We start from the raw sequence: 56,435 nt of genomic DNA, 5'->3' as shown, positions 1-56,435 counted from the left end.
GAAGCCGCGCAGCCGGAGGCTGTTGCTCACCACGAAAACGGATGACAGCGCCATGGCCGCGCCGGCGATCAACGGGTTGAGCAAGCCCAGCATGGCCAGCGGGATCGCCGCCACGTTGTAGGCGAAGGCCCAGAACAAGTTGGCCTTGATGGTCGCCAAGGTGCGCCGGGAGAGTCGGATCGCATCAGCTGCCGCGATGAGGTCGCTTCTGATCAGGGTCAGATCGCTGGCCTCGATGGCGACATCCGTTCCCGATCCCATCGCAATGCCCAGGTCAGCGGTGGCCAGTGCCACAGCATCGTTCACGCCGTCGCCGACCATGGCAACCACATGTCCCGCGCTCTGTAGCTCGCGGATGATTTGCGCTTTCTCAGCCGGCAGCACACCGGCACGAACGTCGCTGATGCCGACCTCAGCCGCAACGAAGGCCGCGACGGTCTCGTTGTCGCCGGTGAGGAGCACCGGCTGCAGGCCCAGGCGACGAAATTCCCCGATCGCGCCGGCGCTGGTGTCTTTGACGACGTCAGAGACGGCGAGGATACCCCTGGCCTGGCCGTCCCAGGCGACGGCGACCGCGGTTCGTCCCTGCGCCTCGAAGGCGGCCAAGGCAGCCTGGAGCTCGGATGGAAGTGGGATAGTCCACTGTTCCGTCAGCCAGCGTGGACGCCCCACGAGAACGACCCGACCGGCTACCAGGGCTTGAACGCCGAGACCGTCCGTCGAAGCGAAGGACTCGGGTGGCGGTAGTTCGCCGGCGCGTTCCCGGGCACCAGACACAATTGCTTGGGCGATGGGATGTTCGGAACCCGTCTCCGCTGCCCCGGCGAGGTGAAGCAGGAGCTGCTCGTCTCCACCAGCGACAGGAACGGCCGCCACGAGCGTCATCCGGCCGGTCGTGACCGTGCCGGTCTTGTCGAGCACGATGGTGTCTACCCGGCGGGTTGATTCGAGAATCTGGGGTCCCTTGATCAGGATGCCCAGCTGCGCTCCACGCCCGGTGCCCACGAGCAGAGCGGTAGGGGTCGCCAAGCCGAGCGCGCACGGGCACGCGATGATGAGCGTTGCCACGGCCGCGGTGAATGCGACGACGGTGCCTGCCCCGAGCAGCAGCCAGACCACAAGGGTGGCCAGCGACAACCCGATCACGGTCGGGACGAAGATCGCTGAGACCCGGTCGGCGAGGCGCTGTACCTCGGCCTTGCCGGTCTGCGCCTGTTCGACCAAGCGGCCTAGCTGGGCGAGCTGCGTGTCCGCGCCAACGCGGGTGGCCCGCACGACCAGGCGACCACCTGAGTTCAGGGTGGCGCCGACCACGGCCGCGCCGGGCCTGACTTCGACCGGAACGGATTCGCCGGTGAGCATGCTGACGTCGATCGCCGAGTTTCCTTCTATCACGGTGCCGTCCGTGGCGATCTTCTCGCCGGGACGGACGACGAACTGGTCGCCGACGACCAGGGACGCGGTGGGGACGGTGGTCTCGACACCATCCCGCAGAAGGGTCGTCTCTTTCGCCCCGAGTTCGAGCAGCGCCTTCAGCGCGGCACCAGACTGTTTCTTCGCACGGGCCTCGAAGTAACGGCCAGCCAGAATGAACACCGTGACGGCGGATGCGACCTCCAGGTAGATTTCATCGGCACCGCTTCCCGGGGTGGCGGTGAAGGTGAAGGCCATGGTCATGCCCGGGACTCCAGCCATTCCCAGAAAGAGGGCGTAGAGCGACCAGCCGAGTGCGGCGAGCACTCCGATACTGATCAGGGTGTCCATAGTCGCAGCACCGTGGCGCACATTCACCCAGGCAGCGCGATGGAACGGCCATGCTCCCCAGACAGCGACCGGGGCGGCAAGGGTGAGAGCCAGCCATTGCCAGTTGGTGAATTGCAGCGGGGGGATCATCGAGAGTAGCAGCACGGGGGTGGCGAGCACGGCGGACAGGATCAGACGCTGGCGCAGGCTGGCCACTTCGCGGTCTTGGTCTGTGGGCACATCGAGTGTCGGCACCTCAGGCGGTTTCGGACGTGCCGCCGTGTATCCGGTCTCCTCAATCACCGCAATGGCATCCTCAACCGTCGTGCCGTCAGGGATGAGGACACTGGCCTTCTCGGTGGCGTAGTTCACCGATGCCTCGACCCCGGGCATTCGGTTGAGTTTTTTTTCAATGCGCGCCGCGCAGGAGGCGCAGGTCATGCCGCCGACGAGAAGGTCGACCTGCTCTCCACTCATCGTGTCGCCGTGACCAGTTCGTAGCCTGCCTCATCGATGGCGGCGGCCACAGCGGCGGGATCGAGGGGTCCGGAGCTGGAGACGGTGACCACGGAGACGCCGCCCGGAACAAGGTCAACCTCCACGGCTTCGGCTCCGGCGACCTGGCCCACTTCGGCCGTCACGCTCTTCACACAGTGTGAGCAGGTCATTCCCGACACCCGGAAAGTGGTGGTCATGCCGGTGCGTTCTGCGCTGCGCTCGGATGTGTGCTCGTGCGACCCGCACCTACACGAAGAGTCAGTAAGGCCAAGGTCGTTCTTATTCAACGTCGACATAGTATTCGCGATTCCTTTCGTTCCTCGGCGATCAAAGCAACCGTCGGGACGTACCCCCAGGGGATACACCCACGGTATACCCCAGGGGGGTACTCGGTCAACATGAGATCGGTGCGCACGGCCGCTCACCCCGTCGCTGTGAGGTGGACCACCCGTGGGTATGCCCAGGAGAGTTCACAGTGGCAGCACTCGCCGGCAGGCCACCAGGATCGCGCGGGGCAGACCAGATCGGAACACACATCAACGAGTGATGAGAATTACGAGAGCGCGGTGACAACCCACGCTGGCCCGCAGTCCGTGGCCTTGGGCTTACTCGAGGACCACATGAGCCACTGTGTTATTGCCGTTGTCGCTGCTGGCGCCGAAGAAGGCGACGCCGAGATCAAGGAAGCGTCAACCGCAATCGCACGACTGGTCCGCTCCTAACTCACCAGCCAGCGTCGAGCCGCCGGCAGCATCGACGATCGATGACGGATGTGGCGGCGCATCCAGTGCCGCCTTCGGCCCATGAGAGGCCTACCACTCTGTGTACGGCACACTCGAGAAAGTGACCAGAAACGAACCGAAAACCGCGTGGCGTGACCAGAGCCGGCCCGTGTATATCCGTGCCAGCGCGCACAGTAACCACATCAAAATGGTGTAAATTCGCGGCATTCTGCCCTACCGGGCGTGGGCGGCACCGCCGAGACGACTTCAGTCGTTCCCGGTTCGCGTCCGGGCACCTCAGCACTACCCCTGAGTTTTCATCAAACCCAGCGATTTGCGTTTTTCCCGTCACACTATTCGCACCGGGGACACTCGATCGCTGTCGTCGGCATAGTATCTGTGCACGACGTCAGGGCACACGGGAAGGCTCTTCCCATGACGAGTGGAGAGTGACATGGTGACTGCGCGCCGAGGAGTTCCGGAGGTTGACGCGATCGTGGTCGGCTCCGGGCCCAACGGCCTCGCCGCCGCGGTCACTCTCGCCCGGGCCGGATTCTCAGTGCGCGTCTACGAGAAGTCCGCCGGCGTCGGTGGCGGCGCCGCGACCGCGGAACTGACCCTGCCGGGCTTCCACCACGATGTCTGCTCCGCCGTGCACCCACTCGCGCTGGCTTCGGAGTTCTTCCAACGATTCGGGCTCGCGGATCGGATCGAACTGGCAATTCCCGATGTTTCCTACGGCCACCCGCTGCCGGGCGGCACCGCCGGCCTCGCCTACCGCAGCTTGACGCGCACCGTCGCCGAACTGGGCAGGGACGGCGCGGCCTGGAATCGGTTGTTCGCGCCCCTCGTGGCGCATGCCGAGCAGGTCGCGCAGTTCACCGGTGCGCAGCTCTTGCGACTGCCGAAGCATCCGATCACCGCACTGCGCTTCGGCTTACGCTCCCTCGAACAGGGCAGCCCGCTCTGGGACCTGCGCTTCTCAGGCGATGCCGCTCCTGCCCTGCTCTCCGGCGTTAGCGCCCATACGATCAGGTCGATGCCGAGCATCGTCACGGCCGGTGCGGGCCTCACCCTCGCCACGTATGCGCACGCGGGCGGCTGGCCGATACCGGTCGGCGGCAGCGGCGCGATCGTGACCGCGCTGGTCGACGATCTGCTCGCTCACGGCGGTGAGATCGTCACGTCGACCGAGGTGCGGCGGCTGAGCGAACTGCCGCCGGCCCGCGTGGTGATGCTTGACCTGACGCCGCGTGCGCTTCTACGACTCGCCGAGGGCGAGCTTCCCGGCGCCTACACCCGACGGTTGCGCGCCTTCCGGTACGGAAACGGCGTCGCTAAGGTCGACTTCGCACTTTCGGGTCCGGTGCCCTGGCAGGCAGCCGGGGTGCGGGCGGCTGGCACCGTGCACGTGGGCGGCACTCGGGCTCAGATCCGGCGAGCCGAGAACACCGTTGCGCGGGGCGGACACGCCGAAGAGCCGTATGTTCTCGTGTCCCAGCCCAGCGGCACCGACCCAAGTCGCGCGCCGGCCGGTCAGCACACTCTGTGGGCGTACACCCATGTTCCGCGCGGCTCAACCATCGACCAGACCGAAGCGATTGTGCGCCAGATCGAGCGCTATGCCCCGGGTTTCCGTGACACGATCCTGGCCAGCGCCGGTCGCACCGCGACGGAGATGGAACGGCTCAATCCCAACTACGTCGGCGGTGACATCTCGGCCGGCGAGGTGAGTCTGACGCAACTCGTGCGCCGCCCGGTACTCTCCACTGACCCCTGGCGCACCCCCCTGAGCGGCGTGTACCTGTGCTCGTCGTCCACACCGCCGGGCCCCGGCGTGCACGGCCTGGCCGGCTGGTACGCGGCCCTGAGCGCTCTTCGACACGACCTCGGGGTGCGCACAGCCCCCGATCTTTCCCCGACCAACCTGAAATAGGTGACACAGTGGCCGTGAACTACCGCACCATGAGCTGTCCGCCCGAGAACGTCTTCGCCGTCCTCGCTGACGGCTGGCTGTACCCGGGCTGGGTCGTCGGAGCCTCCCGCATGCGGGCTGTCGACACGGCCTGGCCGACGGCCGGAAGCTCCATCCATCACTCGGTGGGCGTCTGGCCGGCTCTGATCGACGACTCCACTTCTGCTCTGGAGTGGGAACCACCCAGGCACGCGCTGTTCACGGCCCGTGGCTGGCCGACCGGGGAGGCCCACGTGGCCCTCGATGTGAAGGCACGAGGTGGCGGATGCGTCGTGCGCATCACCGAGGACGCCACCGCCGGCCCCGGCCGGTTCGTGCCCTCCTTCCTGCGCGTCCCGGCCATCAGTGTGCGAAACGTGGAGACTTTGCGCCGGCTCGCTTTCCTATGCGATTGAGTCGACCGCGTTGCAATGGTGGTCCGTCTATTCGCTGCTTTCGGTTCGTCGCGGATGGCACAGCGACTGTCAGGCCGATGGGGAGAAGGCGTCGAGGGAGTGACGTGCGATCGGGTTGCAGTCGAGGGCGCAGCCGAGATCTTCCGGTGCCGCAGGCGCGTCGATGTCCCTCATCGTGTTTTACGCCCCGGTCGCAGTGGCGACGTCGACCAGTCCGACTGAACACGAGCACGACGGCGGTGGAGAGGGTGTTCATCATCCGCGGAACGCCGAGTTCGGGACGGAGTCCTCCATCCGTGAAACGGCACCGCCGACAGCGATCAGTGCGCACTCCTCTCACACCACCGCAAGCGCCCGTGAACATCAGTAGGGACGATTTCTGTCATCGGACGACTCTCAGGATCAGCCCGGTCGGGCGTCTAGGATCGAAAGTCCACGACGTCCTGGAGGAATCCTATGAAGTGCCCAAATGACTCAACCACCCTCGTGATGAGCGAACGCAGTGGCGTGGAAATCGACTACTGCCCCGAATGCCGCGGCGTGTGGCTGGACCGCGGCGAACTCGACAAGATCCTCGACCGCGCGGAAAAGGAAGCCGCCCAGGCGGCGCCGGTCCCGCCGGTCGCCGGGACACCGGTTCAGCCGTATCCGGACACCCGCAACCGCCCGCAGTACGGCGAGCGCGACCGGAGTTATGACGACCGAGACCGTGGCTACGACAACCGTGACGGATACCGTCCCAAGAAAAAGGAGAACTGGCTCGGCGAACTCTTCGGTTAGACGTTCGCGGGGGTCACCCGCTCACGGCTCGGCGTCTCTATTTGTGAGCAACCTCCCAGCGGGATTCCGAGCGACTGTCAGAGCCCCGGCGTAACATCAGGGTATGAACCATTTCGGAACAGGTCGTTGATCGTGTCACGCAATTCAACCCGGTGGCTTCCTGCCATCGTCGTTCCGGTTGTCATCGTCGCCGGTGTCATCGCCGTGCCTCTGCAAGCCGGTGCAACCGTCGATCTGCCCGATAAAACGCCCGAGCAAGTGCTCCTCATGGTCAGTGACAGCACCATCAGCGCCTTCTCCGGCACCGTCGACAAAACAGCCGAGCTGGGACTACCCGACATCGACCTGAACGCCGGCATGTCCGATTCCATGAGCGACTCGATGGCCGAGTCCGCACCGGAAGGTACGACCGAAGCGGGGGCGGCGGCCACCGGAGCGCTCGCCTCCGTGATGGAACTCTTCAGTGGCTCGCACACGGCCCGCATTTACGTGGACGGCAGCGACTCCGACGGCCCCGCGAAAGCCCGGGTGCAGATCCAGGACCGAATGGCCGAACGCAACGTGGTGAGCAACGGCACGGACGTCTGGACTTACGACTCCGAGACCAACACCGCCAGCCACCTGACCATCCCCGCCGACGCCCGGGCCATCGCCGAGGCGCAGTACGCCGCGATAGTTGACTCTGCCCCGGCCGGCCTGTCGACGCCCTCGCAGGTTGCCGAGCGTTTTTTGAGCGAGATTGACCCGAGCACCACAGTCTCGGTCGGCACCGACGGCACCGTGGCCGGTCGCACAGCCTACGAGCTGGTGCTTACCCCCAAGGCCACACGGACCCTGGTCGAATCGGTGTCGATCTCGGTCGACTCTGAGACGGGGGTGCCGCTGCAGGTCACCGTGCGCGCCGACGGCCAGGAAGACCCGGCTTTTCAGGTCGGCTTCACCGCCGTCGACTTCAGCACCCCGTCCGCCGATTTGTTCGACTTCACCCCGCCAGCCGGCGCCACCGTCGAAGAGATCGCCCTTCCGGTCATGCCCGAGATAACCGAGATGACCGCCGACCAGGCAAAGCCTGAGATTCCGGCCGAGAATCTTCCCCTCGTAACGGGGAGCGGCTGGGACGCCATCGTCGAGGTGCCCGCGGCATCCGTTCCGTCCGAACTCAACGCCAACCCGCTCATCTTGGAACTGGCGACCGCGGTCGACGGTGGGCGACTATTCTCGACAGCCCTGGTCAACGTGTTCCTGACCGATGACGGCCGTGTCTTCGCCGGATCCGTTCCGGTGGAGATGCTCCAGGCCGCCGCAGCCCAGTGATCACGACACAGTGACAGCCGCAACCCCGGCTCCCGATCTCGCGATCGAGAGCCGGGGTCTCACCAAGCGCTTCGGCGAGCAGATCGCCGTGAACGAGATCGATCTCGCCGTTCCGCGCGGAGCGGTCTTCGGATTCCTCGGGCCGAACGGCTCCGGTAAGACCACCAGCATCCGCATGCTACTCGGCCTGACGCAGGCCAGCAGCGGGCAGATCAGGGTGCTGGGGCAGAGCATGCCCGACAGCCTGCACGAGGTGCTACCGCGGGTGGGCGCCCTCGTGGAGGGGCCGGCGTTCTACCCATTCCTCTCCGGGGCCGCCAACCTGCACCGGCTCGACACCGCCGACCGCAACGCGCCGTCTGGCACGCGAGGCGTCCGGGTCGAGCAGGCACTGGTGCGCGTGGGCCTGACCCACGCCGCCGGCAAGAAGGTGGCTGCCTACTCGCTGGGCATGAAGCAGCGCCTCGGCATCGCCAACGCGCTGCTGCAGCCGCGCGAGCTGCTCGTGCTCGACGAACCTACAAACGGGCTCGACCCGCAGGGCACCCGCGAGGTGCGCAGCCTGGTGCGGTCGCTCGCGGCGGAGGGCACCACGGTCTTCGTCTCGAGCCACCTGCTCGCCGAGGTGGAGCAGATGTGCACTCACGCCGCGGTGATGAGCGGCGGCAACCTCGTGGCCCAGGGCACGTTGGCCGACCTGCGCCACGTGGGCCAGACGCGGGTTCGCGTGCGCACACCGGATGCCGCCGCGGCCGCAGCCGTGCTGACCGGCTTCGGTCTGGCACCCGTGCACAGCGACGTGCCCGAGCAGGATCCCTGGGTCACGGCTCCGCTGCCTCGAGAAATGTCGGTCGACCTGACCGGACAGCCGGAGTCCATCGTCACGGCTCTCGTCGCCGGTGGTGTGCGCGTGCGCGGTTTCCTGATCGAGGAATCCAGCCTGGAAGAACGTTTCGTGGCCCTGACCGGAGAAGGTTTCGATGTCCTCCAATAGCGTGGCGAGCTCGAAGGAGTCGGGCAACGGCGTTCCGAGCAGGCGCCGATCAGCCGGACTGGCCCTGCTCGGCTCCGAGCTAACGGTGCTGTTCCGCCGCCGCCGCACCTGGGCGATGCTGGTCTCCATCGCTCTCATCCCCATCCTGCTCGCCGTCGCCGTGCGGCTTTCATCGGAGACCCTGTCACCGGGAGAGGGCCCGCCCTTCCTGGACCGGGTCACCCAGAACGGCCTGTTCGTGGCGTTCACCGCCATGATCGTGGCCATCCCGTTGTTCCTTCCGCTCACCATCGGCGTCGTCGCCGGCGACACCATCGCGGGGGAGGCCGGGCAGGGGACCCTGCGCTACCTGCTCGTGGCCCCGGCCGGGCGTTTGCGTCTGCTACTCGTCAAGTACGCCGGCGTCGCCGTGTTCTGCCTGGCCGCGACGCTGACCCTTGCGGTGGCCGGGACCCTGATCGGGGCCGCACTGTTCCCGGTCGGGCCGGTGACACTGCTCTCGGGCGATGTGATCAGCGTGCCGGAATCGCTGCTGCGCTCCGGGCTGATCTCGCTCTACGTGACAGTCTCGCTGCTCGGCTTCGCGGCGATCGGGTTGTTCATCTCCACCCTCACCGATGTTCCCGTGGGGGCGATGGCCGCCACGGTCGTGGTGTCGGTCGTCGTGCAGATCCTCGACGTGCTCCCGCAACTGTCGTGGCTGGATCCGTGGCTCTTCAGCCACTACTGGCTGGGCTTCGCCGACCTGTTGCGGCAGCCCATGGACCTGGGCTCGTTCGGCGACAACGTGCTCCTGCAGCTGGGGTACATCGCCGTGTTCGGTGCCCTGGCCTACGGCCGGTTCTCCACCAAAGACATCCTGTCCTGACTCTGTGTCCGGTCGAGACCACCACGCCCGAACAGCCGACGACGTTTGACCCCCGGATGCTCGACACCTGTCGATCAGGTCTGGCCCGCGGCCGCCGGGTGCAGGCTGAGGTGCGCCCCGGCTGCCACCCGGGTTCGGGGGACGCCCGCCCGAGGACGTAGCGTTGCTACTTCAGAACCCGGGTCGGGCCGCTTCACAACCGTGAGGCCCCAACGGGTTGACATGGTCGTCCTCTGGGGGGCTGCGTTTGCGCCGTTTTGAGGAAGAAGCTCCATGCCTGAACGCACCACCGCGGTACCCGGACACTCACGTATCGGGGCCGGAGCCCGATACTCGCACGCGGATCCGAGCCTTGCTCGCTCGCTGAGCCGGCGGCACATCCAGATGCTCGCCATCGGCGGCACGATCGGAACCGGGCTGTTCATGGGCGCCGGCAAGACCATCTCCCTCGCCGGGCCGGCCGTGATCTTCGTCTACATGATCATCGGCTTCATGCTTTTCTTCGTGATGCGGGCCATGGGCGAGATCCTGCTGTCCAACCTGGACTACAAGTCGTTCAGCGACTTCGCCGGTGACCTGCTTGGCCCGTGGGCGAGCTTCTTCACCGGCTGGTCGTATTGGGCGTTCTGGGTGGTCACCGGCGTCGCCGACATCGTGGCCATCTCCGGCTACGTCGACGTGCTGGCACCGGGCACGCCGCTGTGGATCCCCGCGCTGCTCACTCCGGTTGTGTTGATCCTGCTCAACCTGCCGAGCGTCAAGGCGTTCGGTGAAGCCGAATTCTGGTTTGCGCTGATCAAGGTCGTCGCCATCGTTGCCCTGATCGGAACCGGCCTGGTGATGATCAGTACGCACTTCACCTCCCCGTCGGGTGCCGTGGCCGGCTTCGAGAACATTTGGAACGACGGCGGGATGTTCCCGCACGGCGTCGCCGGCTTCGTGCTCGGCTTCCAGATCGCCATCTTCGCCTTTGCCGGAATCGAGCTTGTCGGCACCGCGGCCGCGGAGACGAAGGACCCGGAGAAGAACCTGCCCCGGGCCATCAACACCATCCCGCTGCGGCTGCTGCTCTTCTACGTGGGTGCCCTGGTGATCATCATGTCGGTCAACCCGTGGCGCACCATCGACCAAGGCAGCAGCCCTTTCATCGGTATGTTCGCCCTCGCCGGGCTGGGGGTCGCGGCCATCGTGGTCAACCTGGTCGTGCTCACTTCCGCCACCTCGAGTGCCAACTCCGGCATCTACTCGACCTCCCGGATGGTCTACGGCCTCGCGCAGGACGGCAATGCCCCGAAGACCTTCGGCACGCTGAGCAGCCGCAAGGTGCCGAGAAACGCCCTGCTGTTCTCCTGCATATTCCTGCTGGCCGGGCTGGTGCTGCTGTACACGGGTGATTCCTTCATGGGCGCTTTCACGCTTGTCACCTCGGTGGCATCTGTGCTGACGATGTTCGTCTGGTCCATCATCATGGTCAGCTACCTCGCTTTCTTGCGCCGCCGTCCCCACCTGCACGTCGCCTCGAAATACAGGATGCCGGGCGCTCGGTTCATGCCCTGGGTCGTGCTGGCGTTCTTCGCCTTCATGCTCTGGGCCCTGGGCCAGGCTGACGACACGCGCCTCGCGCTGGTCGTGGCCCCGGTCTGGTTTCTGGCCCTCGGCGCCGCGTGGTGCGTCAACCGCAAGGCGCCACTGCAGCAGGCCCGGATCGTGGAGTGGAAGGCCGACGTTCAAGCAGAGAAGGCCACGCTCGTCCGGCGCTAGATCCGCGGCCGCCGCGACCAGCGGTCTGCCTTCATCGCGAGGTGCAGTTCCAGCCGCACCTGGCCGCCCAGCGGGTCAGCGCCGATCAGGGTGCGGATCTTCGCCAGCCGGTTGTAGATGCTGCTGCGGTGCAGGTGCAGGGCCGCCGCGACATCCTGAACCGACCCGTCGGTGTCGTAGAGCAGTTCCAGCATCGGAAGCAACTCGTGGTTGTCGTCGAAGTCCCGCAGCTCGGCGAAGTAGACCGATTCCACGGGGGAAAGGTTGCGGCTGCTGGCCGCGAGGAATTGGTAGACGCCGATCTGGCGGAAATCGGCGATGGTGCCCAACCGGGCGTCGACGGTGGCGGCCTGCACCGCTTTGCGGGACTGGATGTAGGCATCCGGGAACCGTCTGAGATCGGTGAACACCTCGCTGAAGCCCATCAGGTCGGGGCGCTCGGGGGTGCCGCCGCGCCGGGCGAGTTCGGACCGATAGCGGTGAAGCATCTCGGTGTGTGCCACCTTGCCCGGTGAATCGCGCAGCAGCACAACCGCGTGGGTCTCGGTGCCGGCGCTGAACCGGGCCGCGTCGATGCCGACCGTGGCGTGCAGCGCCGAGATCCGCTGCAGCAGAACGCCGGCGGCGAAATCGGGCGTGGCCTCGCCGCCGTCGGCCTGCTCGACGGGGCGGGGCATCAGGGTGGCGAGATGCCACGGGCCGGTCGCATGAATCTGCGGCCAGCCCGCGATCTCCTCGATGGCGGATGTCTCCGCGTGGCAGGCCGCGAGGAATAGGGCCTCACGTTGACGGCGGTGCTCGGATTCGGCGGTGTTGGTGTCGAGCAGGGTCTCGGCCAGCCGGTCCAGCTGGCCGCGCACGGCGGGCAGCTCACGGAGGATCGCCTCCGGGGATTCGTCGTGCGACCCCTGCATCGCCCACAGGTAGCCGACCCGGAACCCCCGCACCATCAGCGGCACACAGACGCGGCCGAGCATGCCCAGCGCGGCGTTGGCGGGAACGGCGACGGGACGGACCGCTGTGCTGATTCCGTGCTGCAACTGCCAGGCGCTGACGTCGGCGGGCACCTTCTTGCTCAACAGGAAATTGACCCGCACGCTGTCGGCGAGCGGCTGGTCCCTGCTGTACGCCAGCAGGCCTCCGTCGAGGTCCTCGAGCGAGAGGGCGCGGTCCAGGCCGGCCGCGAGGTGTTCGACCAGGTCTTCGATTTCCGCGGTTCTCATTGGCTCAATGCTAGGGGGCCGGAGCAGGCCGGAAACGGACATCAGGCGACGCTTGCCGGGTTGACGCGCGACAACTGTCGAGTGACAAAGCGGTTCCCCATCTCGGTGACCGGTGCGGTCCGGAGCGAAGCCGACCGTGATCACCAGAAAAACCCCTGAAGGCGGGGCTTATTTATAGTGCGGTGGAGCCGTTGTCGGCATCGGGCTCCGCCGCTGGAGCGCAGGCCCGACGACGGCGTGCGGCTCGGGCCGAATTGCTGGATTTAGTCTTGACCCCGCTGCGGTTCACCGTCGAAAGTGGCGCCGCGGCCCCCTGTCACAAGTCCAACTGAGCAGTACTGAGCAACGGAGTCGGCCATGATCATCGGTGTACCCAAGGAAATCAAGAACAACGAATTCCGCGTAGCCATCACAGCCTCGGGCGTGCACGAGTTCCTGGCCGCCGGCCACACCGTGTTGGTCGAAAAGGGTGCCGGCCTTGGATCGCACTTCAACGACGACGAATACCACGTGGCCGGCGCCGAGCTGGTCGACTCCGCCGACGAGATCTGGGCCCGCGCCGACATGGTGATGAAGGTCAAGGAACCGGTCGCTTCCGAGTACCACCGCTTCCGCGAGGGTCTGATCCTCTTCACCTACCTGCACCTGGCCGCCGAGCCTGACCTCACCCGCGCCCTGACCGAAGCCGGCGTCACCGCCATCGCCTACGAGACGGTGCAGACCGCCAACCGCGCGCTGCCGCTGCTGGCCCCGATGAGCGAGGTGGCCGGCCGACTGGCCGTGCAGGTCGGCGCGCAGTCCCTGATGGCCCCGGCCGGCGGCAAGGGCGTGCTGCTCGGCGGCGTGCCCGGGGTGCGCCCCGCGAAGGTCGTCGTGCTGGGCGCCGGCGTCGCCGGCACCAACGCGGCCGCCATGGCAATGGGCCTCGGCGCCGACGTCACGATCCTCGACATCAACATCGACCGGCTGCGCCAGCTCGACGCGCTGTACCAGGGCCGGCTGAAAACCGTCGCGTCCAACTCCTACGAGATCGAGAATGCCGTGACGGATGCCGACCTGGTCATCGGCTCCGTGCTGATCCCGGGCGCCAAGGCCCCGAAGCTGGTCACCAACGCCCTCGTGGCGCGCATGAAGTCCGGCTCCGTGCTGGTCGACATTGCCGTGGACCAGGGCGGCTGCTTCGAGGACACCCACGCCACCACGCACGAAAACCCCACCTACCGCGTTCACAACTCGATTTTTTACTGCGTCGCCAACATGCCCGGCGCCGTGCCGAACACGTCGACCTACGCGCTGACCAACGTCACCCTGCGGTACGCCCTCTCACTGGCCAACCTGGGCGTGAAGGCGGCGCTTGAGCGCGATGACGCCTTGGCCCTCGGACTGAACGTCGCCGCCGGAGCGGTCACGAACCGTTCCGTGTCCGAAGCCCACGGCCTGCCGCTGGCCGACTGGCGCGAGCTCGTCACCGCGTAGCACCGCGAGCGCTCCTGGCCTGCCGCCGGTCGAGCAACCGGTGGTCGGGCAGTGCTCGAGCTCCCCGAGACCCGGTGCGCCACCCCGCGCTGACTACAGAGATTTTCGCAACACGCCGCTCAGCCGGGCGCGAAAACCGGGTTGCCCGAAAATCTCCGAGATTCCGTCACGACGGATGCCCGTTGCGGACACTGCGACACTGCGGCGCACGTTAGCGGGGCGCCGGAACAGCCGTCCCCGTCAGGCGCTGCACCAGGGCGAGGGAGTGGTGCAGTAACTCTCCGGGGCTGCCGGTGAAGCCGCCGGAGAACCACTTCTGCATCGAGTAGCGCATGACACTGCCCGCGAGGGCGACGACCATTCTGGCCTCGTCGGCCAGATCGGGGGTGCCCGTCTCGGTGCGCCCCTGGGCGTGGAAGCGGTCGAGGACCAGCTGCACCAGATGCTCCTCCAGCTCCGCGATGCGGGACGTCTCCCCGGTGAGGAGTTCCGGGGTTCGCTCGATCAGCATCCTGCGGTTACGGAGGAGTTCCGTGTCGGGGGAGTGGTCGGCCACGGCGGCAGCGATCATTTCGACGAGGTCGCCCAGCACGTCCCGGCCGGTTCCGTGCACGAACGCCTGGTGTTCGGCATCCGTCGGCTGAGGCGGCGTACCGCCGAGGAACGCGCCGTCCTTCGTGCCGAAGTAGTTGAAGAAGGTGCGCGGCGAGACCACGGCCGCCTCGCAGATCATGTCGACCGTCACGTGGTCGTAGCCGTGCTCGAGGGCCAGCGAGATGGCGGCCCGCTCCAGCGCCGACTGGGTGGCCGCGCGCTTGCGGGCGCGCAGCCCCAGGTCGGCGGCGGGGCTGGCCGAACCGGGGCCGCTCGGGCCCGCACCGCTCGGGCCCGCGCTACTCATACCGCAGGGCGTCGATCGGGTTCTGCCGCGCCGCGGCCCGGGCGGGCAGGGTACCGGCCAAGAAGGCGATCAACATGACGACGCCGATGATGACGGCGATCGAACTCGGCGCGAACTGCACGACCTGAAGTCCGGGCAGGTTCTCGAACACTGTGGTAGCGAGGATGTTGCTGACCACCGAGCCGACGCCCACCGCCACGAGCGCGCCCAGGGCGCTGCCCAGGAAGCCGATGAAGACGGCCTCGGTGCTGAACAGGGCGTAGACACGGCCGCCGTTCATGCCCATAGCCTTCATCAGGCCGATCTCCCGGGTGCGTTCCTGCACGCTCATCAGCAGCGTGTTGATGATGCCGAAGCCGGCGGCGATCAGCGCGATCACGGCGAAGGCGTTGAGCACGCCGATGATGACATTGATCACGGTTTCGAACGAGCCGATCTGGTCCGCGACGGTCTGCGAGGCGTAGCCCTGGTCGGCGAGGTCGGCCTTGATCGCGACGATCTCCTCATCGGAGGCGTCCAGGTCGAACCGGGCGGTCGCGCTGGCATAGCTCTGTGGTGCCCCGGCGGGGGTGCCGGCGAGTTCCACGTCGTGCAGCCGGTCGGTCAGCGGCTGGTTGAGGCCGGCCCCAGCGCCAAGGATGGTCTCGTTCTGCACGCCGACGATGGTGGCCGGAACCTGCTGCGGGGTGCCCGCGAAATCAGTGATGCCGATGGAGACGGTCCGGCCGATGGCCGATTCCGGGGTACTGAAGCCCAGCGCGTCGAGGTAGGTGGTCGGCAGCAGAAGCTGGTCGGTGGCGCTCTCGTTGTCCAGTTGAGCTCCGGCCGCCAGGTCGGCCGTGGTGAGGGTGGCGGCCGCGTTCACGATCAGCTCGAATTTTCCGCTGCCGTCGTACTCGATGAAGTCGGGCGTGACCTGCACCGCCGGGTCGACGCCGAGGATGCCGCTGGTGGCTTTGATCGTGTCGAGGTCGGCGTCGGTGATCGCCTGGATGGTGCTGCCGGGGCGCGAGCCGTTGCCCAGGCTGATCGTGGTGGCCTTCTCCGGGTCATACGCGGCCGGTCCGTCGCTCTCCGTCGCCGCGGCGCCGTCGGTCTTGGAGACCGTGAGCACATCCGCCGCACCGATCGCCGAGACCTGGCTGTTGATGTAGCTCGTCACCCCGGTGCCGATGCCGCTGGTGATGGTGAGCGTGAACGCACCGATGAAGATGGCGATGACGGTCAGGCCGGTGCGGAGTTTGCTGCGTAAACTGTTTGCGATCGCGGTTGTGATGATGTCGACGAACTTCATGCGCGTGCTCGCTGGGGCTTCGAGATGGCGTCAGGAGATCTGGTGAGGTCCTCGATCCCGTCCCGAATGAGGATCTGGCGGTCGCAGCGGGCAGCGAGATCGATGTCGTGGGTGACGATGATGAGCGTGATGCCCTTGACCTTGTTGAGGGAGAAGAGGATGTCCTCGACGACGGCTCCGGTGGCCGTGTCGAGGTTGCCGGTCGGTTCGTCCGCGAAGATCACCTTCGGGTTGTTGACCAGGGCCCGGGCGATGACGGCGCGCTGCTTCTGCCCGCCGGAGAGGTTCCTGGCCTTGTTCTTCGCCTTGTCGGCCAGCTCCAACTGCTCCAAGGCTTTCATTCCGCGCGCCCTGCGCTCCTTCGGGCTGACCCCGGCTATCTTCAGGGGGAGCACGACATTCTCGAGCACGCTCGCATTGGCGGTGAGGAAGAACTGCTGGAAGACGAACCCGAAGTCCTGGTTACGAAGCCGGTTCACCTCCTCGCCCTTGAGCTTCTTCGCATCCGTTCCCTCGACCAGCAGCGCGCCGCTGTCCGGGTCGTCCAGCAGCGCCAGCAGGTGCATGAGCGTGGACTTGCCGGACCCGCTCTTGCCGACGATGGCGACGGATTCACCGGCGCGGATGTCGACGGAGACTCCCTTAAGCGCGTCGAAACGGTTCGCCCCGCTCCCATAGGACTTGCCGATGTTCTGGGCCGAGAGAACGGGAACAGTCATAGGGGCAGCCTCCTTCGGGGACTAGTCATCGGGTCGCACGTCTGCAGAGACATCACAATTACGGTAGCTGCACCGATGCCCCGCTAGCTGGGTGCGCCCTGTGCAGGGGCGGTGCATCTCCTTCTGTGGTCTTCGGCCGGACAGGGCAGGGCCCGGATCAGTGGATCCGGGCCCTGCTGCCGATCGGTTCTCGGTCAGCGCACTATTCTCAGGCGACGGATCAGCCAGACGGTTGTCCCTGCCAGGACCAATCCGATCAGGACCATGATCCCGGGAGCCGCGCGATTGAAGCTCAGCGTCTCGGCGCCATCGGCCAGCTTGCCTGAACCCGCGGCGACCTTGGCATAGCCGGCGCTCAGCTCGGCGGTGCCGGCGGCGAGCGTGTTCGCGCCGTCCAGGAGCGTCCCGGAGCCGTCCGATACCTTCTCGGTGCCCACGGCCAGGGCGGTAGACCCGGTTTCGAGCGCAGTGGTGCCGGTGACCAGCGTGGATGCCCCCGCCGCGAGGGTCTGCGTGCCGTCGGTCAATGACCCGGCGCCGATCGAGATGCGGGTTGCGCCGTCGGCGAGACTCACGGCGCCAGTCGCCAGGGTCGTCGCTCCCGTGAACAACGACGAGGCGCCGGCGGCTACTCGGCTGGTGCCGCCCTGGAGCGAGCTTGCACCGGTGGAAACCGCGCTGGTGCCGGCCGCAACCCGTTCGGAACCGGCGGTGAGGGCCTGCGTACCGACCTGGAGTTCCGAGGCCCCCGTCGCGACGGCACCTGTCCCCGCGGCCACCGCGGTAGCTCCGCCAGACACCTGGGCCGCGCCGGCGGCGAGGGTTGTGAGCCCGTCGCGCAGTTCTGCGGATCTCGTCTGGAGCACCGCAGTGCCCTCGCTCAGGGGCGTCAATGCGTCACGGAGGACGGCCGAACCGTCCCGAAGGGCAACAGCCCCGGACTCAACCCCCGTGGTGCCCGTGTGCAGGCTGGAGGCGGCGGAGCTCAGCCCCTGGAGAGTGGCCAGAAGGGCGTCCGGGGTGATCGTGTCCGCCTCGACCTGGTCGGCCAGGGTGGCGAGGGCGGCATCCAGCCTCATGGCGCCCGCAGCGACGCGGCTAGCTCCGTCGCTGAGTTCGGTGGCCCCCAGCGCGAGGGCCTCGGCGCCGCGCCGGGCCTGGTTCGTGCCCTGGGCGGCGGATGCCGTTCCCACGGCGAGCAGGACCGAGCCGTCGCGAGCAGTTCTGGCGCCGAGGGCTGCCTGGCCGGCGCCGGTGGCCAGGGTTGCCGCACCCGCGGCAACCTGCGTTGCGCCGGCGGAGACCTTCATGGCGCCGGTCCCTGTCGTGGCGACGCCGGCGGCGAGAGTCGCCGCACCGGTCGCAGTAGCTCCGGCACCGGTGGCGAGAGCGCTCGCTCCGCTGGCGGCGGTGGCGGCGCCGGCGGACAGCGTCTCCGCGCCCCGTGCGGCCGATTCGGCGCCGAGCACCAGCCTGGTGCTGCCGCTGACGCTCGTGAGTGCTCCGTCGAGGAGGGTGCCGGCGCCGGCCGAAGCGTTCGCCGCACCTGTCGCCAGGCTGACGGCGCCCGTGTTGGCCCGGGTCGCCCCGGCCTGGAGGTCGGCCGCACCGGCGGCCGCGGCGGCCGCGCCCTCCGACAGCGTTTCGGCGCCCACGGCGAGTTGCGCCGCGCCGCCGGTGACTTTCAGTGAGCCGGCTTCGACCGTGACGGCTCCGGTGGAGAGTTCTCCGGCGCCGCTGGCCAGCCGCCCGGTGGTCAGGAAGAAGAACGTCAGCAGCATGACCAGCATGAGGCTGAGCCCGGCCACAGTGGAGCGAATGCCAATGGTGCCTGGGCGGGATAGTGCACGGTCAGATCTCGTCATTGAGGCTCCTTGAAAGACGTGAGCGGGCATGCGGGCATGCCGGAACTCGCGTGGTGTGGTGTGCGGTGCGCGGTCAGACTCCGACGTCGCGGCCGGTGGTTCACGGCCGCGCGGCACGGCGGAACGCCGAAGTGACACGACCGTAGCAGTGGGGAGAGGCCACGAACCGAAGCCCGGAAAAGTTCGGGGCCAGGGCTAACGCATTCCGCGCTGACTATATATCGTTTGTGGGATTCCTACAGGGCTACCCCCCGAAAGGAGTGCCAAACATCACAGGTCGAGGGACTCGTTCGGCTCGAGCGGGAAGAACTCGCCACCGTTTTGCTCGGTGGCCCACTGAATCCGGGCATTGGAAAGTTCCTTGCCACCCCGGGAGAGTCCCATTTCGTGGGTGGGGAAGGTGCGGCGCGGCTCGAGGGCCAGCACGTAGTCCATCACCTCGCTGATCTTGAGCCAGGGCGCGCCGGCCGGAACGGCGAGGGTCTGCACTGTCACGCCTTCCGGAATCGCAAACGAGTCACCGCCGTAGTAGAGCTCCTCGTCGACGAGTACGCCGAGGTTGTCGATCACCGGGATCGTTGTGTGGATGATGGCGTGCGTGCCGCCGAAGAAGCGCAGCCGAAACGGCCCGGCCTCTACCATGTCGCCGGCGCTGACCACGGTCACGGGATAGCCGGCGGCGGCGGCGGCGACCCCGGCCGGGGCGAAGATCGCCACGTCGGGGTTCAGGGCGATGATGCGGTCCAGCTGTTCCGGGGTCCAGTGGTCGGGGTGCTCGTGGGTGAGCACGACGGCGGCGGCCCGGGCGGTGTCGGTGAGCGGGCTTGTGAACGAGCCGGGATCGATGAACAACTTCTGGCCGGCCTTGTCGAGAATCAAGGCCGCGTGCTCGAGTTTCGTCAGTTTCATGAATTGAGCTAATACCCAATCTCAGAGCGCTGCAAGCTGAGGCCATACTGGAGCGGTGCCTCCATGTCTCCACCTCGTCGTCGCCATCAACGCCGCCGCCGCTTTCGGCCGCCGCAGCGACGTCGGCCCTCGGGTTGCCCAGGCCTTGGTCGCGGGCGGCCACCAGACGACCAGTGTGAGCGCCCCCAGCTTCGACGCGCTTCGCCGCGACGTCCAGGGCGCCCTGGTGTCTCGGGTTGACGCTCTCGTGGTCGTCGGCGGCGACGGGATGGTCAGCCTCGGCACCAACCTCCTGGCCGGCACGAGTCGACCCCTGGCCATCGTGCCGTGCGGCACGGGCAACGACCTCGCGCGCGGGCTGGGGATCCCGGTCGACGACACGGATGCCGCCATCCGTCACCTGCTCGATGCCCTCACCCGCCCGCCGCGCGCCATAGACGCCGCCCGGGTGCGGTGCGGCGACACGACGATCTGGTCCGCTGGCGTGCTTTCGGCCGGGTTCGACGCCGTGGTCAACGAACGGGCCAACCGGATGCGCCGGCCCCGCGGGAAGAGCCGCTACACCCTGGCCATGCTGCTGGTTCTGACGACGTTTCGGCCCATCTCCTACCGGCTGACGGTCGACGGCCGGCCACGCCGGGTGCGCGCCATGTCGATCTCCGTCGCCAACAACGTGTCGATCGGCGGCGGCATGCGCATCGTTCCGGGTGCGGTGATCGACGACGGCCTGCTGGACCTCTTCATCGTGGCCCCGCTGTCGCGGGCGGGTTTCCTCCGCGTCTTCCCGAAGGTATTCTCGGGCACGCATACAACCTTGCCGCAGGTGGAAATCACCCGGTGTCGCAGCATCCGGATCGACGCCGACAGGGTCGCCGCCTACGCCGACGGGGAGCGGGTCGGGGCAATGCCGGTGCAGGTCGACGTGGTACCCGGAGCTCTGCTCGTGCACGCCTGAGCCGCTCAGTTTGGTTTTAGCTGTGGGCGTGTGGCATATTAGGTGAGTTGCAAAACGGCCCCATCGTTTAGCGGCCTAGGACATCGCCCTCTCACGGCGGTAACGCGGGTTCGAATCCCGCTGGGGTCACAACAGCCCGATTTCCTTATTTTCGAGGGGCACCGGGTGTCTTGTTTAAGCGAGACCCCCGGTAGACTCCACCGAGTGAAGGGGAGTATCCCTGTGCCCGTTTCGGGCACTTCGCCGTGGACGTCAGCACGGGCCGCGTCGCAGGGGCCCGGCACGGCGGTATCGACCCATCGATACGGGAGAGACTTTCAGGTTTCCTGCTGCCTCCAGCATTCCCTTCCGTGAAAGGCTCTACACGCATGGAAATTGCTCTCCCGCTCTGGTTTGAGATCGGGTCGCTCGTCGTCCTGACGCTCATCCTGGTTGCCGATCTCCTCATCGTCTTCAAGCGGCCGCACGTACCCTCGATGCGCGAGGCCAGCCTGTGGGTTGCCTTCTACGTGGGACTGGCCCTGATCTTCGCCCTGCTGATGCTGGTTCTGGGCGACGCCGAGCACGCGGGGCAGTTCCTCGCCGGCTGGCTCACGGAGTACAGCCTCAGCATCGACAACCTGTTCGTTTTCGTCATCATCATGGCGAGGTTCTCGGTGCCCCGGAAGTACCAGCAGGAGGTGCTGATCGTGGGCATCATCATCGCGCTGGTGCTGCGCGGCATCTTCATCCTGCTCGGAGCCCAGCTGATCGAGAACTTCAGCTGGATCTTCTACATCTTCGGCGCGTTCCTTCTCTACACGGCCGTGCACCAAGCGGTCGCGAAAGAGTCCGACGTGGACGAGGCCGACAATGGCCTGATCCGCTACCTGCGCCGGCACATGAACATCTCGTCGACCTTCGAGGGTTCTAAGTTGCGCACCCTGGTCGACGGCAAGAAGGTCTTCACCCCCATGCTGATCGTGCTCCTCGCGATCGGCACCACCGACCTGGTCTTCGCCCTCGACTCCATTCCGGCGATCTTCGGCATCACGCAGAGCCCCTTCATCGTGTTCACCGCGAACGTGTTCGCCCTGATGGGGCTGCGTCAGCTGTACTTCCTGCTGGGCGGGCTGCTCGAACGCCTCGAATACCTCAAGTACGGGATCGCATTCATCCTGTTCTTCATCGGCGTCAAGCTTGTCTTCCATGCCCTGCATAACAATGAGGTCTTCTTCATCAACGGCGGCGAGGGCGTGGGCTGGGCTCCGGAGATCGACACCTGGACTTCGCTCGGGGTGATCGTGGTCTCCATGGCCGTGGCCACCATCGCCAGCCTGATCAAGGCTCGGCGGGATGCTCGCCGGCGCGGTCACACCCTCGCCGAGGAGACCCCCCACTACGTCGAGGAGTGACATTCGCCGACGTGCCTCGCACGCCCTTGAACACAGGAGCTGACGTGGCCTCGCAGAGTGAGAGCGAACTGGTGCTCCCCGCAAACCGGGTGCGGTTCGTGTTCAGTGCCCGGAGCGACGTCGGCCGCGAGCGCAAGGTCAACGAGGACAGCTTCCTGGCCCAGGCCCCGGTCTTCCTGGTCGCCGACGGCATGGGTGGTCATGCCCAGGGCGACGTGGCCAGCCAGACGGTCGTGCGGGTCTTCGAGGAACACATCGCCTGCGACGCACCGTCGACCCCGGAACGCGTGCTCGACGCCATCCACTCGTCGAATGATGCGGTGCGCGACCTCAGCGCCGTCGACGACTACGGCACCGCGGTGTCCGGCACGACGCTGTCGGGCATCGCGTTCGTCGACGCCGGCGACGACGTCGGCTTCCACTGGATGGCCTTCAACGTCGGCGACTCGCGGGTCTACACCTGGGACGGGCACACGTTGGCGCAGCTGAGCGTCGACCATTCCGCGGTGCAGGAGATGGTCGACGCGGGTCTCATTTCCCGTGACGAGGCGGAGCAGCATCCGGAACGCAACGTGATCACCCGCGCGATCGGCGCCGACGAGTCCGTGGACGCCGACGTGTGGCTGCTACCGGCGTCCGGGCGGCACGCGTTCCTGATCTGCTCCGACGGACTGACCAAGGAACTCGGCGCGGCCGAGATTGCGAGGATCCTGGCATCCTATGCCGGTGATAGCTTGCCCAGCCGGTCCCGTGCAGACGTGCTCGTCGACGCGGCTTTGGCCCGCGGCGGACACGACAACGTGACGGTCGTCTATGTGGAGTCGGAACTGGGCAAACCCGGGCAGGACGACACCGCCGACACGAACGAAGCAGCGAGCCACAGATAGAGTGACGTCGTGGACACAGCGGAAAGCACCCTCGAACGAGGGGCGTTAGGCAGAGCTCGCACACGCACAGTGTTAGCCTGTCAGGGTGCTGCTGCGTCGACTCCCTCTGCTCTGCCGCGACGAGTCCCAGTTCTGAGGCCTCTCTCGTCGTGGAGTTGCTGGTTGGCTGCATACCCATCGTTGAGGAAGACGCACACACATGACTGATGCACCACTGCTGGACGAACGTCCGCGTACTCTGGCCGAAAAGGTTTGGGACAAACACCTCGTCGCCAAGGGCGAAGACGGCACGCCCGACCTGATCTACATCGACCTGCACCTCGTGCACGAGGTCACCAGCCCGCAGGCCTTCGACGGGCTGCGTCTGGCCGGACGCCCTCTGCGCCGCCCCGATCTCACCATCGCCACGGAAGACCACAACACGCCGACCCTGGCGATCGACCAGCCCATCGCCGACCTCACCAGCCGCACCCAGATCGAGACGTTGCGGCGCAACTGCGAGGAATTCGGCATTCGCCTGCACTCGCTCGGCGACATCGAGCAGGGCATCGTGCACGTCGTCGGTCCGCAGCTGGGCCTGACCCAGCCGGGCATCACCGTCGTCTGCGGCGACTCTCATACCTCCACCCACGGCGCCTTCGGGGCCATGGCGCTCGGCATCGGCACGAGCGAGGTAGAGCACGTGATGGCCACCCAGACTCTGCCTCTGACACCCTTCAAGACCATGGCGATCACCGTCGACGGCACTCTCCGCCCCGGCGTGACGGCCAAAGACATCATCCTCGCCGTGATCGCGAAGATCGGCACCGGCGGTGGCCAGGGCTACGTGCTCGAATACCGCGGCAGCGCCATCCGCGCCCTCTCCATGGAGGGTCGCATGACCATCTGCAACATGTCGATCGAGGCCGGCGCCCGCGCGGGCATGGTGGCCCCGGATGCGATCACCTACGACTACCTTCAGGGTCGCGCACATGCCCCGGCAGGCCAGGATTGGCTCGACGCGGTCAGCTACTGGGACACCCTCGCCACCGACGACGGCGCCGTGTTCGACGCCGAGGTGCTGCTCGACGCCGACACTCTCGAACCCTTCGTGACCTGGGGCACCAACCCCGGGCAGGGCGTATCCCTGAGCGATACCGTGCCGGACCCGTCCGGAATCATCGACGCGAACGAGCGCTCGGCCGCCGAACGCGCCCTCGAGTACATGGACCTGGCGGCTGGCACCCCGATGAAGGAGATCCGGGTAGACACCGTCTTCCTCGGCTCCTGCACCAACAGCCGGGTGGAGGACCTGCGCGCCGCCGCCAACATCATCCAGGGCCATAGCCTGGCCCCCGGCGTGCGGATGCTGGTGGTGCCCGGTTCTGCGCGGGTGCGCATCGAGGCCGAGGCGGAGGGCCTCGATAAGATCTTCACCGACTTCGGCGCCGAATGGCGCTTCGCCGGCTGTTCGATGTGCCTCGGCATGAACCCCGACCAGCTCGCTCCCGGCGAGCGGTGCGCTTCCACGAGCAACCGCAATTTCGAGGGTCGTCAGGGCAAGGGTGGGCGCACGCACCTCGTCTCCCCGCTGGTCGCGGCGGCGACCGCCATCCGCGGCACGCTGTCGAGCCCGTGGGACCTGGTCCAGAATGGAGACGAGTAAGTAATGGAAAAGTTCACAACCGTCACGGGCATCGCGCTTCCACTGCGCCGCTCCAACGTCGACACCGACCAGATCATCCCCGCCGTCTACCTCAAGCGCGTCACCAAGACCGGCTTCGAGGACGCCCTCTTCGCCCGCTGGCGCGCCGACCCCGACTTCGTACTCAACAATCCGGCCTACGAGGGCGCCCGCGTGCTCGTTGCCGGCGCCGACTTCGGCACCGGCTCCTCGCGGGAGCACGCCGTCTGGGCGCTCCGCGACTACGGCTTCGACGTGGTCCTCAGCCCCCGCTTCGGCGACATCTTCCGCGGCAACGCCGGCAAGCAGGGTCTGCTCGCCGGCCAGATCTCCGAGGCCGACGCCCAGCGCCTGGGGGACATCATCGAGGCCTGTCCCGGAGTCGAACTGACGGTCGACCTCGTGTCGAGAACCGCCCGCGTGGGCGCCCTCACCGTTCCGTTCGAGATCGATGACTATACCCGGTGGCGCCTCCTCGAGGGCCTCGACGACATCGGCCTCACCCTGCGCGATGAAGCGCGGATCGCAGAATTCGAATCCCACCGGGAGCCATGGCGGCCCCGCACTCTCCCCGCAAGGCAGGTACGTTTGTGAGCACCATCAGCGAAATCACCCAGGACCGTGAAGACGACCAGAACCGGTCGGACGCGCAGAACCGCGAGAACGCCCAGAACTGGGGCGCGGCCGTCGGGCTGCAGGGCGACCGGATCACCATCCGCGGCGGCATCCCCCTGGTCGGCCGGATCGAACTGAAAGGAGCGAAGAACCTGGTCACCAAGGCCATGGTCGCGGCCCTTCTCGGGGAGAGCCCCAGCACGCTCAAGAACGTGCCGAACATCAGCGACGTGCGCATTGTGCGCCAGCTGCTCGAAGTGCACGGCGTCAAGGTCACCGACGGCGCCGAGCCCGGCGAACTGCTGCTCGACCCGGTCGACGTCGAGAGCGCGCATTTCGCGGCGATCGACGCGCACGCCGGTTCCTCGCGCATCCCGATCCTGTTCTGCGGCCCTCTGCTGCACCGCCTCGGCGAGGCGTTCATCCCCGATCTCGGTGGCTGCCGCATCGGCGACCGCCCGATCGACTACCACCTGGACGTGCTGCGCAAGTTTGGCGCCGTCGTCGAGAAGCAGCCCAACGGCATCCGGATGTCCGCGCCCAACGGGCTCAAAGGCACCAAGGTGTCCCTGCCCTACCCGAGCGTCGGCGCGACCGAGCAGGTTCTCCTGACCGCCGTGCGCGCGGAGGGCATCACCGAGCTCAAGGGCGCGGCGATCGAGCCCGAGATCATGGATCTCATCAACATCCTGCAGAAGATGGGCGCCATCATCACGGTCGACACCGACCGGGTGATTCGGATCGAGGGCGTCGAGCGTCTCGAGGGCTACAACCACCGCGCCCTGTTCGACCGGAACGAGGCGGCCAGCTGGGCGGCAGCGGCCCTGGCCACCGACGGCGACATCTTCGTCGGCGGCGCGCGCCAGCCCGAGATGTTGACGTTCCTGAACGTGTTCCGCAAGGTCGGCGGGGCGTTTGACATCGAAGACGACGGCATCCGGTTCTACCACCCGGGCGGCGACCTCAAGCCCGTCATCATCGAGACGGATGTGCACCCCGGCTTCATGACGGACTGGCAGCAGCCGCTCGTGATCGCCTTGACCCACGCGCACGGCGTCTCGATCGTGCACGAGACCGTCTACGAGCAGCGCTTCGGCTTCGTGGACGCTCTCGTCGAGATGGGCGCCACCATCCAGATCCACCGGGAATGCCTCGGCGGGCACCCCTGCCGGTTCGGCCAGCGCAACTTCAACCATTCAGCCGTGATCACCGGGCCGACGAAACTGACCGGCGCCGACATCGAGGTTCCCGATTTGCGCGGTGGCTTCAGCCACCTGATCGCGGCGTTGACCGCGAAGGGAACCTCCACCGTCAGCAACGTCGGAATCATCAGCCGCGGCTACGAGAACTTCATCACCAAACTTCAACTGTTGGGGGCTGACTTCGATCTCGAAGGATAATTGGGCTGTGCCAGCATCCGATCCAGCGTCCGTGTCCGATCCAACGCCCCAGACCCACATCTCTCGTGGCGTCGTGAACCCCGGGCGGGAGCGTTCGGAGACCCGACGGCCATCCGTGTTCTGGGTGCTGGCGATGATGATCCTTCCGGTGATCAATCTCGCCGTGCGGTACAAGGTCACCGACGCCGCGAAGTTCCCCCGCTCGGGAGCGTTCGTGATGGCGCCCAACCACTTCAGCGAGATCGACCCGCTTCTGATGGGGGTGCTGAGCTGGAATCTGGGGCGCGCGCCCCGGTTCATGGCGAAGGCATCCGTCTTCAAAATCCCGGTGATCGGGTGGCTGCTGCACAGGTCGGGGCAGATCCCGGTGCAGCGCGGCGGCAGCGTGCGCGGCAGCGAGCCCGTGAAGGCGGCCGAGCGGCTGGTAGAACGTGGCCAGATGGTCGTCGTCTACCCGGAGGGGTCGCTGACCCGCGACCCCGCGCTGTGGCCGATGCGTGGCAAGACCGGCGCCGTGCGGATCGCTCTCGAGCAGGGTATCCCGATCGTGCCGGTGGCCCACTGGGGAGCACAGGCGATCATGCCGCGCTACTCGAAGCGGCTGAGCCTGTTCCCGCGCAAGACCGTGCTGGTCAAGATCGGTGACCCGCTCGACCTCGCGCAGTTCCGGGGCCGCAACCTCGACCCGGCGACGCTCAACGAGGCCACCGCGCTCGTCATGGCCGCCATCACCCGGTTGCTCGAAGATCTTCGGGGTGAGGCGGCGCCGTCCAAGCGCTGGAATCCGGCCGAACACGATCAGAGAGAGACCGGACGTTTTGAAGCCTAAGGTTCAGCCAGGCAAACGGGTGGCCGTTCTCGGTGCCGGCAGCTGGGGCACCACGTTTGCCAAGATCCTGGCCGACGGCGGGGCCGACGTCGTGCTGTGGGCCCGCCGTCCCGAGCTCGCCCGCGAGATCACCGAGGCCCGGCGCAACAGCGACTACCTGCCCGGCATCAACCTGCCGGAGGGCCTGCGGGCCACCGCGAGGCTCGACCTGGCCCTCGCCGGCGCCGAGCAGGTGTTCGTATCGGTGCCGAGCCAGTCGCTGCGCGAGAACCTGATCCTGGCCGAGCCGTTCCTGGCTCCGGGCGCCATCGTGGTGTCGCTGATGAAGGGCGTCGAGCGCGGGTCCGGCCTGCGCATGAGCCAGATCATCGCCGAGATCCTGCCGATCAACCCCGACCTGATCGCGGCGATCTCCGGACCCAACCTGGCCCTGGAAATCGCCAAGGAACAGCCGACGGCGGCCGTGGTCTCCTCGAACAGCCTCGAGACCGCGCAGGCCGTTGCCATGCTGGCCCGCAACCGCTACTTCCGCTCCTACGTCAACACGGATGTCATCGGCACCGAATTCGGCGGCGTGCTGAAGAACCTCATCGCCGTGGCCATCGGCATCGTCGACGGCGTCGGCTACGGGGAGAACACGAAGGCGTCGATCATCACCCGCGGTCTCGTGGAGATGACCGATTTCGCGGTGGCCTACGGCGCGCATCCGGAGACGCTGGCTGGCCTGGCCGGCCTGGGCGACCTGATCGCGACCTGCCAGTCGCCGCTGTCGCGCAACAACACCGCCGGCCGGCTCCTCGGCCAGGGCTACGGCATCAACGATGTCGTCAAGCAGATGCAGCAGACCACCGAGGGTCTTGCGTCCGTCGGCCCCATTCTCGATCTCGCCCGCGCCAAGGGGGTGGACATGCCCATCGTTGAGCAGGTCCGCCAGGTGCTGGCCGGTACTCTGAAACCGCGGGATCTCGCCCCGCACCTGACCACGGACTCAGCGGAGCCGCAGGGCGAAAGGACGATTGATGACGAACAAGCTCACGGTGGCGCTGCTCTTTGGGGGTCGGTCAAGCGAACATTCGATCAGTTGCGCCACAGCGGGCGGCGTCCTGGCGGCGATTGACCGCGACCGCTACCACGTCATTCCGGTCGGCATCACCCGCGACGGAGCCTTCGTGCTCGAAGCGGATGACCCGGCCCGGTTCACATTGGACGCGGCCGAACTGCCGGAGGTCTTCGACAACGGCACCCGCATCCGGTGGCCGGAGAGCAGCCTCAGCCGCCAGCTGACCGTCAGTGACGGCGCCGGCTACCGTTCGCTCGGCAACGTCGATCTGGTCTTCCCGATCCTGCACGGCCCGTTCGGCGAGGACGGCACCGTGCAGGGGCTGCTCGAACTCGTCGGGCTGCCCTACGTGGGCTCAGGTGTGCTCGCGTCGGCGCTCGGAATGGACAAGCACTTCACCAAGACCGTTTTCCAGCAGGCTGCCCTCCCGGTCGCCCCGTGGCGTACCCTCACCGCCGGCGATTGGGTCGAGGCCCCCGGGATGGCGTTCGCGGCGGCCGAGGAGCTCGGGCTGCCCGTGTTCGTGAAGCCGGCACGGGCAGGGTCGAGCGTGGGCGTGAGTCGGGTGTCGAGCCTGGACCAGCTCGCCGAGGCGATGCGGGTTGCTCTGCTCGAGGACAACAAGGTTCTGATCGAGGCCGGGTTGCGCGGACGCGAACTCGAGATCGCAGTGCTGCAGGGGCGTCCTGGCGAGCCGACGCGGGCATCCGTCGCCGGCGAGGTTCGGGTCACCGGGCGGGACTTCTACGACTTTGCCGCCAAGTACCTCGGTGCGTCCGGCATCGACCTGGTCTGCCCGGCCGACCTCACCTCCGAGGAACTCGCCCAGATGCAGGCCCTGGCCATCCGCGCGTTCGACGCGATCGATGGCGCCGGCCTGGCGCGGGTGGACTTCTTTCTCACCGATGACGGCTGGGTGATCAACGAGATCAACACTATGCCCGGGTTCACCCCCATCTCGATGTTCCCGAGCTGCTGGCTGGCCAGTGGCTTCACCTACCCGCAGTTGATTGATGAGTTGATCGAGGTGGCGATCGCCCGCCGCGCCGCGCCGGCCGCGCTGCACCTGGCGGTCTAGCCGCCCTGCCGCGCGCCCGGCGATCAGGCCTTCTGCACCGTGATGGTCCAGTGGGCTTCTCCAACGCGATCGAAGTGGGTGACCGGGTAGCCGCTCTCCGCCGCCCAGCGTGGCAGGGCATCCGTCGCCTGCGTGCAGTCGAAGTTGATGGTGAGCTCGTCGCCGAGGTCGAGCTTCTCGATTGCGGCTCCGGCCTCCACGAGCGGGAACGGGCAGACCTGACCGTCGGTCTCAAGTACGTACTGTGCCATGTCGGGCTTCTTTCTCCTGGTTGGCTAGGGGGTTGCTACTGGTTGGCGGGAACGCGAGCGGGGGAGACCCCGACCCGCGCGGACCCGGTGATGAAGAGGCGCGTCGCGGCGCCGGTGCCGATGATCATGAACACCAGCGCCACCCAGCCCTGGAGGCCGAAGGTGGCGGTGTCGACCATGCCGTTGCCGATGGTGCACCCGCCGGCCAGGCTGGCTCCGACGCCCATCAGCACCCCGCCGAGGATGCTGCGGACGGTGGTGGTGACATCGGGAAGACGCACCCGGAACTCGCCGCTGCCCTTGGCTGCAATGAACGAGCCGAGCAGGATGCCGATCACCAGGTACACTCCCCAGTCGATCAACTGGGGATCACCGCGCACGAGGTAGTTGACCATGTTCGAGGACGGCCCGGTGATACCGAGCCCGGACTCGCGCCCGGTTGCCCAGCTGAGCGGCCAGGCGAGGATGGCGAGCGGCGCGATGATCAGGGCGGTGGTGAACGCGCCCCATTTCTTCTCGAACAGGAGATGACGGATGCCGCTCGTGCGGGCCGGGAGCGACGCGACCGGCCGGGACGACCGCAGCCGCAGGTGGTGCCGGGCGAGCAGGCCGACGCCGGTGACGAGCACCGCGACCAGCACCCACGGTGAGATGCCGAGGACTCCGTGGATGGTGGAGGCCTCCACGGTGATACCGCGCAGCGCCGCGACCGGAGCGGACAACGCGCCCGTCTTCGAGATGGCGGAGAAGAGGGCGTAGAAGATCAGGGCGAACCAACTGCCCACCAGACCCTCGCCGGCGCGGTAGTAGGTGCCCGTGGCGCATCCGCCGGCCAGCACGATGGCGAACCCGAAGATGAACGCACCGATGATCGTGGCCAGCCAGGCGAAGGGCTGGGGGTCGAGGGTGATCACTCCGGCAGCGTCGAGGGCGAAGACGCCCACACTCTGCACGGCGATGACGATCAGAAAGGCCGTCAGCCAGCGGGTGCTGCCCGTGAGCCACAGGTCCCGGAACGCGCCGGTGACGCAGAACCTGCCCCGCTGCATGGTGAAGCCCAGGGCGACGCCCAGGCCGAGTCCGGTGAGAAGCATGTCGTGTCCCCGTCCATCAGAGGTCGCACGCCGTGTGACGGCGACTCCCCGGCGACGTTACGGGCCGGCCGGCGGCGCTGCTCCCAGACGTCGCGGCGTAACGAAATGAGACGTAACACTTGACAACTCCGCACCCGCACCCGCCCGTGCGGCCGAAACTCCTAAGGCTGTCGGCTCGGGGCAGCAGGACGGCAGGGCGGCGGACTACGGAGCGGGCGCCACCGTCTCGCCGTCGGTCGGCAGCAGCAGGTCCGCGGCGCCGAGGCACTGGCCCGTCGCGGGGATGTTACCCACGGCCTGCGCCAGGTCAACGAGCACCGTGGACCCGCTGACCTTGTCCGAGTCGATGACCAGTTCGGTTGCCGGGTCGCGGCCGTAGGTGGTGTAGCGGTAGAGCGGGGCATCCGAGTCGTCTTCGATCCAGTCGATGCCGTTGACCGTGAGGCAGGGGAGCGTCGTCGGTGCGGGCACGGCAACGCCGCAGTGCAACAGGACCGCGCTCGGGGTGCCCCACGCGCCCGTGGCCTGGGCGTTCGTCTCACGTTCCGGAAGCGAGGCCACCGAGGTCGGAAGGCGAACGATGAGGTCGGCGCAGGTGGGATTGACGGCATCCGCGGCCGGTTCCAGCGGCACGATCGCCGTGCAGCCGGTGAGGAGCACGGTACCAGCGACGAGCGTGAGCGCGAGGCCGGTGCGGAGGAAGCGGATGCGGGGAGTCATTGCATTCAGGCTACCGTTTGAAGCATGACGAATGCTGCGGGCGCGATGGTCCCCACGAGTGCGACGCTGGCCGACCTGAGCGAAGGGGAGGTTCTCGCCCGAATCTTCCCGCGACTGCCGGGCTCCGCGGCTCAGCTCCTCGGCCCCGGCGACGACGCCGCCGTGATGCGGGCGCCGGACGGGCGCTACGTTGTCACCACCGACATGATGATCCAGGGTCCGGATTTCCGGCTCGCCTGGTCGTCCCCGCACGACCTCGGCTGGAAGGCCGCCGCGACGAACCTGTCCGACGTCGCCGCCATGGGGGCCCGTCCCACCGCACTGGTGGTGGCGATCGCCGCCCCGCCATCGACGCCGATCTCGGTGATCGAGGGCATCGCCGACGGGTTGCGGGACTGCTGCGAGGCGCTGGCCCCGGGCTGCGGCGTCGTCGGCGGCGACCTGTCCGCGTCCGACGCCCTCACGCTCGCTGTGACAGCCTTCGGCGACCTCGAGGGACGCGAGCCCGTGCTGCGCTCCGGGGCGCGGCCAGGCGACGTCGTGGTCCTGGCCGGGCGCCTCGGTGAGGCCGCCCGAGGCCTGGACCTGCTCTTCCGTCTCGCCGTGGACGAAAACGGTGTTCCGGATGCCGCGCTGGCGGACGCGTTGCGGGCGCAGCATCCCGAGGCGGTCGCCGCGCAGCTCGCACCGGTGCCGCCCATCGACCGAGGTCCGGCCGCCGCCGGCGCCGGCGCGACCGCGATGCTGGACGTGTCCGACGGACTCGCCATCGACGCCGGGCGCCTCGCCCGGGCCAGCAGCGTGGGCATCGACTTCGCCCGGTCGGCCCTCGGCGAGAATGTCGAGCGTTCCCTCGGCGGCGGCGAGGACCATGGCCTGCTGGCCACTTTCCCGCCGGGCGCCGTGCTGCCCGCCGGCTTCCGCGTCGTCGGCGTGGTGACGGATGCCGCAGGCTCGGTCCTGGTGGACGGCCGCCCCCATAACCAGGCCGGCTGGGACCCCTATCGCGGCTGGGACGGCGCCGTCGCCTGAGAGCGACTCAGGCGGCGGGCAGAACGGGGGAGGCGTACCAGACGGTCGTGTCGCCGTAGTCCTTGCGCCGGTCGGATGCGAGGCCCGCTCCCCAGACCGGTTCGGGGGAGCGGGAACTGCGCTCCACGATGACGAGTGCGTCCACGTCGAGCAGCGGCGCTAGGGCGGCAAGGTTGTGGCCGAGCTCGGTCTCGGCCAGGTCGTAGGGCGGGTCGATGAAGACCAGGTCGAATCCATCGCCGGTGGCCGCGAGGAACGACTGCACGGACTGGCTGCTCACCTTGATCTTCGGGGCGCCCCGCCCCGGTGCCGCCCGCAGCACGGCCTCGGTGTTCTTGCGGCACATCTGCGCGGCGCCGAAGTTATTCTCGACCAGGGTCACGATGCGCGCTCCCCGGCTGGCCGCCTCCAGGCCGAGCCCGCCCGACCCGGCGTACAGATCGAGAACCCGAGCGCCCCGGATGATGTCGCGCGCGTCGAGGGCGGAGAAGATCGCCTCCCGCACGCGGTCGCTGGTGGGGCGGGTGCCGGTCTTGGGCACCGCCAGGGGCAGGGAACCGGCAAACCCGGCGACGATTCGCGTCATAACCCGTCGAGTTTATCGCCCGTCGGCGGCCGAGGTCGCGGCGCGCCCGCGCCGACCCGGTGCCGCATGTCGCACGTGCCGCCTACGATCGAGACATGACCGATTCGGAGGCTGGGGAGACTCTCGCCCCGGTGACCCTGGACAGCAAGCTGGCCACCGTGGTCGGCGGCAAAACGGCCGTCGCCCTGGGCAAGGCCTTCGGCTCGCACACCGTGGGCGATCTGCTCAGCCACTACCCGCGCCGCTACGCCCGCCGCGGCGAGCTCTCGTCGATCAGCCTGCTGCCACTCGACGAGAACGTGACCATTGTGGCGGAGATCCGCTCGGTCGAGGAACGCCCGATGAAAGCCCGCAAGGGGTCGATCGTCGAGGTGAAGATCTCCGACGGCCGCGGCATCCTCACTCTCACCTGGTTCAACCAGTCCTGGCGGGCCAGGCAGCTCCAACCCGGCACGCGCGGAATGTTCGCGGGCAAGGTCACCGACTACCGGGGCCACCTGCAGCTCACGCACCCGACCTACAAGCTCTTCGGCCCCGGCGCCGACGACGAACCCGAGATGCCCACGGATGCCGCGGCCGCCAAACTCTGGATCGAGCAGCCCGTCGCGATCTACCCGTCCACCAACACCGTGGCCAGCTGGCAGGTCGCGCAGTCCATCGCGATCCTGCTGGACAGCGTGGGCCCGGTGCCCGACCCGATCCCGCCGGAGCTGCGCGCCGAGCGCGGGCTGTTGCCGCAGGGCCGGGCCTTCGAGCTGATCCACCGCCCGGAAACCGATGCGGACTGGCGCCGCGCCAGGGACACCCTGCGGTTCACCGAGGCCTTCGTTCTGCAGAGCGCCCTGGTGCAGCAGCGGCTCACCGCCCGGCAGCAGCGCTCCACCCCGCGCGTGGCGTCGTCCGGCGGCCTGCTCGAGCGCTTCGATGCCGGCCTGCCCTTCAGCCTCACCGCGGACCAGCGGGGCGTGGCCATGGAGATCTCCGCCGACCTTATCGAGACCCACCCGATGAACCGGCTGCTGCAGGGCGAGGTCGGCTCCGGCAAGACCGTCGTGGCCCTGCGGGCCATGCTCACCGTCGCCGACACGGGCGGCCAATCGGCTTTCCTCGCTCCCACCGAGGTTCTGGCGGCCCAGCACCTGCGCACGATTGTGCGGTCGCTCGGCCCCGAGCTGGCGGGCACGTTGATGCCCACCCTGCTCACCGGGCAGCTGCCGGTGGCGGAGCGCCGCAAGGCGCTGCTCCGAGTGGTGTCCGGACAAGCCAAGATCGTGATCGGCACGCATGCGCTGCTCGGCGACAAGGTCACGTTTTTCGACCTCGGACTGGTCGTCGTCGACGAGCAGCACCGGTTCGGCGTGGACCAGCGCGAGGCGTTGCGGCTGAAGGGAGCCGTGCCGCCGCACGTGCTGGTGCTCACCGCCACCCCGATCCCGCGCACCGTGGCCATGACCGTGTTCGGCGACCTCGACGTGAGCACGATCGCGGAGCTGCCGGAGGGGCGACAGGGTATCGAGACCTTCGTCGTGCCTGTGTTCGAGAAGCCCGGCTGGGTCACCCGGGTGTGGACCCGGTTGGCGGAGGAGCTCGCCCAGGGCCGCCAGGGTTTCGTGGTGTGCCCGGCCATCGCCCCGAAACAGCTCGAGGAGAGCGCGGAGGTCGATCCCGAGGCGGCAGCGCCGGCATCCGTCGAGATGGTGCTCGCCGAACTGCGTGGTAACCCGGCCCTGGCCTCCGCCCGCATCGAACCGCTGCACGGGCGCATGACCAGCGACGAGAAAGACGTGGCCATGCGCGCGTTCGCGGCCGGTGAGATCGACGTGCTCGTGGCGACGACCGTCATCGAGGTCGGCGTCGACGTGCCGAACGCCTCCGCCATGGTGGTGCTGGACGCCGACCGGTTCGGCGTCTCGCAACTGCACCAGCTGCGCGGCCGGGTGGGCCGCGGCGGCGTGCCGGGGCTCTGTCTCCTGGTCACGAGCGCGGAGGCCGAAACCATCGCGCGCGAGCGAGTCGAGGCTGTCGCTGCCACCCTCGACGGGTTCGAGTTGGCCCAGGTCGACCTGGAGCTGCGCCGGGAGGGCGATGTGCTCGGCAGCAACCAGTCCGGGGGCCGCTCTTCACTACGCCTGCTGAGGGTGGCGACCGACGGCGACCTGATCGGGGAGGCCAGGGGCTATGCGCAGCGCCTGAGCGAGCACGACCCGCACCTCGAATCGGTCCCGGCGCTTCGGGAGGCGGTGCGGCGGCGCCTCGACGACGCGGAGCGGGCCTCGCTCACCAAGTCCTGACAGCAGGATCGGAGCGCGCTCAGGCACCGTTCACGCACTGGGGCTAGGGTGATCGCTATGCGCAGGATCGCCGTCGTCCCCGGTTCATTCGACCCCGTCACGCGGGGTCATCTCGACGTGATTGAACGGGCGTCCGGTCTCTTCGACGAACTGCACGTGCTCGTCGTGCACAACCCCGGCAAGACGGCTCTGCTGCCGATCAGCCAGCGGGTTTCCCTGCTGCAGCGGTCCATCCTGGACGCCGGGCTGCCGGGCAACATCGTGGTGGCCTCCTGGGGCATGGGGCTGCTCGTCGATTACTGCATGGAGGTCGGCGCAGGCGTGCTGATCAAGGGCATCCGCTCACAGGTGGACGTGGCCTACGAGACCCCGATGGCGATCGTGAACCGCAACCTCGCCGCCGTGGAAACGATCTTCCTGCTGCCCGACCCGGCCAACGCCCACGTGTCCAGTTCCCTGGTGCGCCAGGTCGCCGCCCTCGGCGGCGATATCACCCCCTATGTGCCGCCGGCCGTGGCGGCATTCCTGCAGAAGACACGCGTGTGAATACGCCGCCCGTGCGCTCGGTTTCCGTTCCGGCGCTCGCCGGGAACGCGGGCGGACCTGTCACCGACACGGACGACGAGACCCTGATGGACCTTGCGGCCGTCCAGGCTTCGGCGCGTGCGATCATCCGCAATGTGGAAACCGTCATCGACGGCAAGCACACGGCCGTCACGACGGCTCTCACGGTGCTGCTGGCCCAGGGGCACCTTCTGATCGAGGACGTTCCCGGCGTCGGCAAGACCATGCTGGCCAAGGCGCTGGCCAAGTCCGTGCACTGCACGGTCAGCCGCGTCCAGTTCACCCCCGACCTGCTGCCCTCCGACGTGACGGGCGTGTCGGTGTTCAACCAGGTGGACCGCCGATTCGAGTTCAAGCCTGGCGCCATCTTCGCGAACATCGTGATCGGGGACGAGATCAACCGGGCGAGCCCGAAGACCCAGTCCGCGCTGCTGGAATGCATGGAGGAACGCCAGGTCACCGTCGACGGCTCCACCTACCTGCTGCCGCTGCCCTTCACGGTCGTGGCCACGCAGAACCCGATCGAGATGGAGGGCACCTATGCGCTTCCCGAGGCCCAGCGGGATCGGTTCATGGCACGCATCTCGATGGGGTACCCCGACACCGAGTCCGAGCTGATGATGCTGGATGCCCGCGACACGTCGAGCCCGCTGGCCGGCATCGAGGCGGTCGTCTCCGGCGCCCAGCTGCGCGGAATGATGACGGCCGTGCAGCGGGTGTTCGCCTCTCCCGCGGTGAAGGAGTACACGGTCAGCCTGGTGCGGGCCACCCGCGACGACCGCGACCTGCGCCTGGGCGCCAGCCCCCGTGCCACACTGCAGCTGATCCGGGCGGCCAAGGCCCAGGCGGCGCTGCACGGCCGGGACTATGTGCTGCCCGACGACATCGACTCCCTCGCCGTCGCCGTGCTCGGGCACCGCCTCGTGGCGAGCAGCCGGGTGCTCGGCCACCATCAGGACAGCGGCCCGGTGGTCGACGACATCGTTCGCCGGATCGTGGCGGCCACCCCCGTTCCCGTCGGTGCCACCGGGCATCCCTGACGCCATGCCGGCGAAGCAGCGGCGCGTCCGGATTCCTCGGCTCACCCTTCGAGGCGGGATGTTCCTCGCCGTGGGAGCCGGCCTTCTGCTGCTCGCCCTGCTGACGAACCAGCGCGACCTTCTGTTCATCGCCGGTGTCCTCCTGGCCATCCCCGTCGCCGCCCTCGGGTACGTCTCGATCCATCCGGTGCGCCTGCGCGTCACCCGGATGCTGCGCCCACCGGTCGTGCCGGCCGGCGGCGAGGTCGTCGTGGGGCTCGGGGTGCGGAACCTTTCCTCCCGGCCCCTGGCGGGCCTGCATCTGCGGGACACCGTGCGGGGGCGGGACGCCGGCGACGTCGGACTGACCGTGCCGGCCGGAACGCCGCTACCGGCCCTCGACCGCTATGAGGGCGGCCTGGACACCGGTGCAGACAGTGTGAGGTTCGAGTACCGGTTCAGCTTGCCCCGGCGGGGTCTCTACGCAACGGGCCCGGTGCTGATCGGGCGTTCGGATCCTTTCGGCCTTGCCTCGGGCGAGTGGGCCGTGGGGGAGCCGCACGACCTGGCGGTGACGCCCCGGGTGACCGCCCTGGCCGGTCGGGGCCTCACCGGCACCCTGAACGACGGCGACGTGCCGGAGCGGCTCCGGCACCTGAACCACAACGCAGACCCCTTGATCGCGCGCGAGTACCGGCCGGGCGACCCGCTGCGCCGCGTGAACTGGCCGGCCACGGCCCGCCTGGGCGCGATCATGGTGCGGCAGGAGGAGGAGCAGAGCAACCCCGGAGCCCGACTCGTGCTTGACACCGCGCTGCGCGGCCGCCGCGGCCGCCCGACCGTCGTCGGTGCCGACACGGGTGCCGGTGCCGACAGCGGCACCGATCTCGGCGGGCCGCGCCTCGAGCAGGCGTTCGAGGTGGCCGTCGAGCTCGCGGCATCCGTGGGGGTGCACCTGCTGGCGGCCGGCTACCGGCTCGACCTGGTTGCGCTGGGACCGAGCCTGTCCGGACCGAGCCTGTCCGACCCGAGCCTGTCCGACCCCAGCTCGGGCTCGTCCGGCAGGCTGGCGAGCCCGGGTCAGGCGAACGCTACCCCGGGGCGACCCGGCGGCCGCGGCGGCCTGCGCGGCGACCCTCCCACCGTCTTCCTGCCGCCGGGCGGAATCGCGCTGCTGCTCGAAGGGCTGGCCGGGGTCGAGCCGGCGGACCCGCCCGACCCGGCGGAGCCCGCCGAGGACGCAGCAGAACAGACGTACACGTTCGGCGGCCCCGCAGCGAAGCCCGGACCCCTGGCCGTCCAACCTGGTACGCCCGAGTCCGGGACCGCCGCGAAACTCAGCACGCTCGTGGTGCCCGGCGGGCTGCTGCCGACCTTCGCGGTGCTCGTCGCCGTCGACGACCGGGATCTGACCGAGCTCGCCGACCTCGTGTCCCAGAGCCGCCCCGCGGTGGCGTTCGTGCTGCCCACGGTTCGAACGGATGCCGTGTGCCGGCTGCGCGAGGCCGGCTGGCGCTGCATCCCCGTGCACCAGGCCCGGGACATCCCCCGTGCCTGGGAGGACTTGATCGGCGCGAGGAGGCCCCTGAATGACGCCGTCTGACCGGGTCGCTCCCGACCAGGCTGCTCCCGACCAGGGCACTCGCACCACCCGGCACGATCCCTCCGCCCGGGCGGACCGACTCAAGCGGGCGCAGTGGCCCCTCGCGTTCGCACTCCTATTGCTGTTGGTCGTGGCCGACGCCGGCCTCGGGCCGCTGCTCCAGGACACGGGCTGGTGGTGGCTGATGACGTTCACGGCCGCCGGCGTCCTGCTCGGTTCTGCCGCACTCCGCCGCGCCGGGCTGCCCGTCTTCCTCGGGCCGCTCGCCGGATTCGGGGTTCTTGTGGCCGTCCTGACGCTGCTCTTCGGCGCCGGAAGCGGCTGGCTCTGGCTGATCCCGACCGGGGAGACGATCGACCGGTTCCGCGATTTGGCGCTTTCCGGGGCGGTCTCCATCGAGCAGCAATCGACGCCGGCCGAGGCGACCGCCGGCATCCTGTTCCTGCTCAGCGCCGGCGCCGGCGTGATCGCGATCCTGATCGACACGCTCGCGGTCCTCCTGCGGGTGCCCGCGCTCGCCGGACTGCCCGTTCTGGTGCCGCTGCTCGTGCCGGGGCTTGCCCTCGGCTACGAGGCCAACCTCGAGGCCCTCGTACTCACGGCCGCCGCCTACCTCCTGCTCCTCCACGTCGAGATCCGGATGCGCCGGGCCGGCAGCCTGCCCGGCCCGTCGGCCGTAGCGGGTCCCGGCACGGTCGCGCCCAGGCGGCGCCACGTGCCCGACTCCTTCGGGGGAGCGGTCGTCGTGGGCAGCCTCGCGATCGTGGCGGCAATCGTGGTCAGCGTCGCGACGCCCGTTCTGCCTGGGGGCAGCCTCAGCGGTGTGCGCCCGGGCAGCAGCCTGCTGTTCTCCAACGGTGTCAGCCCCATGATCAACCTCGGTCAGGACCTGCGTCGGCCGGACGCCGAACCGGTGCTGCACTTCCGCACCACGGCGACTCGGCCGCCCTACCTTCGGTTGCTGACACTCGATGAACTCTCGGGCCGCAACTGGACCGCCGGGGAGGCGCCCGGGAGTCGCGCGAACGCCGTCGACGACATCGACCTGCCGCCGGGGTTCTCACCCGATATCAAGACGAGCGAGACGATCACGACCATCGGCATCGACAACCTGGCCGCCCGGTGGCTGCCGACCCCTGCGCCGCCCCGCTCGGTGACCGGCCTGCTCGGCGCCTGGTACTGGAACGAGGCGACCGGGTCCATCACGAGCCCCGGCGACACGACCCGCGGCCAGGAATACACCGTCACCGCGCTCACGCTGGAGCCGACGGCGGAGCAGTTGCGGGAAGCCGAGGGTGCCTATCCGGCGGAGATCCGGCGCAGCCTGAGGCTGCCGGCCGAGACTCCGGCCCTGATCGGCGACACCGCGCGTGAGGTCACCGCCGGCACCACGAGCGCGTACGAGGCCGCGCGGGCACTGCAGGACTACCTGCGCGGCAGCGACTTCGCTTACGACACCGAGGCTCCCGTCGAGGCCGGCTATGACGGTGGCGGCATTGACGTCGTCAGCACCTTCCTCGAGGTGAAGACGGGGTACTGCGTGCACTTCTCCTCGGCGATGGCGGCGATGGCCCGATCGATCGGCATCCCGTCCCGGATCGCGATCGGCTACCAACCCGGGTCGCTGTCCGCGTCGGGTTCTGTCGCCGGGGTCGGCCGGTACAGCGTCGACACCCACGACCTGCACGCGTGGACGGAGGTCTACTTCGAGGGCGTCGGCTGGGTGCCCTTCGAGCCCACGCCCGGCCGCGGCGCCGTGCCTGCCTACACGCAAGACGATCCCGTCACCGTGCCGCTGACTGATTCCGGCCAGGCCGGTCCGTCGGACGCGCCGCGCCCCGAGGACCTCGGCGGCCAGAACGCCGCTGACGCCCAGGCCGACGCTTCTTCGCCCGCGGACTCGCGCGGCGGCATCATCCGTCTCGGCCTGCTCGTCCTCGGGACGCTCGCGCTGCTCCTGCTGCCGGCCCTCCTCCGGGTGATTCGGCGGATGCTGCGGCGCCGGGGCCTTCTGTCGGGGCAGAGCGGGGCCGTGGAGGCGTGGCGTGAGGTCAGCGACACGGCGGTGGACCATGGCGTCTTCGTGCGGGAGACCGAGACGCCGCGCGAGCTCGCCGCCCGGCTACGGGTTTTCATCGGCTCGGTAGGCGGCGCCGAGAGCGTCACGGAGGGCGCCGGTCCGGGCGGGGGAGCCCCGGCCGAGGCCCTCGACCGGCTCCTCGTGGGAGCGGAGCGCAGCCACTACGGGCGACCGGGTGACGACGCGCAGTCCGCGCGGGCGGCGGAACGCGTGGCCGACCTCGACGTGGTGCTCCGCGGCATCCATTCGGTGTCGGGCCGGCGCCTGCGGGTGCGGGCGACGCTGCTGCCGGCATCGCTCTGGCGCCCCGCCGATCGACGAATCGGACGCCCAGCCGTGAACGCGTAGAATATTTTCTCGTGAGTAGATTCAAGAAGACCCCGTACAAGGTCGATGTGCGCGACCTGATCAACCGCCCGGGCACCATGCACGAACGGCACCTCGAAATCGTCGTGCCGGGAGACCTCGGCGAGAGCCTGGTCGCCGTGAAGGCCGGCTCCACCGTGATCGCGAACCTGCGCCTCGAAACCCTGCACGAGGGCATCCTCGTGTCGGCCCAGGTGTCCGGAATAGCCGCCGGAGAGTGCGGCAGATGCCTCATCGACGTCGAATTGCCGGTCCAGGTCGAGTTTCACGAGCTTTTCGCGTACTCTCTACACGAAGCTTATGAAAGTGAAGTTCAAGATGACCACGTGGATCTTGAACCTCTGATCAGGGATGCGGTGGTGTTGTCACTGCCGTTCCAGCCGGTTTGCCGGCCGGATTGCCCAGGTCTCGACCCCGAGACCGGTGAACGGCTTGCCGAGGCCCCTGAGTTCCTACCCGAAGAAAAGCGCGATCCCCGGTGGGCCGCGCTCATGGAATTCCAAGCTTCCGAAAGCAGCGGCACGGATGAAGACATCCAGGCTGAAACGGATAGAGAAGAGAAGTAGTCATGGCAGTCCCGAAGCGCAAGCAATCACGCTCCAACACCCGTTCACGTCGTTCCTGCTGGAAGGCCGAGGCTCCCACCCTGGTCAAGACCATGGAAAACGGCAAAGTTGTCTACAGCCTGCCGCACCGCGCCAAGGTCGTCACCGACGCCGCCGGCACGGCGCTGTTCATGGAATACAAGGGCCGCAAGGTCGCCGACGTTTAGTCTCGTTGTGCTCGAACGTCTGATGCCGCGCCGACGGATGCTGGGAGCCCCGATTCAGGGACCTGGTCCGTCGAGTCGCGGCATCAGTGTTTGTCGGCATCTGCCTCGCGGGCACTCCCTGAGTCAGCACTCGTGAGCGTCGAACCCGAGGTCTCGTCTTTGCTGACGACGCTCGGCGTGCAGATCGACCCGGCCTTGCTTGAGCTCTCTCTCACCCACCGCTCGTACGCGTACGAGCACGGCGGCATACCCAACAATGAGCGCCTCGAATTTCTCGGTGACTCGATCCTGGGGCAGGCCGTGACGGTCATGCTCTATCGGGAGTACCCGCAGCTCGACGAGGGTGACCTTGCCAAGCGCCGGGCCAGTCTGGTGTCGAGCGTTGCCCTGGCGGGCATCGCGCGCGGCATCGGCTTGGGTGAGTACGTTCGCCTCGGCCGCGGCGAGATCCTCACCAACGGGCGCGACAAGTCGTCGATCCTCGCCGACACCGTCGAGGCGCTCATCGGAGCGGTCTACCTCGACTCCGGCGGAGAGACGGCGACGGCGCTCGTCCTGCGCCTGATCGAGCCGCTCCTCCGTGACCCAGGGCACTTCGGAGTATCCATGGACCCCAAGACGAGCCTGCAGGAAGCCGCGGCTCGCCTGGGAACCGGGGTTCCCGTGTATTCCATCGCGGAAAGCGGACCCGATCACTCCAAGATCTTCATCGCCACCGTCACGGTGGGTGACGTCAGTGCGGTCGGCGAGGGCACGAGCAAGAAGCACGCCGAGATGGCCGCCGCGCTCGACGCCTGGACGCGCCTCAGCACTCCCTGAGCTGCTGTCAGGCCGTGTCGCTGAAAGGCTCGCATGCCCGAACTTCCTGAAGTGGAGGTCGTTCGCGCCGGCCTGGCGCCGGCCGTAACCGGCGCCGTGATCGCCGGCGTCGAGGTCTTCGAGCCACGATCCCTGCGTCGCCATGACTCCGCGAGCGGGCAGTTCGCCGACCTGTTGCAGAGCCGGGTTGCGCTCGCCGCCGTCCGCCGGGGTAAGTTCCTCTGGCTGCCGCTGGATTCCGGGCGCGCCCTGGTCGTGCACCTCGGAATGAGTGGTCAGGTGCTGCTGCGCAGCCCTGGATCGGACACGGACCGGCACCTGCGCATCCGTTTGCAGATCGAGCACCCGGAACACGGCGAGCTGTGGGTCAACTTCGTCGACCAGCGCATCTTCGGCGGTATGGCCGTGGACTCGATGCAGCCCACCCGCGACGGGCTGACGGCCGGGTACTCCGGGCTCGCAGGCGGCGCGACCGGGGCGGACGGGCTGGCCGGGTCAGGCCTGGACTGGTCGGGGCTGATCCCGTCGCAGGTGGCGCACATCGCGCGCGACCCGCTGGATCCGGGCTTCTCGGCGCCGCTCCTCCTGGCTGCCCTGGCCCGCAAGAAGACCGGGATCAAGCGCGCCCTGCTCGACCAGACTCTGATCAGCGGCATTGGGAACATCTACGCCGACGAGGCCCTCTTCGAGGCCCGGGTGCACTACGAGCAGCCGGCAGACTCCCTGTCGCCCGCGCACGGGCGGGCGCTGCTCGGCGCGGTCCGCAGCATCCTGAACCGGGCCCTGGCCGAGGGCGGCACCAGTTTCGATGCGCAATACGTGAACGTGAATGGTCAGTCCGGGTATTTTTCGCACAGCCTCAACGCCTACGGCCGGCAGGGTCTGCCGTGCCCCCGCTGCGGCACACTGCTCGTGCGGCAGCAGTTTATGAACCGCAGTTCACACCTCTGCCCGCGCTGCCAACGGCTGCGCTGAGGATCGCCGACCGCGGGAAAACTGTCTATTGAACACGAATACGAAACTTCGCCCGAGGAGCTGATGCCGCCGAGGTTGCGGAGTTCGTTGCGAGGGTGCCCTGGCAGGCGGCGATCGCCCGCGCGGTCACCGCCGACAAGCTCACCGAAGCCCTGACCCTGCTTCTCGTCGAGGCGTCGACGGTGAACACTAGCCAGGTCGTCAGACTCGCGCGGCGCATGCGCGACCGCCTCGACGAGGCCGGCAAAAGCCGCGTGGGCCACACGCATGCAGGACGACCCCCGCACCACGGACCAGATCGCCGCCGATGCCCGCGTGCACACTCGGGGCTCGGGGATTCAGGGCTCGGCAGGCTCGAGGGCCGGAGGGCCGCAGGGCCGGGTCAGAGGGCGTCGCGGCGCCAGGCTCCCTCGTAACCGAGCGGCACGAAACCGATGACCTCGTTGACCGTGAGCATGTGCCGGTTCTCCTCAGCGTTATAGGTCAACACCGACGGATGCCCGGGGCGCTCCGCCGCGAGCAGCTCGAGGTTTGCCACCTTCAGCAGCATCCCCAACCGGCGGCCGCGGTGCTCGCGCAGCACCAGCGTGTCCTCCTGACTGACCGCGCGGCGGGACTCCACCGGCACCTCCAGCTCGGTGAATCCCACGAGGTGGCCGCTCGGGCCATGCAGCACCGCCGAGGTCAGCGCCGTGCGCCTGCCGGCGGCAGCCTTCTGCTCCTTCTGCATGACACGCTCGGGCGTCCAGAGCTGCTCCGGTTCGGCCAGGCCGGCGCTCGGGGCATCCGTACTCATGCGCGTGTAGAGCACCGCCAGATCGGGCACCCAGTCCGGCGGGGTGCGATCGACCCACTGCAGCACTGAATAGTCCGGACCCGCATATCCGGCGGCGGCGTCGCGCAGGCGGCGGAGCTGCGTGGGATCCACCGGCAGGGTAAGCCGGCTGGCGCGCGCGACCTGCTCGAGGAGGTAGCCGCGGCCCTGAAGGAACCGAACCTCGGGGTTGCCGAGCGGAACCGAACCGAACCCGGTGGGGGAGTGGAGGCGCTCACCCGGCGCTGTCGGTGATGGAGCGTAGACGATCTGCACGCTGCGGCCCTCGGAGTGCGCGATCGCCTCGAGCCGGGCAGTGAGGGCTGAGCCGATGCCTCGCCGTCGGTACTCGGGAAGCACTTCCACGGCCAACCACGCGTGCTCGGCGGAATCCTCCGAAAGAGTCTCGTAGTGACCGCGCCCGACAATGCGTCCCTTGGACCGGGCCACGAAGAGGCGCTTGGGCTCCCACGCCTGCTTGAGCCAGCCCGGCAGGAGCTCCTTGGCGGTCAGCTCCAGGTCGGTGGTGCCGTACGCCTCGGCCTCGACCGTGTTGCGCACCCCGTTCGCCGCCTCGAAATCGGCCCAGCCGGGAGCGTGCGGCGCGGCGGGAATGGCGAGTTCGTCGATCTCGAAGCTGAAGGTCCCCATGATCGGCCAGCGTAGCGCTGCCCCGCCGCCCGGGCTCGGCCCCAGCCCCGAACCAATTCGACGGATGAAGCAGGAGAGCCGAGATTTTGCTCAAACCCGGCCCGAGACATCCGTCTCCGCTTCACATCGGCAAAATCCCCGTCGAATTCGTCGGGGACCGCACCTACCGCCGGGGACCGCGCCTACCGGGCGGTGGCGGCTGTATCCGGTACCGTTGCTGGGGGCGGCGCGCCGGGCGGCCGCGACCCGAGTCAGCGACGAAAGGGGGCGAAACCGTGTATCTGAAGAGCCTCACCCTCAAAGGCTTCAAATCCTTCGCCCACCCCACCACGTTCGCCTTCGAACCCGGCGTCACCTGTGTGGTCGGGCCCAACGGCTCGGGCAAGTCCAACGTCGTCGACGCACTCGCCTGGGTGATGGGCGAGCAGGGCGCGAAGACCCTTCGCGGCGGCAAGATGGAAGACGTCATTTTCGCCGGCACGTCCACCAAGGGCCCGCTCGGGCGGGCTGCCGTGACGCTGACCATCGACAACACGGATGGCGCGCTGCCGATCGACTACACCGAGGTCACCATCTCCCGCACCCTCTTTCGCAACGGCGCGAGTGAGTATGCGATCAACGGGCGCACCTGCCGCCTGCTCGACGTGCAGGAGCTGCTCAGCGACTCCGGCCTCGGCCGGGAGATGCACGTGATCGTGGGGCAGGGGCAGCTCGACGCCGTGCTGCGTGCCAGCCCCGAGGAGCGCCGCGGCTTCATCGAGGAGGCCGCCGGCATTCTCAAGCACCGTCGGCGCAAGGAGAAGACCCTCCGCAAGCTCGACGGCATGCAGGCCAACCTCACCCGGCTCAGCGACCTGGCCGGGGAGATCCGTCGGCAGCTCAAACCGCTCGGACGCCAGGCCGACATCGCCCGCGAGGCGCAGACCATCGCCGCCGTCGCCCGCGACGCCCGGGCCCGGCTCCTCGCCGACGACGTGGTCACGCTGCGTATCGCGCTCGACGCGCACGGCCGCACCGAGAGCGAGCGGCACGCCGAACGGCTCGTGCTGACCGAACAGCTCGAGACCCGGCAGCGGCGCCTGCGCCGACTCGAGCACGAGCAGATCGGCGACGCCGTCGACCAGGCCCGGCGCACGAACTTCGGCCTGGAATCCGTGCAGGAGCGCCTGCGCGGCCTCTACACCCTCGCCAACCAGCGGCTGGCCCTGCTCGGCTCGCAGGCCGAGTCCGTGGACGCCGGCCCCAGGGTGACCACGGCGATGCTGACGGATGCCGCCGCCGAGATCGACGCGCTGCGCAGCCGCATCGACGTGGCCGACTCCACCGGGGCTGCCGCCCGCGCGGCCACCGAGAAGGCCCGGGGCCGGCTCGACGCCCTCGACGAACAGATCGCCGCCCAGGCCGTGCTGGTCTCCCGGCACGACCTTCACCTCTCCCAGCTGACCGGGCAGGCCGAGACCGCCGCGGGCCGCCTGGCCTCCGTGCGCGGCGAGGTGCTGCGGCAGCAGAACGCCCTCAATGCCGCCCGTGGCCGGGTCGACACGGCGGAGGCACACCTCGCCGGACTCGCCGCTGACGCGGCGGCGCTCGACGCGGCCGCCGTCGACGCCGGCGAGAGCCACCCGGCCGAGGCCGCCGCCGCGGCCCGGTCCGCCGTCGCCCAGGCAGAGGTCGAGGTCGAACGCCTGCGCGACGAACTGCACCTCAGCGAACGCGAACGGGACGCCCTCGCCGCCCGCGCGGGGGCACTGAGCCTCGCCCTGGACCAGAAGGACGGCTCGGCGGCGCTGCTCGCTGCGGCGCCGGCGGGCATCCGTGGTCTGGTGGCCGAACACGTGCGCGTGCGGCCCGGCTACGAGGCCGCCATCGCCGCCGCCCTCGGCTCCCTCGCCGACGCCGTGCTCGCCGACACCCGGAGCGCGGCCGTCGACGCCATCGTGCGCGCCCGCGCCGACGATCTCGGCCGGGTCGATCTGATCGTGGCCGGCACGATCGACGCCGACGCGCCCGGTACCGGCACGACGGATGCCCTCGCACCCGGCACCCTGCCCGACCTCGCCGTGCAGCCCGGGCTGCTCTGGGCCGAATCGGTGATCGACGCTCCACCCGGGGTGCTCGGCCTGCTCCGGCGTACGGCGATCGCCGACGACCTCGATGCCGCCCGAGCCGCCGTGGACCGATTCGGATCCCGATCCGAGGAAGTGGAGACCGTTGGCGTGGAGACCGCCGCGTGCGCAGCCCTCCCGATCACCGTCATCACCCGGGCCGGAGACGTACTCAGCGACACCGTGCTGTGCGGTGGTTCCGGGGCCCGGCGCAGCCGCCTCGAGCTCATCGCCGACCGCGGTGCGGCCGCCGACTCGCTCGCAGCGGTGCGCACCCGGCTCGAGCAGGTCGTTGCCGACCTCGCCGAGGCCCGCGTCATGCTGTCCACCCGCAAGACCCAGGCCCAGGCGGCCGCCGCCCGGGTGCGGGCGTGCGAGTCCCGCACGACCGTGCAGGCCGAGAAGACCAACCGGGCCACTGTGCAGCTCGAGGCGGCCACCGCCGAACTGAGTCGGCTCTCCGCCGCCCTCCTGCTGCAGGCCGAAACCGTCGCCGCCCGCGAGGCCGAAAGCGAGACGGCCCACACCGCGCGGGACGAACAGCGCGCCCGGCCGCGCCCGGTGCCGGATACCGGGCCTCGCGACGCGCTCGTCGCCGCCCTCGAGGTCGCGCGCGAAGCCGAGGTCGAGGCCCGGCTCCAGGTTGAGACCGCCCGTGAACGCGTGCGCGCCGGGCAGGCGCGGGCCGACGCGCTCGCGAAACAGCAGACTGCCGCGCGGGCGGCGGCCGAGGAGGCAGCCCGGCGTGCGGTCATCCGTCGCCGTCAGGTGGATGCCGCCAGCCGGGTGGCCGAGGCGCTCCCGCTGGTGCTTGCCTCGGTCGACGCCTCCGTCAGCGAGGCCAGGCAGCGCCTGGCCACCGCCGAGGCGGAGCGCAGCAGCCAGAACGAGGAAATCGCGGCGCTGCGCCGGGAGGACAGCACCCTGCGCGCCCGGTTGCAGGCTGTCACCGAGACCGTGCACGGCCTGGAACTGGCCATCTACGAGAAGAAGCTGCACCTGTCCGGGCTGCTCGAGCGCGCCGTCAGCGACCTCGGTCTGACCGAAGACGTGCTCGTGGCCGAGTACGGGCCCGACCAGCCGATCCCGGGCGCCGTCCAGAACAGCGCAGACCCGACCGCCGAACCCGTCCGCTTCGACCGGGACGAGCAACAGCGCCGCCTCACCGTCGCCGAACGCCGCTACGCCCAGCTCGGCCGAGTGAACCCGCTGGCCCTCGAGGAGTTTGCCGCGCTCGAGCAGCGGCACCGCTTCCTCACTGAGCAGCTCACCGACCTCACCAACACGCGCCGCGACCTGCTCACCATCATCGAGGAGATCGACGAGAAGATGGGTGCCATCTTCGGCAGCGCCTTCGACGACACCCAGGCGGCGTTCGCCGAGGTGTTCCCGGTGCTGTTCCCGGGCGGGAGCGGCAGCATCCGTCTCACCGATCCCGACAGCCTGCTCACGACCGGCATCGAGGTTTCGGTCAAGCCCGCCGGCAAGAAGATCGAGCGGCTCTCACTGCTGTCAGGCGGGGAGCGCTCGCTCGCCGCCGTGGCCCTGCTGATCGCCATCTTCAAGGCCCGCCCGAGTCCGTTCTACATTATGGACGAGGTCGAGGCTGCCCTCGACGACGCCAACCTCGGCCGGCTGCTGACTATCTTCGAGGACCTGCGCACCACCAGCCAGCTCATCGTGATCACCCACCAGAAACGCACGATGGAGATCGCGGATGCCCTTTACGGCGTCTCGATGCGCCTCGATGGGGTCTCGGCCGTGGTCGGGCAGCGCATCGCGAAGGACGACGAGCAGGCATCCTGACACGTCGCCGCTGATCGCCGCTGATCGCCGCTGACGAGTGAAGAGTGCTAGCGCAGCGCGGCCAGGAGTCGCGCGCAGGCCTCGTCGACCCGGCGGCAGGCCATGCTGCAGGTGTGCCAGCCCGGATGCAGCCGGGCCATGTTCTCGCAGGCCGCGATCGATGCCCGGGCGGCCTCGCGGCAGGTTTCCAGCAGCGCGATGGTCGTCAGAGCGTCCTTCCGCGCATGCCAGGACAGCAGCCGGCTCGTCGACGAGCACACCTCGATGCAGTCCAGGTCGGCGAGGAAGCAGCGGGTGATGTCGCCGTTGCCCTCGATGCGGAGGCAGGCGTCCGCGCAGTCCTCGCTCACCGTCACGAGCGCGTCGCACGCCGCGATGCACCGGTTGATCCCGGTGCGCACACTGTCGGGCCCTGTGCTGACTGCCATGCCGACACCCTAGACCGGGTCCGGGCGGCTGTCGGGGGCTTGCGCATTCCTGCTCGGTTACGGGTGGTCGTTCCAGGACCGAAAGTCCCTCAGAACAGCACCCTCACACCGGGCTGATCGTCTCCGGCGTGTCCGGTCGCTGCACATCGACGAAGCCGAGGGCAACGGTCGGCTCCGGCCGCGCGGACGCCAGCGCACGCATCAGGGCGGCGACCGCCGCCGGGCCGTGCGGGAAGGAGGTGCCGTGGACGATGCCGACACCAGCGGGTGAGGTCTGGGCCGCCACCCAGCATTCTGCCGGGTCGAGTCGCTCGTGTGACGGCACGAGTCGCACGAACGAGCCTTATCGGGGCGGTGCCGCACCCGGTCCGCATTATCGGTTCGGGGGCCCTTCGCTCGGTACGCGCCGGCTGCGCCGCTTCGCGCGAAGCACACCTGGGGCGCAGCGGCGCAGGTACCGCGCGAGCCATAGGCTGTAGTCATGGCAGAACGCACCCCCTGGTCTCTCTCCGGCGCACTGCGCGGCATGTTCGCGAAGAAGCTCATCGACGCCGAGACGTGGGAAGACCTCGAAGACGCGCTCATCCAGGCCGACTTCGGTCCCAGCATCACCGAGGCGATCGTGGCCGACCTGCGGGCCAAGGTCGCCAGGTACAACACGACCGACCCGGCCGACCTGCAACGGATGCTGCGCGAAGGCCTCGAGGAACGGCTCTCCAAGCTCGACTCCACCCTCAACCTCAGCGCGCGGCCTGCCGTCGTGCTCGTCGTCGGCGTCAACGGCGTCGGCAAGACCACCACGATCGGCAAATTCGCGAAGTTCCTGCGCACCTACAACCGCAGCGTGCTGATCGGGGCGGCCGACACGTTCCGCGCGGCCGCTGTGGAACAGCTGGCCACCTGGGCCGAACGTGCCGGCGCCGACATCGTGCGGCCGCAGGCCCACGGCCAGGACCCGGCATCCGTCGCCTTCCAGACCGTCGAGCGGGCCATGCAAGACGGCACGGAGATCGTGATCATCGACACCGCCGGGCGGCTGCAGACCAAGGGCGGCCTGATGGACGAACTCACCAAGATCCGCAAGGTGATCGAGAAGCAGACCCCGATCGCCGAGGTGCTCCTCGTGCTCGACGCGACGACCGGCCAGAACGGCCTGGCCCAGGCCGAGGCCTTTATCCAGCATGCCGGCGTGACCGGGCTCGTTCTCACCAAACTGGACGGATCCGCCAAGGGCGGCTTCGTGCTCGCCGTGCAGGAGAAGACCGGCATCCCCATCAAGCTCGTGGGCCAGGGCGAGGGCATCAATGACCTCACCGGTTTCACGCCGCACGTTTTCGCACAAAAACTCGTCGGATAGGACAGTCATGACCATCGAACACGATTTCTTCGGAATTCTCGGCAGTGACGACGCTGCAGAGGTCTACTGGTCGGATTCGGCCGAGCTGGGCGACCAGGACGTGCAGATCGACCTCAGCTCCCCTGACGAGGAGTCCGTCTCGGCCGAAGCGCTCGACATTGCGGCGGCCATGGTCAACGACATCGAGGAACTCGATTCGCAGGCCCGCGAATCGCTCGTGGCCGACCTCAGCAAGGAGGGCTCGGTGACGGGCGCCTACATCACGACCGAACTCGACGAAATGGATCCCGAGGTTCTCGACGACGCCCTGATCTGGGATTCGGGCGACAAGCAGATCGATTTTCTGCGCTCCATCCAGCTGCAGCGGATCGGCTTCCACCCGCATCATTTCCGCAGCGAGGAGCACTTCGCGGTGCTCGAGTACTCGATCAGCCCCGATGACACCGACGCCCTGCTCGTGGTCACGATCGACGTGCACGGCGACCCCGTGCTGATCGCCGTCGAGCAGTAGCGCCGCTGTCCGGTCGGACGTCGGCGCTCCCTACTGGATGGTGCCCTTGGCCGGGTCGCCGAACGGCACGTTCTGCAGCACCGTGACGTCCGTGGCGGCGGCCAGTGCGTCATCCGTGAGCGCACCAAGCTCGGTGATTCCCGCGCCGGTCGCGTGCACCGCGAGGTCGGCGGCGCTGGCCCAGCGCTCGACCATGACCACCAGGTCACCGTCGGTGTGCGCGGCATACAGTTCGCAGCCGGGCTCGGCGTGCACCGTGGGGGAGACCACGGCGAACGCGTCCAAAATCTCCTGGCTGCGACCGGGCTTCGGGGTGAGTACGGCGACGACGACAACGGACATGCTGACTCCTGACTTCGGATGCGGTTTGCGCACCCGAACAACCGTAGGCTCCGCGACCGGTTAAACTAAACGCATCATGGCTACTTTTGGAAACCTCTCAGATCGCCTGGCCGAGACGTTCAAGAATCTCCGCACCAAGGGCAAGCTCAGCGCGGCGGATGTCGACGGCACCGTTCGCGAGATCCGGCGCGCGCTGCTCGACGCCGACGTTGCCCTCGAGGTGGTCAAGGACTTCACCGGCAAGGTGCGCGAGCGTGCCCTCGGCGACGAGGTCAGCACGGCGCTGAACCCGGCCCAGCAGGTCGTTAAGATCGTCAACGAGGAGCTCGTCGAGATCCTCGGCGGTCAGCAGCGCCGACTCGAATTCGCCAAGAAGCCGCCGACCATCATCATGCTCGCCGGCCTCCAGGGTGCCGGTAAGACCACTCTTGCCGGCAAGCTCGCCAAGTGGCTCGCCAAAGACGGCCACACCCCGATCCTGGTCGCAGCCGACCTGCAGCGCCCCAACGCGGTCACCCAGCTCGAGGTCGTCGGCGCCCAGGCGGGCGTGCCCGTCTACGCGCCCGAGCCCGGCAACGGCGTCGGCAACCCGGTCAAGGTCGCCCGCGACGGCGTCAAGTACGCCCAACAGAAGATGCACGACGTGGTCATCGTCGACACCGCCGGACGCCTCGGCGTCGACGCGGAGATGATGAAGCAGGCCGCGGACATCCGCACGGCCATCGACCCCGACGAAGTGCTCTTCGTGATCGACGCCATGATCGGCCAGGATGCCGTGGCCACCGCCAAGGCGTTCCAGGACAGCGTCGACTTCACCGGCGTGGTGCTCTCCAAACTCGACGGTGACGCGCGAGGCGGTGCGGCCCTGTCGGTGGCCTCGATCACCGGCCGCCCCATCATGTTCGCGTCGACCGGTGAGAGCCTCGACGACTTCGAGCCGTTCCACCCCGACCGCATGGCCAGCCGCATCCTCGACCTCGGTGACATCCTTACCCTGATCGAGCAGGCGCAGGGTGCCTTCGACGAAGACGAAGCGCGCAAGATGGCGGAGAAGTTCTCCACCGACAGTTTCACCCTCGACGACTTCCTCGGCCAGATGCAGCAGCTGCGCAACATGGGTTCGATCAAGAAGATGATGAGCATGCTCCCGGGCGCCGGCGCCATGAAGCAGCAGCTCGAGAACTTCGACGAGCGCGAGATCGTGCGCACGGAGGCCATCATCCAGTCGATGACCAAGGCCGAGCGCACCACCCCGAAGCTGTTGAACGGATCCCGCCGGCTGCGCATAGCCCGCGGCGCCGGCTCGACCGTGACCGAGGTCAACCAGCTCGTGTCCCGGTTCGAGCAGGCCGCCAAGATGATGAAGACGGTTGCCAAGGGCGGCATGCCCAACATCCCCGGAATGGGCCCGGTCCCCGGCGGCATGGGCGGCGGCGGCCGTGGCAAGCCACAGCCCAAGAAGAAGGGCTCGAAGTCGGGCAACCCGGCCAAGCGCGCGGCGGAGAACATGGCGATCGCGTCCGGTGAGAGGCCCGCTGGCGCGGGCCCCGGTGCGGGCGGCGGCACGGGCTTCGGCCTCGGCGGCGCCGGGAAGGCCGGCGGTCCCACCGAAGACGAGATGGCCGCCCTGCAGAAGATGCTCGGCCGGTGACACTTCGCCGCAAACGCTGAGCCGCTGACTGGGCTGCGGATGCGCCCGGCCGCCGGTTTAGGATGAGCGCATGACCTCCTCCACGCCGACTTCCACGCCGTCCTCCACGGCCGGCCGGGTACGTATCGGTGTGCAAATCGCCCCGCAGCACGCCCTCTATCCGAAGATCCGGGTGACCGTGGCGGAGGTCGAGGCCCTGGGCACGGACATCGCGTTCGACTGGGACCACTTCTTTCCGCTCTCCGGCGAGAAGAACGGCCTCCACTTCGAGTCCTGGACGCTCCTCGCGGCCTGGGCGGAGCAGACCTCCACCATCGAGCTGGGCGCGCTGGTCAACTGCAACGGCTACCGCAACCCCGACCTGCAGGCCGACATGGCGCGCACCATCGACCACATCAGCGGCGGCCGGTTCATCTTCGGCACCGGCTCCGGCTGGTTCGAGCGCGACTACGACGAGTACGGCTTCGAGTTCGGCACCGCGGGCACCCGCCTGGACGCCCTCGAGGCCGACCTCCCGCGGATCGAGGCGCGCTGGGCGAAGCTGAACCCGCCGCCCCTGCGCGACATCCCGGTGCTGATCGGCGGCGGGGGCGAGAAGAAGACCCTCCGAATCGTGGCGAGACATGCGGACATCTGGCATTCGTTTTCCACTCCGGCGGTGCTCGAGCACAAGCTCGGCGTGCTCTCGAAGTGGTGTGACACGGTGGGCCGGGACCTCTCCGAGATCGAGATCTCGACCGAACTGCGGTCCCGCACCGTGACCGAGGCCGACGAGCTCTATGACCTTGGCGCCCGCCTGTTCACCCTTGGGCTGTCCGGCCCGCACTACGACCTGGCCTCGCTCACTGACTGGCTCGCCTGGCGCGACCAAAAAAACGCGCTCGAGACGGGCTGCGCCCGAGATGCGTGAGTCCTTATCGAGTGGTGGTAACGCTCCCGGAACGCACTCACGGCCCGTGTCACGGTCCGCTGCCTGCCTGCCTGAGTCGACATCACGAACACCCGGCTCGGAACCCCCAAGCCGCGATCCCGCATCGTCCGCGGCCATGAGGGCTCACTCAGCTATGCGGGGAGGCCCGTGCGGAGTTCGCTGGTCAGCGCCTTCACGACGGCAGGCAGGCTGCCGCCGTGCGCCTCGGCGACCCGCAGCTGCCGCTGGTAGCTCGCACCCCCGGTGATGATCCGGTTCAGGCTCTGCAGCTCGCCCAGGCAGCCCAGTCGCTCGGCGACGGGGGAGAGGATGCCGATCAGCCGGCGCACATCGTCGGTCACCAGGCTTTCGGCGCCCGCGGCATCCGTGATGATCTCGGCGTCCAGGCCGTAGCGAGCGGCCCGCCATTTGTTCTCGCGAACGAACCACGGCTGCATCGACCCGACCGTCTCGCCGGCGTCGAGACGCCCCGACATCCAGTCGACCAGGCACTGGATGAACGCGGCGATGGCGCCGAGTTCCTCCGTCGTGGACACGCCGTCGCAGGCGCGCACCTCGATGGTTCCCCATCGCGGCGACGGACGGATGTCCCAGCGCACCTCGGTCTCATCCTCAATCACCCCGGTGGCGGTCATATCGGCCACGTAGCGCTCCCAGGCCTCCCAGTCGTGCAGGATCCACGGCAGGCCGGCGGTGGGCAACTGCTGGAACATGAGAGCGCGGTTGGAGGCGTAGCCGGTGTTCACGCCGGCCCAGAACGGGCTCGACGCCGACAGGGCCTGCAGGTGCGGCAGGTAGCCGAGCAGGCCGTTCAAAATCGGGATGACCTTGGCCTTGTCCTCGATCCCCACATGCACGTGGATGCCCCAGATCATCATGTTGCGGCCCCACCACTGGGTGCGGTCGATCAACCGGTGGTAGCGGGCCTTGTCCGTGACCTTCTGGTCGAACCACTGGCTGAACGGATGCGACCCGCTACAGATGAGTTCGACGCCCCGCGGATCCGTGATGGCGCGCACCTCGTCAACCTGGGCGGCGACATCCGTGACGGCGCCCGCAACTGTACGGTGCACCCCCGACACGAGTTCGACTGTGTTCAGAAGCAATTCCCCGGTGATGTGCGGATGCGGCGTGCCGTCGCGCGCGGCCAGAGCCGTCAGCACCTCATCTGCCAGGCAGACCAGGTCACCCGACTCGCGATCGACGAGGGCGAGTTCCCACTCGATGCCAATGGTGGACCGTAACGACCGGGCAAATTCGATCCCCATGCGCGGTCCTTCCGATCCTGGTTCAACCCTACGAGCGCGGGTGTGTGACAATCCTGACACCGATTGGCGAAGCGGCGCTCCAGCCGGCCGCGAGTCCGGTGATGACCGCGCCGCCCAGCCGGTCGATTATCAGAAAGTCGTCGATGTCTGACAGAATCATTAGTCGAGTTCTCTTGCGTCCGACCCTCTACTCAGGCGCAGGAAAAAACCTTATTGAGCTTGTGCCGAGTGTGCCCCCACGCTCACGGCCCTCAGTTCGCCAAAAATCAAATACACAGGAGAATTGTGGCTGTCAAAATTCGTTTGAAGCGCATGGGCAAGATCCGTGCACCGTACTACCGCATCGTCGTTGCCGACGCGCGCACCAAGCGCGATGGTCGTGTCATCGAAGAGATCGGCGTCTACCACCCCACGCAGGAGCCCTCCGTCATCGAGGTCAAGTCCGAGCGTGCCCTGTACTGGCTGGGCGTTGGAGCACAGCCGACAGAGCAGGTTGAGGCTCTCCTCAAGCTGACCGGCGACTGGGGCATCTTCAAGGGTGACAAGAACGCCGTCAGTACCGTGAAGTTCAAGGAGCCGAAGGCTCCGTTCGTCGCCGACGAGAAGAAGAAGCCGGTTCTGAAGCCGAAGGCCGACAAGCCTGTGGCCAAGGAAGAGGCACCCAAGGAGACCGAGGCTGCCGCGGAGGCAACCGAAGAGGACAAGGCGTAATTTTGCTCGCTCCCGCGCTTGAGCACCTCGTCAAGGGGATCGTTGATCACCCGGACGATGTGCATGTTGTGACCCAGACGTCCCCTCGGGGCGAGGTTCTTGAGGTTCGTGTGAGCCCCGAGGACCTCGGCCGCGTGATCGGGCGTTCCGGGCGCACCGCCAAGGCACTGCGCACCCTCGTGGCCGCGCTGGCCGACGGCCGCCGCGTGCGCGTTGACGTCGTCGACACCGATTACTGAACTGGTAAATGAGTAGTTGGATATGAGTTCGGTGAACGACAGTACGACTCCGCGCAGCCAGTTGAGGGTGGGGCGCCTGACCAAGGCGCACGGCCTCAAGGGAGCGATCAAGCTGGAATTGTTCACGGATG

At 68.3% G+C, this 56,435-nt stretch carries 52 protein-coding genes and 1 tRNA gene (2 of these 53 running past the window's edge); 36 read left to right on the top strand and 17 right to left on the bottom strand.

Going from position 1 to position 56,435, the window contains the following annotated elements; all coding sequences use genetic code 11:
- Positions 1-2,220, bottom strand: the 5' portion of a protein-coding gene (locus tag E3O22_RS07695) for a cation-translocating P-type ATPase (RefSeq protein WP_134394189.1). Its footprint begins 72 nt before the window's first position; only the first 2,220 of its 2,292 coding nucleotides appear in the window; it begins with the start codon at positions 2,218-2,220; its stop codon lies off the left edge, out of view.
- Positions 2,217-2,438 (bottom strand): heavy-metal-associated domain-containing protein, encoded by a 222-nt coding sequence (locus tag E3O22_RS07690; RefSeq protein ID WP_134394188.1) that lies wholly within the window; start codon positions 2,436-2,438, stop codon positions 2,217-2,219. Before E3O22_RS07690 ends, E3O22_RS07695 begins: the two co-directional genes overlap by 4 nt.
- 979 nt (positions 2,439-3,417) lie before the next feature.
- Between E3O22_RS07690 and E3O22_RS07680 the strand changes: the two genes are divergently transcribed.
- From E3O22_RS07680 to E3O22_RS07650, 7 genes are all read left to right on the top strand, one after another.
- Positions 3,418-4,899, top strand: a complete 1,482-nt coding sequence (locus tag E3O22_RS07680; protein WP_134394187.1) for an NAD(P)/FAD-dependent oxidoreductase — start codon at positions 3,418-3,420, stop codon at positions 4,897-4,899.
- Between the two features lie 29 nt (positions 4,900-4,928).
- Positions 4,929-5,333 (top strand): SRPBCC family protein, encoded by a 405-nt coding sequence (locus E3O22_RS07675; RefSeq protein WP_347232325.1) that lies wholly within the window; start codon positions 4,929-4,931, stop codon positions 5,331-5,333.
- A gap of 456 nt (positions 5,334-5,789) precedes the next feature.
- Positions 5,790-6,113, top strand: a complete 324-nt coding sequence (locus E3O22_RS07670) for a zf-TFIIB domain-containing protein (protein ID WP_134394185.1) — start codon at positions 5,790-5,792, stop codon at positions 6,111-6,113.
- A gap of 132 nt (positions 6,114-6,245) precedes the next feature.
- A complete protein-coding gene (locus E3O22_RS07665) occupies positions 6,246-7,427 on the top strand; it encodes a DUF2092 domain-containing protein (RefSeq protein ID WP_134394184.1) in 1,182 nt (393 codons plus the stop codon).
- A 10-nt stretch (positions 7,428-7,437) separates the two neighbouring features.
- Positions 7,438-8,421 (top strand): ABC transporter ATP-binding protein, encoded by a 984-nt coding sequence (locus tag E3O22_RS07660; RefSeq protein WP_241976557.1) that lies wholly within the window; start codon positions 7,438-7,440, stop codon positions 8,419-8,421.
- Positions 8,408-9,289, top strand: coding sequence for an ABC transporter permease (locus tag E3O22_RS07655; protein WP_134394182.1), 882 nt, complete (start codon positions 8,408-8,410; stop codon positions 9,287-9,289). Before E3O22_RS07660 ends, E3O22_RS07655 begins: the two co-directional genes overlap by 14 nt.
- 273 nt (positions 9,290-9,562) lie before the next feature.
- The gene (locus E3O22_RS07650) at positions 9,563-11,050 is read left to right on the top strand and encodes an amino acid permease (protein WP_134394181.1); all 1,488 of its coding nucleotides are present in this window, start codon (positions 9,563-9,565) and stop codon (positions 11,048-11,050) included.
- Here the strand turns inward: E3O22_RS07650 and E3O22_RS07645 are convergent.
- A complete protein-coding gene (locus E3O22_RS07645; RefSeq protein WP_134394180.1) occupies positions 11,047-12,273 on the bottom strand; it encodes a CdaR family transcriptional regulator in 1,227 nt (408 codons plus the stop codon). The two genes, E3O22_RS07650 and E3O22_RS07645, sit on opposite strands and share 4 nt — an antisense overlap.
- 357 nt (positions 12,274-12,630) lie before the next feature.
- On the opposite strand from E3O22_RS07645, the gene ald reads away from it, so the two are divergent.
- A complete protein-coding gene (gene ald / locus E3O22_RS07640; RefSeq protein WP_134394179.1) occupies positions 12,631-13,749 on the top strand; it encodes an alanine dehydrogenase in 1,119 nt (372 codons plus the stop codon).
- Positions 13,750-13,960: 211 nt separating this feature from the next.
- Here the strand turns inward: ald and E3O22_RS07635 are convergent, their stop codons facing one another.
- From E3O22_RS07635 to E3O22_RS07615, 5 genes are all read right to left on the bottom strand, one after another.
- Entirely contained in the window at positions 13,961-14,650 is a 690-nt protein-coding gene (locus E3O22_RS07635) for a TetR/AcrR family transcriptional regulator (RefSeq protein ID WP_134394178.1), read from the bottom strand.
- Positions 14,643-15,944 carry an ABC transporter permease gene (locus E3O22_RS07630; RefSeq protein WP_134394177.1) on the bottom strand — a complete coding sequence of 434 codons (1,302 nt, stop codon included), beginning with the start codon at positions 15,942-15,944 and terminating at the stop codon, positions 14,643-14,645. Before E3O22_RS07630 ends, E3O22_RS07635 begins: the two co-directional genes overlap by 8 nt.
- Complete coding sequence (locus E3O22_RS07625) at positions 15,941-16,663, bottom strand: ABC transporter ATP-binding protein (RefSeq protein WP_134394176.1); 723 nt, start codon at positions 16,661-16,663, stop codon at positions 15,941-15,943. The genes E3O22_RS07630 and E3O22_RS07625 overlap by 4 nt, the downstream gene beginning before the upstream one ends.
- A gap of 194 nt (positions 16,664-16,857) precedes the next feature.
- On the bottom strand, positions 16,858-18,528 hold the full coding sequence (locus E3O22_RS07620; protein WP_166784591.1) for a hypothetical protein: 1,671 nt from the start codon (positions 18,526-18,528) through the stop codon (positions 16,858-16,860).
- Between the two features lie 270 nt (positions 18,529-18,798).
- Positions 18,799-19,437 carry an MBL fold metallo-hydrolase gene (locus E3O22_RS07615; protein WP_134394174.1) on the bottom strand — a complete coding sequence of 213 codons (639 nt, stop codon included), beginning with the start codon at positions 19,435-19,437 and terminating at the stop codon, positions 18,799-18,801.
- 55 nt (positions 19,438-19,492) lie between these two features.
- On the opposite strand from E3O22_RS07615, the gene E3O22_RS07610 reads away from it, so the two are divergent.
- The 10 genes from E3O22_RS07610 (at position 19,493) to E3O22_RS07565 (ending at position 29,318) form a co-directional block, all read left to right on the top strand.
- On the top strand, positions 19,493-20,392 hold the full coding sequence (locus E3O22_RS07610) for a diacylglycerol kinase family protein (protein WP_134394173.1): 900 nt from the start codon (positions 19,493-19,495) through the stop codon (positions 20,390-20,392).
- 56 nt (positions 20,393-20,448) lie between these two features.
- A tRNA-Glu gene (locus E3O22_RS07605) sits at positions 20,449-20,521 on the top strand.
- A gap of 239 nt (positions 20,522-20,760) precedes the next feature.
- Positions 20,761-21,786 carry a TerC family protein gene (locus tag E3O22_RS07600; protein ID WP_134394172.1) on the top strand — a complete coding sequence of 342 codons (1,026 nt, stop codon included), beginning with the start codon at positions 20,761-20,763 and terminating at the stop codon, positions 21,784-21,786.
- Positions 21,787-21,830: 44 nt separating this feature from the next.
- Positions 21,831-22,673, top strand: coding sequence for a PP2C family serine/threonine-protein phosphatase (locus E3O22_RS07595; RefSeq protein WP_241976556.1), 843 nt, complete (start codon positions 21,831-21,833; stop codon positions 22,671-22,673).
- A gap of 199 nt (positions 22,674-22,872) precedes the next feature.
- A complete protein-coding gene (leuC, locus tag E3O22_RS07590) occupies positions 22,873-24,318 on the top strand; it encodes a 3-isopropylmalate dehydratase large subunit (protein ID WP_134394171.1) in 1,446 nt (481 codons plus the stop codon).
- A 3-nt stretch (positions 24,319-24,321) separates the two neighbouring features.
- Entirely contained in the window at positions 24,322-24,930 is a 609-nt protein-coding gene (gene leuD / locus E3O22_RS07585) for a 3-isopropylmalate dehydratase small subunit (protein ID WP_134394170.1), read from the top strand.
- A gap of 98 nt (positions 24,931-25,028) precedes the next feature.
- Positions 25,029-26,351: a UDP-N-acetylglucosamine 1-carboxyvinyltransferase gene (gene murA / locus E3O22_RS07580; protein ID WP_233194190.1), complete on the top strand. Its 1,323-nt coding sequence runs from the start codon at positions 25,029-25,031 to the stop codon at positions 26,349-26,351.
- Positions 26,352-26,484: 133 nt separating this feature from the next.
- Positions 26,485-27,180, top strand: coding sequence for a 1-acyl-sn-glycerol-3-phosphate acyltransferase (locus E3O22_RS07575; protein ID WP_241976563.1), 696 nt, complete (start codon positions 26,485-26,487; stop codon positions 27,178-27,180).
- 19 nt (positions 27,181-27,199) lie between these two features.
- Positions 27,200-28,297 (top strand): NAD(P)H-dependent glycerol-3-phosphate dehydrogenase, encoded by a 1,098-nt coding sequence (locus E3O22_RS07570; protein ID WP_104103030.1) that lies wholly within the window; start codon positions 27,200-27,202, stop codon positions 28,295-28,297.
- Positions 28,200-29,318, top strand: a complete 1,119-nt coding sequence (locus E3O22_RS07565) for a D-alanine--D-alanine ligase family protein (protein WP_134394169.1) — start codon at positions 28,200-28,202, stop codon at positions 29,316-29,318. Before E3O22_RS07570 ends, E3O22_RS07565 begins: the two co-directional genes overlap by 98 nt.
- A 23-nt stretch (positions 29,319-29,341) precedes the next feature.
- On the opposite strand, the gene E3O22_RS07560 is transcribed toward E3O22_RS07565, so the two are convergent.
- From E3O22_RS07560 to E3O22_RS07550, 3 genes are all read right to left on the bottom strand, one after another.
- Positions 29,342-29,569: a sulfurtransferase TusA family protein gene (locus E3O22_RS07560; protein ID WP_134394168.1), complete on the bottom strand. Its 228-nt coding sequence runs from the start codon at positions 29,567-29,569 to the stop codon at positions 29,342-29,344.
- 35 nt (positions 29,570-29,604) lie between these two features.
- Entirely contained in the window at positions 29,605-30,663 is a 1,059-nt protein-coding gene (locus E3O22_RS07555) for a YeeE/YedE family protein (protein WP_134394167.1), read from the bottom strand.
- Between the two features lie 204 nt (positions 30,664-30,867).
- Positions 30,868-31,383, bottom strand: a complete 516-nt coding sequence (locus E3O22_RS07550; protein ID WP_134394166.1) for a DUF3515 family protein — start codon at positions 31,381-31,383, stop codon at positions 30,868-30,870.
- A gap of 24 nt (positions 31,384-31,407) precedes the next feature.
- Here E3O22_RS07550 and thiL point away from each other — a divergent pair, with 24 nt between their 5' ends.
- A complete protein-coding gene (gene thiL / locus E3O22_RS07545; RefSeq protein WP_241976555.1) occupies positions 31,408-32,415 on the top strand; it encodes a thiamine-phosphate kinase in 1,008 nt (335 codons plus the stop codon).
- A gap of 7 nt (positions 32,416-32,422) precedes the next feature.
- Here thiL and E3O22_RS07540 read toward each other — a convergent pair whose 3' ends face one another.
- Positions 32,423-33,001, bottom strand: a complete 579-nt coding sequence (locus E3O22_RS07540; protein ID WP_134394165.1) for an RsmD family RNA methyltransferase — start codon at positions 32,999-33,001, stop codon at positions 32,423-32,425.
- A 95-nt stretch (positions 33,002-33,096) separates the two neighbouring features.
- Here E3O22_RS07540 and E3O22_RS07535 point away from each other — a divergent pair, with 95 nt between their 5' ends.
- From E3O22_RS07535 to E3O22_RS07495, 9 genes are all read left to right on the top strand, one after another.
- On the top strand, positions 33,097-35,292 hold the full coding sequence (locus E3O22_RS07535; protein ID WP_134394164.1) for an ATP-dependent DNA helicase RecG: 2,196 nt from the start codon (positions 33,097-33,099) through the stop codon (positions 35,290-35,292).
- Between the two features lie 57 nt (positions 35,293-35,349).
- Positions 35,350-35,838, top strand: coding sequence for a pantetheine-phosphate adenylyltransferase (coaD, locus tag E3O22_RS07530; protein ID WP_134394163.1), 489 nt, complete (start codon positions 35,350-35,352; stop codon positions 35,836-35,838).
- Positions 35,839-35,924: 86 nt separating this feature from the next.
- Positions 35,925-36,896, top strand: coding sequence for a MoxR family ATPase (locus tag E3O22_RS07525; RefSeq protein ID WP_134394243.1), 972 nt, complete (start codon positions 35,925-35,927; stop codon positions 36,894-36,896).
- A gap of 58 nt (positions 36,897-36,954) precedes the next feature.
- Positions 36,955-38,478, top strand: coding sequence for a DUF58 domain-containing protein (locus tag E3O22_RS07520; RefSeq protein WP_166784590.1), 1,524 nt, complete (start codon positions 36,955-36,957; stop codon positions 38,476-38,478).
- Positions 38,465-40,906 carry a DUF3488 and transglutaminase-like domain-containing protein gene (locus E3O22_RS07515; RefSeq protein WP_134394161.1) on the top strand — a complete coding sequence of 814 codons (2,442 nt, stop codon included), beginning with the start codon at positions 38,465-38,467 and terminating at the stop codon, positions 40,904-40,906. The genes E3O22_RS07520 and E3O22_RS07515 overlap by 14 nt, the downstream gene beginning before the upstream one ends.
- Positions 40,907-40,917: 11 nt before the next feature.
- Positions 40,918-41,490, top strand: coding sequence for a DUF177 domain-containing protein (locus E3O22_RS07510; RefSeq protein ID WP_134394160.1), 573 nt, complete (start codon positions 40,918-40,920; stop codon positions 41,488-41,490).
- A gap of 2 nt (positions 41,491-41,492) precedes the next feature.
- Positions 41,493-41,696: a 50S ribosomal protein L32 gene (gene rpmF / locus E3O22_RS07505; protein WP_066596228.1), complete on the top strand. Its 204-nt coding sequence runs from the start codon at positions 41,493-41,495 to the stop codon at positions 41,694-41,696.
- A 132-nt stretch (positions 41,697-41,828) separates the two neighbouring features.
- Complete coding sequence (rnc, locus tag E3O22_RS07500; protein WP_134394159.1) at positions 41,829-42,515, top strand: ribonuclease III; 687 nt, start codon at positions 41,829-41,831, stop codon at positions 42,513-42,515.
- A 33-nt stretch (positions 42,516-42,548) separates the two neighbouring features.
- Positions 42,549-43,490 (top strand): Fpg/Nei family DNA glycosylase, encoded by a 942-nt coding sequence (locus E3O22_RS07495; protein WP_134394158.1) that lies wholly within the window; start codon positions 42,549-42,551, stop codon positions 43,488-43,490.
- Positions 43,491-43,872: 382 nt separating this feature from the next.
- On the opposite strand, the gene E3O22_RS07490 is transcribed toward E3O22_RS07495, so the two are convergent.
- Complete coding sequence (locus E3O22_RS07490) at positions 43,873-44,955, bottom strand: GNAT family N-acetyltransferase (RefSeq protein WP_134394157.1); 1,083 nt, start codon at positions 44,953-44,955, stop codon at positions 43,873-43,875.
- Positions 44,956-45,230: 275 nt separating this feature from the next.
- On the opposite strand from E3O22_RS07490, the gene smc reads away from it, so the two are divergent.
- A complete protein-coding gene (smc, locus tag E3O22_RS07485) occupies positions 45,231-48,866 on the top strand; it encodes a chromosome segregation protein SMC (RefSeq protein WP_134397088.1) in 3,636 nt (1,211 codons plus the stop codon).
- Positions 48,867-48,913: 47 nt separating this feature from the next.
- Here the strand turns inward: smc and E3O22_RS07480 are convergent, their stop codons facing one another.
- On the bottom strand, positions 48,914-49,294 hold the full coding sequence (locus tag E3O22_RS07480; RefSeq protein ID WP_134396320.1) for a four-helix bundle copper-binding protein: 381 nt from the start codon (positions 49,292-49,294) through the stop codon (positions 48,914-48,916).
- A 103-nt stretch (positions 49,295-49,397) separates the two neighbouring features.
- The gene (locus E3O22_RS07475) at positions 49,398-49,628 is read right to left on the bottom strand and encodes a hypothetical protein (protein WP_134396319.1); all 231 of its coding nucleotides are present in this window, start codon (positions 49,626-49,628) and stop codon (positions 49,398-49,400) included.
- 147 nt (positions 49,629-49,775) lie between these two features.
- Here E3O22_RS07475 and ftsY point away from each other — a divergent pair, with 147 nt between their 5' ends.
- Both ftsY and E3O22_RS07465 read left to right on the top strand, forming a co-directional pair.
- Positions 49,776-50,651 carry a signal recognition particle-docking protein FtsY gene (gene ftsY, locus E3O22_RS07470; protein WP_134396317.1) on the top strand — a complete coding sequence of 292 codons (876 nt, stop codon included), beginning with the start codon at positions 49,776-49,778 and terminating at the stop codon, positions 50,649-50,651.
- A gap of 7 nt (positions 50,652-50,658) precedes the next feature.
- The gene (locus tag E3O22_RS07465; protein WP_166784589.1) at positions 50,659-51,162 is read left to right on the top strand and encodes a DUF2004 domain-containing protein; all 504 of its coding nucleotides are present in this window, start codon (positions 50,659-50,661) and stop codon (positions 51,160-51,162) included.
- Positions 51,163-51,192: 30 nt separating this feature from the next.
- On the opposite strand, the gene E3O22_RS07460 is transcribed toward E3O22_RS07465, so the two are convergent.
- Complete coding sequence (locus E3O22_RS07460; protein WP_134396314.1) at positions 51,193-51,504, bottom strand: putative quinol monooxygenase; 312 nt, start codon at positions 51,502-51,504, stop codon at positions 51,193-51,195.
- A gap of 76 nt (positions 51,505-51,580) precedes the next feature.
- On the opposite strand from E3O22_RS07460, the gene ffh reads away from it, so the two are divergent.
- Together ffh and E3O22_RS07450 are read left to right on the top strand one after the other, a co-directional pair.
- On the top strand, positions 51,581-53,155 hold the full coding sequence (gene ffh, locus E3O22_RS07455) for a signal recognition particle protein (protein ID WP_134396312.1): 1,575 nt from the start codon (positions 51,581-51,583) through the stop codon (positions 53,153-53,155).
- A 70-nt stretch (positions 53,156-53,225) separates the two neighbouring features.
- Positions 53,226-54,065, top strand: coding sequence for an LLM class F420-dependent oxidoreductase (locus E3O22_RS07450; RefSeq protein WP_134396310.1), 840 nt, complete (start codon positions 53,226-53,228; stop codon positions 54,063-54,065).
- A 152-nt stretch (positions 54,066-54,217) separates the two neighbouring features.
- On the opposite strand, the gene E3O22_RS07445 is transcribed toward E3O22_RS07450, so the two are convergent.
- Positions 54,218-55,354, bottom strand: coding sequence for a glutamate--cysteine ligase (locus tag E3O22_RS07445; protein WP_134396308.1), 1,137 nt, complete (start codon positions 55,352-55,354; stop codon positions 54,218-54,220).
- Between the two features lie 285 nt (positions 55,355-55,639).
- Here E3O22_RS07445 and rpsP point away from each other — a divergent pair, with 285 nt between their 5' ends.
- The 3 genes in view from rpsP to rimM are tightly spaced (at most 22 nt apart) and all read left to right on the top strand, a layout consistent with a single transcriptional unit that may run on beyond the window.
- Entirely contained in the window at positions 55,640-56,065 is a 426-nt protein-coding gene (rpsP, locus tag E3O22_RS07440; RefSeq protein WP_134396306.1) for a 30S ribosomal protein S16, read from the top strand.
- A 2-nt stretch (positions 56,066-56,067) separates the two neighbouring features.
- Entirely contained in the window at positions 56,068-56,304 is a 237-nt protein-coding gene (locus E3O22_RS07435) for an RNA-binding protein (protein WP_134396304.1), read from the top strand.
- Positions 56,305-56,326: 22 nt separating this feature from the next.
- Positions 56,327-56,435: the beginning of a ribosome maturation factor RimM gene (gene rimM / locus E3O22_RS07430; RefSeq protein ID WP_134396302.1), read on the top strand. It continues 581 nt past the right edge of the window; the window shows 109 of its 690 coding nt (coding positions 1-109); its start codon is at positions 56,327-56,329; its stop codon lies beyond the right edge, outside the window.

Source organism: Cryobacterium sp. TMT2-18-2, from assembly GCF_004402245.1.
Lineage (GTDB): Bacteria > Actinomycetota > Actinomycetes > Actinomycetales > Microbacteriaceae > Cryobacterium > Cryobacterium sandaracinum.
This window is presented reverse-complemented; position numbering and strand designations above follow the sequence as displayed.

What these genes read in the sequence shown, in the direction of transcription:
- E3O22_RS07690 (WP_134394188.1), bottom strand. Translation starts at nt 2,438, where the DNA reads ATGACCACCACTTTCCGGGTGTCGGGAATGACCTGCTCACACTGTGTG.
- E3O22_RS07680 (WP_134394187.1), top strand. Translation starts at nt 3,418, where the DNA reads ATGGTGACTGCGCGCCGAGGAGTTCCGGAGGTTGACGCGATCGTGGTC.
- E3O22_RS07675 (WP_347232325.1), top strand. Translation starts at nt 4,929, where the DNA reads ATGAGCTGTCCGCCCGAGAACGTCTTCGCCGTCCTCGCTGACGGCTGG.
- E3O22_RS07670 (WP_134394185.1), top strand. Translation starts at nt 5,790, where the DNA reads ATGAAGTGCCCAAATGACTCAACCACCCTCGTGATGAGCGAACGCAGT.
- E3O22_RS07655 (WP_134394182.1), top strand. Translation starts at nt 8,408, where the DNA reads ATGTCCTCCAATAGCGTGGCGAGCTCGAAGGAGTCGGGCAACGGCGTT.
- E3O22_RS07650 (WP_134394181.1), top strand. Translation starts at nt 9,563, where the DNA reads ATGCCTGAACGCACCACCGCGGTACCCGGACACTCACGTATCGGGGCC.
- E3O22_RS07645 (WP_134394180.1), bottom strand. Translation starts at nt 12,273, where the DNA reads ATGAGAACCGCGGAAATCGAAGACCTGGTCGAACACCTCGCGGCCGGC.
- ald (WP_134394179.1), top strand. Translation starts at nt 12,631, where the DNA reads ATGATCATCGGTGTACCCAAGGAAATCAAGAACAACGAATTCCGCGTA.
- E3O22_RS07635 (WP_134394178.1), bottom strand. Translation starts at nt 14,650, where the DNA reads ATGAGTAGCGCGGGCCCGAGCGGTGCGGGCCCGAGCGGCCCCGGTTCG.
- E3O22_RS07630 (WP_134394177.1), bottom strand. Translation starts at nt 15,944, where the DNA reads ATGAAGTTCGTCGACATCATCACAACCGCGATCGCAAACAGTTTACGC.
- E3O22_RS07625 (WP_134394176.1), bottom strand. Translation starts at nt 16,663, where the DNA reads ATGACTGTTCCCGTTCTCTCGGCCCAGAACATCGGCAAGTCCTATGGG.
- E3O22_RS07620 (WP_166784591.1), bottom strand. Translation starts at nt 18,528, where the DNA reads ATGACGAGATCTGACCGTGCACTATCCCGCCCAGGCACCATTGGCATT.
- E3O22_RS07615 (WP_134394174.1), bottom strand. Translation starts at nt 19,437, where the DNA reads ATGAAACTGACGAAACTCGAGCACGCGGCCTTGATTCTCGACAAGGCC.
- E3O22_RS07600 (WP_134394172.1), top strand. Translation starts at nt 20,761, where the DNA reads ATGGAAATTGCTCTCCCGCTCTGGTTTGAGATCGGGTCGCTCGTCGTC.
- leuC (WP_134394171.1), top strand. Translation starts at nt 22,873, where the DNA reads ATGACTGATGCACCACTGCTGGACGAACGTCCGCGTACTCTGGCCGAA.
- leuD (WP_134394170.1), top strand. Translation starts at nt 24,322, where the DNA reads ATGGAAAAGTTCACAACCGTCACGGGCATCGCGCTTCCACTGCGCCGC.
- E3O22_RS07575 (WP_241976563.1), top strand. Translation starts at nt 26,485, where the DNA reads ATGATGATCCTTCCGGTGATCAATCTCGCCGTGCGGTACAAGGTCACC.
- E3O22_RS07565 (WP_134394169.1), top strand. Translation starts at nt 28,200, where the DNA reads ATGACGAACAAGCTCACGGTGGCGCTGCTCTTTGGGGGTCGGTCAAGC.
- E3O22_RS07560 (WP_134394168.1), bottom strand. Translation starts at nt 29,569, where the DNA reads ATGGCACAGTACGTACTTGAGACCGACGGTCAGGTCTGCCCGTTCCCG.
- E3O22_RS07555 (WP_134394167.1), bottom strand. Translation starts at nt 30,663, where the DNA reads ATGCTTCTCACCGGACTCGGCCTGGGCGTCGCCCTGGGCTTCACCATG.
- E3O22_RS07550 (WP_134394166.1), bottom strand. Translation starts at nt 31,383, where the DNA reads ATGACTCCCCGCATCCGCTTCCTCCGCACCGGCCTCGCGCTCACGCTC.
- thiL (WP_241976555.1), top strand. Translation starts at nt 31,408, where the DNA reads ATGACGAATGCTGCGGGCGCGATGGTCCCCACGAGTGCGACGCTGGCC.
- E3O22_RS07540 (WP_134394165.1), bottom strand. Translation starts at nt 33,001, where the DNA reads ATGACGCGAATCGTCGCCGGGTTTGCCGGTTCCCTGCCCCTGGCGGTG.
- E3O22_RS07535 (WP_134394164.1), top strand. Translation starts at nt 33,097, where the DNA reads ATGACCGATTCGGAGGCTGGGGAGACTCTCGCCCCGGTGACCCTGGAC.
- coaD (WP_134394163.1), top strand. Translation starts at nt 35,350, where the DNA reads ATGCGCAGGATCGCCGTCGTCCCCGGTTCATTCGACCCCGTCACGCGG.
- E3O22_RS07525 (WP_134394243.1), top strand. Translation starts at nt 35,925, where the DNA reads ATGGACCTTGCGGCCGTCCAGGCTTCGGCGCGTGCGATCATCCGCAAT.
- E3O22_RS07520 (WP_166784590.1), top strand. Translation starts at nt 36,955, where the DNA reads ATGTTCCTCGCCGTGGGAGCCGGCCTTCTGCTGCTCGCCCTGCTGACG.
- E3O22_RS07515 (WP_134394161.1), top strand. Translation starts at nt 38,465, where the DNA reads ATGACGCCGTCTGACCGGGTCGCTCCCGACCAGGCTGCTCCCGACCAG.
- rpmF (WP_066596228.1), top strand. Translation starts at nt 41,493, where the DNA reads ATGGCAGTCCCGAAGCGCAAGCAATCACGCTCCAACACCCGTTCACGT.
- E3O22_RS07495 (WP_134394158.1), top strand. Translation starts at nt 42,549, where the DNA reads ATGCCCGAACTTCCTGAAGTGGAGGTCGTTCGCGCCGGCCTGGCGCCG.
- E3O22_RS07490 (WP_134394157.1), bottom strand. Translation starts at nt 44,955, where the DNA reads ATGGGGACCTTCAGCTTCGAGATCGACGAACTCGCCATTCCCGCCGCG.
- E3O22_RS07480 (WP_134396320.1), bottom strand. Translation starts at nt 49,294, where the DNA reads ATGGCAGTCAGCACAGGGCCCGACAGTGTGCGCACCGGGATCAACCGG.
- ftsY (WP_134396317.1), top strand. Translation starts at nt 49,776, where the DNA reads ATGGCAGAACGCACCCCCTGGTCTCTCTCCGGCGCACTGCGCGGCATG.
- E3O22_RS07465 (WP_166784589.1), top strand. Translation starts at nt 50,659, where the DNA reads ATGACCATCGAACACGATTTCTTCGGAATTCTCGGCAGTGACGACGCT.
- E3O22_RS07460 (WP_134396314.1), bottom strand. Translation starts at nt 51,504, where the DNA reads ATGTCCGTTGTCGTCGTCGCCGTACTCACCCCGAAGCCCGGTCGCAGC.
- ffh (WP_134396312.1), top strand. Translation starts at nt 51,581, where the DNA reads ATGGCTACTTTTGGAAACCTCTCAGATCGCCTGGCCGAGACGTTCAAG.
- E3O22_RS07450 (WP_134396310.1), top strand. Translation starts at nt 53,226, where the DNA reads ATGACCTCCTCCACGCCGACTTCCACGCCGTCCTCCACGGCCGGCCGG.
- E3O22_RS07445 (WP_134396308.1), bottom strand. Translation starts at nt 55,354, where the DNA reads ATGGGGATCGAATTTGCCCGGTCGTTACGGTCCACCATTGGCATCGAG.